59 protein-coding genes (2 of these 59 running past the window's edge) are annotated in these 56,934 nt (G+C 49.2%); 29 read left to right on the top strand and 30 right to left on the bottom strand.

Annotated features, from left to right (window positions below; translation table 11 throughout):
- From trpB to smpB, 6 genes are all read right to left on the bottom strand, one after another.
- A protein-coding gene (trpB, locus tag ACN0UY_RS03535; protein ID WP_417665396.1) for a tryptophan synthase subunit beta crosses the window boundary here: on the bottom strand, positions 1-625 show its 5' portion. The gene continues 581 nt to the left of window position 1, outside the view; the window shows 625 of its 1,206 coding nt (coding positions 1-625); its start codon is at positions 623-625; its stop codon lies off the left edge, out of view.
- Positions 622-2,043, bottom strand: coding sequence for a bifunctional indole-3-glycerol-phosphate synthase TrpC/phosphoribosylanthranilate isomerase TrpF (gene trpCF / locus ACN0UY_RS03530; protein WP_417665395.1), 1,422 nt, complete (start codon positions 2,041-2,043; stop codon positions 622-624). The genes trpB and trpCF overlap by 4 nt, the downstream gene beginning before the upstream one ends.
- A complete protein-coding gene (trpD, locus tag ACN0UY_RS03525; protein ID WP_417665909.1) occupies positions 2,036-3,040 on the bottom strand; it encodes an anthranilate phosphoribosyltransferase in 1,005 nt (334 codons plus the stop codon). Before trpD ends, trpCF begins: the two co-directional genes overlap by 8 nt.
- Before the next feature lie 2 nt (positions 3,041-3,042).
- The gene (locus ACN0UY_RS03520) at positions 3,043-3,672 is read right to left on the bottom strand and encodes an aminodeoxychorismate/anthranilate synthase component II (protein ID WP_417665394.1); all 630 of its coding nucleotides are present in this window, start codon (positions 3,670-3,672) and stop codon (positions 3,043-3,045) included.
- A 1-nt stretch (position 3,673) separates the two neighbouring features.
- Complete coding sequence (locus ACN0UY_RS03515; protein ID WP_417665393.1) at positions 3,674-5,266, bottom strand: anthranilate synthase component 1; 1,593 nt, start codon at positions 5,264-5,266, stop codon at positions 3,674-3,676.
- Between the two features lie 293 nt (positions 5,267-5,559).
- Positions 5,560-6,039, bottom strand: coding sequence for an SsrA-binding protein SmpB (smpB, locus tag ACN0UY_RS03510; protein WP_128351723.1), 480 nt, complete (start codon positions 6,037-6,039; stop codon positions 5,560-5,562).
- Between the two features lie 163 nt (positions 6,040-6,202).
- Here smpB and ACN0UY_RS03505 point away from each other — a divergent pair, with 163 nt between their 5' ends.
- Genes ACN0UY_RS03505 through sixA form a run of 3 tightly spaced genes read left to right on the top strand, consistent with a single transcriptional unit; the run spans position 6,203 to position 7,516 of the window.
- Positions 6,203-6,640 (top strand): type II toxin-antitoxin system RatA family toxin, encoded by a 438-nt coding sequence (locus tag ACN0UY_RS03505; protein WP_417665392.1) that lies wholly within the window; start codon positions 6,203-6,205, stop codon positions 6,638-6,640.
- 3 nt (positions 6,641-6,643) lie between these two features.
- On the top strand, positions 6,644-7,015 hold the full coding sequence (locus tag ACN0UY_RS03500; RefSeq protein ID WP_417665391.1) for an RnfH family protein: 372 nt from the start codon (positions 6,644-6,646) through the stop codon (positions 7,013-7,015).
- A 3-nt stretch (positions 7,016-7,018) separates the two neighbouring features.
- Positions 7,019-7,516 carry a phosphohistidine phosphatase SixA gene (gene sixA / locus ACN0UY_RS03495; protein ID WP_417665390.1) on the top strand — a complete coding sequence of 166 codons (498 nt, stop codon included), beginning with the start codon at positions 7,019-7,021 and terminating at the stop codon, positions 7,514-7,516.
- Positions 7,517-7,539: 23 nt separating this feature from the next.
- Here the strand turns inward: sixA and smrB are convergent, their stop codons facing one another.
- Positions 7,540-8,049 carry an endonuclease SmrB gene (gene smrB / locus ACN0UY_RS03490; protein ID WP_417665389.1) on the bottom strand — a complete coding sequence of 170 codons (510 nt, stop codon included), beginning with the start codon at positions 8,047-8,049 and terminating at the stop codon, positions 7,540-7,542.
- Positions 8,050-8,115: 66 nt separating this feature from the next.
- On the opposite strand from smrB, the gene prmB reads away from it, so the two are divergent.
- From prmB to ACN0UY_RS03465, 5 genes are read left to right on the top strand one after another with little or no spacing between them, the layout of a single operon-like run.
- The gene (gene prmB / locus ACN0UY_RS03485) at positions 8,116-9,045 is read left to right on the top strand and encodes a 50S ribosomal protein L3 N(5)-glutamine methyltransferase (RefSeq protein ID WP_417665388.1); all 930 of its coding nucleotides are present in this window, start codon (positions 8,116-8,118) and stop codon (positions 9,043-9,045) included.
- Positions 9,046-9,056: 11 nt separating this feature from the next.
- Positions 9,057-10,154, top strand: a complete 1,098-nt coding sequence (aroC, locus tag ACN0UY_RS03480; RefSeq protein ID WP_417665387.1) for a chorismate synthase — start codon at positions 9,057-9,059, stop codon at positions 10,152-10,154.
- Entirely contained in the window at positions 10,151-10,699 is a 549-nt protein-coding gene (locus ACN0UY_RS03475; RefSeq protein WP_417665386.1) for an elongation factor P hydroxylase, read from the top strand. The genes aroC and ACN0UY_RS03475 overlap by 4 nt, the downstream gene beginning before the upstream one ends.
- Positions 10,696-10,830 (top strand): entericidin A/B family lipoprotein, encoded by a 135-nt coding sequence (locus ACN0UY_RS03470; RefSeq protein WP_246013891.1) that lies wholly within the window; start codon positions 10,696-10,698, stop codon positions 10,828-10,830. Before ACN0UY_RS03475 ends, ACN0UY_RS03470 begins: the two co-directional genes overlap by 4 nt.
- The gene (locus ACN0UY_RS03465; protein WP_417665385.1) at positions 10,823-11,965 is read left to right on the top strand and encodes an ATP-NAD kinase family protein; all 1,143 of its coding nucleotides are present in this window, start codon (positions 10,823-10,825) and stop codon (positions 11,963-11,965) included. Before ACN0UY_RS03470 ends, ACN0UY_RS03465 begins: the two co-directional genes overlap by 8 nt.
- Here ACN0UY_RS03465 and ACN0UY_RS03460 read toward each other — a convergent pair.
- Positions 11,962-12,282 (bottom strand): 2Fe-2S iron-sulfur cluster-binding protein, encoded by a 321-nt coding sequence (locus tag ACN0UY_RS03460; protein ID WP_417665384.1) that lies wholly within the window; start codon positions 12,280-12,282, stop codon positions 11,962-11,964. The two genes, ACN0UY_RS03465 and ACN0UY_RS03460, sit on opposite strands and share 4 nt — an antisense overlap.
- Before the next feature lie 136 nt (positions 12,283-12,418).
- Here ACN0UY_RS03460 and ACN0UY_RS03455 point away from each other — a divergent pair, with 136 nt between their 5' ends.
- Both ACN0UY_RS03455 and gpt read left to right on the top strand, forming a co-directional pair.
- On the top strand, positions 12,419-13,720 hold the full coding sequence (locus tag ACN0UY_RS03455; protein WP_417665383.1) for an NCS2 family permease: 1,302 nt from the start codon (positions 12,419-12,421) through the stop codon (positions 13,718-13,720).
- Positions 13,721-13,726: 6 nt separating this feature from the next.
- The gene (gene gpt, locus ACN0UY_RS03450) at positions 13,727-14,212 is read left to right on the top strand and encodes a xanthine phosphoribosyltransferase (protein WP_417665382.1); all 486 of its coding nucleotides are present in this window, start codon (positions 13,727-13,729) and stop codon (positions 14,210-14,212) included.
- Positions 14,213-14,288: 76 nt separating this feature from the next.
- Here the strand turns inward: gpt and ACN0UY_RS03445 are convergent, their stop codons facing one another.
- Entirely contained in the window at positions 14,289-15,995 is a 1,707-nt protein-coding gene (locus ACN0UY_RS03445) for a proline--tRNA ligase (RefSeq protein ID WP_417665381.1), read from the bottom strand.
- 69 nt (positions 15,996-16,064) lie between these two features.
- Positions 16,065-16,778, bottom strand: coding sequence for a tRNA (N6-threonylcarbamoyladenosine(37)-N6)-methyltransferase TrmO (tsaA, locus tag ACN0UY_RS03440; RefSeq protein ID WP_417665380.1), 714 nt, complete (start codon positions 16,776-16,778; stop codon positions 16,065-16,067).
- Between the two features lie 223 nt (positions 16,779-17,001).
- On the opposite strand from tsaA, the gene ACN0UY_RS03435 reads away from it, so the two are divergent.
- Positions 17,002-17,652, top strand: coding sequence for a hypothetical protein (locus ACN0UY_RS03435; protein ID WP_417665379.1), 651 nt, complete (start codon positions 17,002-17,004; stop codon positions 17,650-17,652).
- A gap of 64 nt (positions 17,653-17,716) precedes the next feature.
- On the opposite strand, the gene ACN0UY_RS03430 is transcribed toward ACN0UY_RS03435, so the two are convergent.
- From ACN0UY_RS03430 to ACN0UY_RS03390, 9 genes are read right to left on the bottom strand one after another with little or no spacing between them, the layout of a single operon-like run.
- A complete protein-coding gene (locus tag ACN0UY_RS03430; protein WP_417665378.1) occupies positions 17,717-19,360 on the bottom strand; it encodes an electron transfer flavoprotein-ubiquinone oxidoreductase in 1,644 nt (547 codons plus the stop codon).
- A 3-nt stretch (positions 19,361-19,363) separates the two neighbouring features.
- Positions 19,364-21,577, bottom strand: a complete 2,214-nt coding sequence (locus tag ACN0UY_RS03425) for a putative bifunctional diguanylate cyclase/phosphodiesterase (protein WP_417665377.1) — start codon at positions 21,575-21,577, stop codon at positions 19,364-19,366.
- Between the two features lie 9 nt (positions 21,578-21,586).
- Complete coding sequence (locus ACN0UY_RS03420; RefSeq protein WP_417665376.1) at positions 21,587-23,533, bottom strand: acetoacetate--CoA ligase; 1,947 nt, start codon at positions 23,531-23,533, stop codon at positions 21,587-21,589.
- Entirely contained in the window at positions 23,530-24,441 is a 912-nt protein-coding gene (locus ACN0UY_RS03415) for a hydroxymethylglutaryl-CoA lyase (protein WP_339879357.1), read from the bottom strand. The genes ACN0UY_RS03420 and ACN0UY_RS03415 overlap by 4 nt, the downstream gene beginning before the upstream one ends.
- 9 nt (positions 24,442-24,450) lie before the next feature.
- Positions 24,451-26,409 (bottom strand): acetyl/propionyl/methylcrotonyl-CoA carboxylase subunit alpha, encoded by a 1,959-nt coding sequence (locus tag ACN0UY_RS03410; RefSeq protein ID WP_417665375.1) that lies wholly within the window; start codon positions 26,407-26,409, stop codon positions 24,451-24,453.
- A 9-nt stretch (positions 26,410-26,418) separates the two neighbouring features.
- On the bottom strand, positions 26,419-27,207 hold the full coding sequence (locus ACN0UY_RS03405) for an enoyl-CoA hydratase-related protein (RefSeq protein WP_417665374.1): 789 nt from the start codon (positions 27,205-27,207) through the stop codon (positions 26,419-26,421).
- Positions 27,208-27,216: 9 nt separating this feature from the next.
- Complete coding sequence (locus ACN0UY_RS03400) at positions 27,217-28,824, bottom strand: carboxyl transferase domain-containing protein (RefSeq protein ID WP_417665373.1); 1,608 nt, start codon at positions 28,822-28,824, stop codon at positions 27,217-27,219.
- A gap of 21 nt (positions 28,825-28,845) precedes the next feature.
- A complete protein-coding gene (locus ACN0UY_RS03395; protein ID WP_417665372.1) occupies positions 28,846-30,015 on the bottom strand; it encodes an isovaleryl-CoA dehydrogenase in 1,170 nt (389 codons plus the stop codon).
- Positions 30,016-30,017: 2 nt separating this feature from the next.
- Positions 30,018-30,443, bottom strand: coding sequence for a MerR family transcriptional regulator (locus ACN0UY_RS03390; RefSeq protein WP_417665371.1), 426 nt, complete (start codon positions 30,441-30,443; stop codon positions 30,018-30,020).
- Between the two features lie 102 nt (positions 30,444-30,545).
- On the opposite strand from ACN0UY_RS03390, the gene ACN0UY_RS03385 reads away from it, so the two are divergent.
- Complete coding sequence (locus ACN0UY_RS03385; protein WP_417665908.1) at positions 30,546-31,727, top strand: acetyl-CoA C-acyltransferase; 1,182 nt, start codon at positions 30,546-30,548, stop codon at positions 31,725-31,727.
- Here the strand turns inward: ACN0UY_RS03385 and ACN0UY_RS03380 are convergent.
- On the bottom strand, positions 31,724-32,572 hold the full coding sequence (locus ACN0UY_RS03380) for an EamA family transporter (RefSeq protein WP_417665370.1): 849 nt from the start codon (positions 32,570-32,572) through the stop codon (positions 31,724-31,726). The genes ACN0UY_RS03385 and ACN0UY_RS03380 overlap by 4 nt on opposite strands.
- A gap of 8 nt (positions 32,573-32,580) precedes the next feature.
- On the bottom strand, positions 32,581-33,507 hold the full coding sequence (locus tag ACN0UY_RS03375; protein ID WP_417665369.1) for an AraC family transcriptional regulator: 927 nt from the start codon (positions 33,505-33,507) through the stop codon (positions 32,581-32,583).
- 128 nt (positions 33,508-33,635) lie between these two features.
- Between ACN0UY_RS03375 and ACN0UY_RS03370 the strand changes: the two genes are divergently transcribed.
- The 8 genes from ACN0UY_RS03370 (at position 33,636) to rlmM (ending at position 41,881) form a co-directional block, all read left to right on the top strand.
- On the top strand, positions 33,636-35,135 hold the full coding sequence (locus ACN0UY_RS03370) for a CoA-acylating methylmalonate-semialdehyde dehydrogenase (protein ID WP_417665368.1): 1,500 nt from the start codon (positions 33,636-33,638) through the stop codon (positions 35,133-35,135).
- A gap of 12 nt (positions 35,136-35,147) precedes the next feature.
- Positions 35,148-36,305, top strand: a complete 1,158-nt coding sequence (locus tag ACN0UY_RS03365; RefSeq protein WP_417665367.1) for an acyl-CoA dehydrogenase family protein — start codon at positions 35,148-35,150, stop codon at positions 36,303-36,305.
- 33 nt (positions 36,306-36,338) lie between these two features.
- The gene (locus ACN0UY_RS03360; protein WP_417665366.1) at positions 36,339-37,463 is read left to right on the top strand and encodes an enoyl-CoA hydratase/isomerase family protein; all 1,125 of its coding nucleotides are present in this window, start codon (positions 36,339-36,341) and stop codon (positions 37,461-37,463) included.
- A 121-nt stretch (positions 37,464-37,584) separates the two neighbouring features.
- Positions 37,585-38,478, top strand: coding sequence for a 3-hydroxyisobutyrate dehydrogenase (gene mmsB, locus ACN0UY_RS03355; protein WP_417665365.1), 894 nt, complete (start codon positions 37,585-37,587; stop codon positions 38,476-38,478).
- Between the two features lie 10 nt (positions 38,479-38,488).
- Positions 38,489-39,253 (top strand): SDR family oxidoreductase, encoded by a 765-nt coding sequence (locus ACN0UY_RS03350; protein WP_417665364.1) that lies wholly within the window; start codon positions 38,489-38,491, stop codon positions 39,251-39,253.
- Between the two features lie 6 nt (positions 39,254-39,259).
- Positions 39,260-40,162 carry a transcriptional regulator GcvA gene (locus ACN0UY_RS03345; RefSeq protein WP_417665907.1) on the top strand — a complete coding sequence of 301 codons (903 nt, stop codon included), beginning with the start codon at positions 39,260-39,262 and terminating at the stop codon, positions 40,160-40,162.
- Positions 40,155-40,793, top strand: a complete 639-nt coding sequence (locus ACN0UY_RS03340) for an alpha/beta family hydrolase (RefSeq protein ID WP_128351689.1) — start codon at positions 40,155-40,157, stop codon at positions 40,791-40,793. The genes ACN0UY_RS03345 and ACN0UY_RS03340 overlap by 8 nt, the downstream gene beginning before the upstream one ends.
- Positions 40,790-41,881, top strand: a complete 1,092-nt coding sequence (rlmM, locus tag ACN0UY_RS03335; RefSeq protein WP_128351688.1) for a 23S rRNA (cytidine(2498)-2'-O)-methyltransferase RlmM — start codon at positions 40,790-40,792, stop codon at positions 41,879-41,881. Before ACN0UY_RS03340 ends, rlmM begins: the two co-directional genes overlap by 4 nt.
- A gap of 40 nt (positions 41,882-41,921) precedes the next feature.
- Here rlmM and ACN0UY_RS03330 read toward each other — a convergent pair whose 3' ends face one another.
- The 4 genes from ACN0UY_RS03330 to queF all read right to left on the bottom strand — a co-directional run bounded on the left by ACN0UY_RS03330 (position 41,922) and on the right by queF (position 45,625).
- Entirely contained in the window at positions 41,922-42,926 is a 1,005-nt protein-coding gene (locus tag ACN0UY_RS03330; protein WP_417665363.1) for an isocitrate dehydrogenase, read from the bottom strand.
- Positions 42,927-43,023: 97 nt separating this feature from the next.
- Complete coding sequence (locus ACN0UY_RS03325) at positions 43,024-43,395, bottom strand: DUF3192 domain-containing protein (protein WP_417665362.1); 372 nt, start codon at positions 43,393-43,395, stop codon at positions 43,024-43,026.
- Positions 43,396-43,417: 22 nt separating this feature from the next.
- Entirely contained in the window at positions 43,418-44,773 is a 1,356-nt protein-coding gene (ppnN, locus tag ACN0UY_RS03320; protein ID WP_417665361.1) for a nucleotide 5'-monophosphate nucleosidase PpnN, read from the bottom strand.
- A gap of 21 nt (positions 44,774-44,794) precedes the next feature.
- Entirely contained in the window at positions 44,795-45,625 is an 831-nt protein-coding gene (gene queF / locus ACN0UY_RS03315; protein ID WP_417665360.1) for an NADPH-dependent 7-cyano-7-deazaguanine reductase QueF, read from the bottom strand.
- Positions 45,626-45,746: 121 nt separating this feature from the next.
- On the opposite strand from queF, the gene syd reads away from it, so the two are divergent.
- From syd to ACN0UY_RS03300, 3 genes are all read left to right on the top strand, one after another.
- Positions 45,747-46,295, top strand: coding sequence for a SecY-interacting protein (gene syd, locus ACN0UY_RS03310; RefSeq protein ID WP_417665359.1), 549 nt, complete (start codon positions 45,747-45,749; stop codon positions 46,293-46,295).
- Between the two features lie 71 nt (positions 46,296-46,366).
- The gene (locus tag ACN0UY_RS03305; protein ID WP_417665358.1) at positions 46,367-47,032 is read left to right on the top strand and encodes a GNAT family N-acetyltransferase; all 666 of its coding nucleotides are present in this window, start codon (positions 46,367-46,369) and stop codon (positions 47,030-47,032) included.
- The gene (locus tag ACN0UY_RS03300; RefSeq protein WP_417665357.1) at positions 47,022-47,363 is read left to right on the top strand and encodes an Mpo1-like protein; all 342 of its coding nucleotides are present in this window, start codon (positions 47,022-47,024) and stop codon (positions 47,361-47,363) included. Before ACN0UY_RS03305 ends, ACN0UY_RS03300 begins: the two co-directional genes overlap by 11 nt.
- Here the strand turns inward: ACN0UY_RS03300 and ACN0UY_RS03295 are convergent.
- Positions 47,329-47,640 carry a DUF3301 domain-containing protein gene (locus ACN0UY_RS03295; protein WP_417665356.1) on the bottom strand — a complete coding sequence of 104 codons (312 nt, stop codon included), beginning with the start codon at positions 47,638-47,640 and terminating at the stop codon, positions 47,329-47,331. The two genes, ACN0UY_RS03300 and ACN0UY_RS03295, sit on opposite strands and share 35 nt — an antisense overlap.
- A complete protein-coding gene (locus ACN0UY_RS03290; RefSeq protein WP_417665355.1) occupies positions 47,640-48,656 on the bottom strand; it encodes a DUF3549 family protein in 1,017 nt (338 codons plus the stop codon). Before ACN0UY_RS03290 ends, ACN0UY_RS03295 begins: the two co-directional genes overlap by 1 nt.
- A gap of 72 nt (positions 48,657-48,728) precedes the next feature.
- Between ACN0UY_RS03290 and ACN0UY_RS03285 the strand changes: the two genes are divergently transcribed.
- Complete coding sequence (locus tag ACN0UY_RS03285; RefSeq protein WP_417665354.1) at positions 48,729-49,073, top strand: YqcC family protein; 345 nt, start codon at positions 48,729-48,731, stop codon at positions 49,071-49,073.
- Entirely contained in the window at positions 49,063-49,788 is a 726-nt protein-coding gene (truC, locus tag ACN0UY_RS03280; protein ID WP_417665353.1) for a tRNA pseudouridine(65) synthase TruC, read from the top strand. Before ACN0UY_RS03285 ends, truC begins: the two co-directional genes overlap by 11 nt.
- Here truC and dapD read toward each other — a convergent pair.
- From dapD to map, 3 genes are read right to left on the bottom strand one after another with little or no spacing between them, the layout of a single operon-like run.
- A complete protein-coding gene (gene dapD / locus ACN0UY_RS03275) occupies positions 49,785-50,609 on the bottom strand; it encodes a 2,3,4,5-tetrahydropyridine-2,6-dicarboxylate N-succinyltransferase (protein ID WP_128351676.1) in 825 nt (274 codons plus the stop codon). The two genes, truC and dapD, sit on opposite strands and share 4 nt — an antisense overlap.
- A 44-nt stretch (positions 50,610-50,653) precedes the next feature.
- Positions 50,654-53,260, bottom strand: coding sequence for a [protein-PII] uridylyltransferase (gene glnD / locus ACN0UY_RS03270; protein WP_417665352.1), 2,607 nt, complete (start codon positions 53,258-53,260; stop codon positions 50,654-50,656).
- Positions 53,261-53,266: 6 nt separating this feature from the next.
- A complete protein-coding gene (gene map / locus ACN0UY_RS03265) occupies positions 53,267-54,058 on the bottom strand; it encodes a type I methionyl aminopeptidase (protein WP_417665351.1) in 792 nt (263 codons plus the stop codon).
- 292 nt (positions 54,059-54,350) lie between these two features.
- On the opposite strand from map, the gene rpsB reads away from it, so the two are divergent.
- The 4 genes from rpsB to frr all read left to right on the top strand — a co-directional run.
- Positions 54,351-55,082 (top strand): 30S ribosomal protein S2, encoded by a 732-nt coding sequence (gene rpsB / locus ACN0UY_RS03260; protein ID WP_128351673.1) that lies wholly within the window; start codon positions 54,351-54,353, stop codon positions 55,080-55,082.
- Between the two features lie 25 nt (positions 55,083-55,107).
- The gene (gene tsf, locus ACN0UY_RS03255) at positions 55,108-55,986 is read left to right on the top strand and encodes a translation elongation factor Ts (protein ID WP_417665350.1); all 879 of its coding nucleotides are present in this window, start codon (positions 55,108-55,110) and stop codon (positions 55,984-55,986) included.
- Between the two features lie 114 nt (positions 55,987-56,100).
- The gene (gene pyrH, locus ACN0UY_RS03250; RefSeq protein ID WP_181950945.1) at positions 56,101-56,847 is read left to right on the top strand and encodes a UMP kinase; all 747 of its coding nucleotides are present in this window, start codon (positions 56,101-56,103) and stop codon (positions 56,845-56,847) included.
- Positions 56,848-56,889: 42 nt separating this feature from the next.
- Positions 56,890-56,934 carry the start of a ribosome recycling factor gene (gene frr, locus ACN0UY_RS03245; protein WP_417665349.1) on the top strand. The gene runs 513 nt beyond the window's last position, so the window shows 45 of its 558 coding nt (coding positions 1-45); it begins with the start codon at positions 56,890-56,892; the stop codon falls past the right edge of the window.

Below are 56,934 nucleotides of genomic sequence, written 5' to 3'. Positions count from 1 at the left end.
ATTCTCGAACAATGGTAGGGAATGGATGCGGGCCAGCCGCGGTGCCTAACAAGTAATGGGTGGTACTGTAGCTGGCTGTCCAGTCACGCATCGCCTCGTTAACGGCGTCTTTCAAGGTGCCGCTACCTGAATCAACGGGAACCACTTTGGCGCCCATTAATTCCATGCGAAATACATTCGGCTGTTGGCGGGCAACGTCTTTGGCACCCATGTAAATAATACACTCAAGGCCAAGTAATGCGCAGGCCAATGCAGTTGCGGTGCCATGCTGTCCCGCGCCTGTTTCGGCAATAATACGATTTTTGCCCATGCGCTTAGCGAGTAGTGCTTGGCCGAGTACTTGGTTGGTTTTGTGCGCACCGCCATGCAGAAGATCTTCGCGTTTAAGGTATATTTTCGTTCCATTCGGCGACGTTAGCGGCAGATTTCGGCAAAGCGATAAGGGCGTTGGACGACCTAAGTAGTTCTTTAATAAATCAGCAAACTCAGCCTGAAAGGCGGGGTCATTTTGTGCATCAATAAACGCTTGCTCAAGTTGATCAAGCGCAGGTAGCAAAATTTCTGGCACAAACTGTCCGCCAAAATCACCAAAGTAAGCTGAAAGTTTTTGTGGTTGGGTACTCATGATACTGCCTCCTGACCTTGGTGCGTGCGGTCATTGGTTTTTCCGTAAGTGCGAATGGATTCAAAAAGTGCAATGATTTTACCGGCGTCTTTACGGCCCTTGGCATACTCCACACCAGAGTTTACATCAAGGCGCGTTACCCCAGTTGCCAGCGCGGCTGGCAAATTGTCTAAGCTTAAGCCGCCGGCCAAAATGCACTGGCTGCGCTGCGCGGCACTCAGCCCTTCGAGCAAAGCCCAGTCAAATGGCTGCCCACTGCCACCGAATCGGTTATCCAGTAGGAAGGCGTCGACTTCCAATTGCGGCAGCACCAGCGGCTCATCAACGCCAACTGCCTTCCACACCTTGGTTTGTGCGGGCAGGGCTTTGCGTAACTCGCTGATGTAGTCGATGTCTTCTTGCCCGTGCAATTGCACCACGGCCAAGTTCAGTTGCTGTGCGGTTTGTGCCACTTGGGTTAGCGGCTGGTCCGCAAATACACCAACAAAGGCTAGATCAGGCTCAGCGGCGACGATTTGCTGGGCTTGTTCGTTGGTGACAAAGCGCGGTGAGTGACCAACAAATATTAGCCCACCGTACGCAGCCCCGGCTGCACGAACGGCCATGGCATCAGCCGGTTCAGTTAAACCACAAACCTTGTGTTCACCATAAATAAGTTCACGGCAGGCTTGATCCACGTTTGCTTGTTTCGATAACGCGCTGCCAATTAAAAAACCGTCAACAAAGGGAGCTGTGGCGGCTACTTGGCTATGTGTTTCATACCCGGACTCTGCCACCACCAACACATCGTTTGGAATGCGCTGACTCATTTCAATACTACGTTGTGGGTTGATAGTTAGATCGTGCAAGTTGCGGTTATTAATCCCAATTATTTTTGCTTTCAGGTGCAGCGCTCTATCCAGTTCTTGCTCAGTGGCAACTTCTGTGAGCACGTCTAGTTTTAACGTTTCGGCAAGGGTAGCAAGTTGCTGGTAGGTTTCGTCGGTTAAAATAGACAGCATTAGCAAAATAGCGTCGGCACCAAAATGACGGGCCAGTACCACTTGCTCGGGCATGACAATAAAGTCTTTGCATAAAACCGGCTGGCTAACCGCAGCGCTTACTGCGGAAAGATAGCGAAAATCGCCCTGAAAGTAGTCCGGCTCGGTTAGCACTGAAATCGCATCGGCATAGCGGCTATAGGTTTGCGCCAGGGTTACTGGATTAAAGTCTGGACGAATCAACCCTTTCGAAGGCGATGCTTTTTTACATTCTAAAATAAAGCTAGCACGTGGCTGTGCTAAAGCTTTGTGTAGGCTGCGCCGGCTGGGTGCAAGGTTGGCTTGAATTTGCGGAAGATCTAATTCAGCCAATTGCTCAGCGATACGTTTACGGCGCGCGGCAACAATAGTTTCAAGTACGGATGCGGAATCAGCCACGGTTAAACTCCTGCAATTTATGTAAATGCTCAAGCGCAGTGCCAGCCGCTAAGTGCTCGAGCACAGCGCTGGTTGCTTGGCGTAGGTCACTGAATTGATCGGTAACATACAACATGGCCGCTACTGTGACGGCTATGGCATTGTGCTGCGCAGCGGTGGCTTTTCCTGCCAGCACCTGTTGCAACAATTGTGCGTTAAAGTCAGCGTCACCACCGGCAAGTTCGGCCACACTGGCTTCAGTGACACCAAAATCTGCTGGAGTTAGGGTGTACTCGTGCAGCTCACCATCGCGCAATTCAACCACATGGGTTGGGCCATGCAAGGCAATTTCGTCAAGCCCGGAACCGTGCACCACCATTGCCCGTTGGCACCCTAATAGGCGTAGGGTTTCGGCCATGGGGCGGCACCATGTTGGGTCATATACGCCTAAAACTTGCGCATCGGGGCGGGCTGGGTTCACCAACGGGCCAAGTAAATTAAATAGAGTGCGCGTTTTTAGCGTTTGGCGGCTTGGCATCGCATACCGAATGCCGGGGTGGTAGTGCGGTGCGAATAAAAAGCAAAAGTTATAGTCGTCCAGTTGCTGTTCAGCAACTGCGGGGTCTTGTGTGACCGACAACCCGAGACTTTCGAGTACGTCAGCCGAACCTGAACGCGATGACACACTGCGGTTACCATGTTTGGCAACGGTGAGGCCCATGCTTGCCGCAACCAGTGCTGCGGTGGTGGATATGTTCATGGTGTTGCTACCATCGCCACCGGTACCACAGCTGTCAATTACGGGCCGTTGTGGGCGTTGAAACGGTTTTGCTGCGCGCCGCAAGGCTTGTGCTGCGCCTGCCATTTCATGGGGCTGTTCACCACGTAGCTTCATGGCAATCAGTGCCGCCGTTATCTGAATATCATTGAGTTCACCTTTGACTAAGTGATCAAAAAGTTTCTCGGCTTGCTCCAGGGTGAGTGCTTCGCCATTCAGTAAGGCATTAAGTGTTTGCATCATTAACTCCCGTACTGCTTAAACAGGTAGGCCACGGTTTGCGCTAGCAGCTGGCTGCCATGGCTGGTTAAAATGGATTCAGGATGAAACTGAAAACCTATCGCTTGGTACGCACTGAACTCTGCAGCCATGGGTATAGCACCTGTTGAAGCGAGCACTTTGATGCTATCGGGCAAGCGGTAGCCGCACAGCGAGTGATAGCGCGCGACCGTCAGTGGGTTGCTGAGCTTTTCAAACATTGGGTGCGGGCGCGTTTCAATTAGCGCTTTTTTGCCATGTACAGTTTCGTGACACCGGTCAATATCGCCACCGGCTGCATGAATCAGCGCTTGGAAGCCAAGACAAATACCTAGCATAGGATACTCGCCTTGCACTAATTGGATCAGTTCTAATAGGTTACCGGACTGTGCGGGGTGGCCAGGGCCCGGGGATAAACAAAGCAACTGGCGGCCTGGGTACTGGCGCATGTTGTCGATTAACGTTTGCGCAGCAATGTCATTGCGATAAATAACCAGCGGGTAACCCAGTTGACGTAGTTCATCCACCAAGTTGTAGCTGAACGAGTCGAAATTATCGAGCAGTACGATTCGATCAGGAGTGCTTTTTGCAACGTTAAGTGAGGCAGATGTCATATTAGTTTACCTCGGCAGGTTGATTGGCTGCGCGTATTGCTTCAATGACTGCCCGCGCTTTGTTTTCTGTTTCGGCCACTTCTGCGGCAGGGTCTGAGTCATGCACTACACCGGCACCGGCTTGAATGGTGGCAATACCGTCACGTACGAAGGCAGAGCGAATGACAATGCAGGTGTCCATATCGCCGGCACTATTCAAGTAACCAACGGCACCGCCATAACTACCCCGGCGTTGCTTTTCGACGTTACGAATAAGCGTTGCGGCACTAATTTTCGGGGCGCCAACTAAGGTGCCCATGTTCATGCAGGCGCGATAGGCATGCAATGCATCAAGGTCATCTGCCAATTGGGCAACCACACGTGAAACCAAGTGCATCACGTGCGAATAGCGGTCAACTTGCAACAAGTCAGCGACGTAGCGGGTGCCCGGTTCGGCAATACGGGCTAAATCATTACGGGCTAAATCAACCAGCATCATGTGTTCGGCCAGCTCTTTTTGATCAAGCCGCAATTCCAATTCAAGTCGGCTATCCAGGTCGGGGTGAATGCGCCCTTGGCTGTCTTTGCCACGCGGCCGGGTACCGGCAATCGGGTACAGCTCAACTTGGTTGGTTGCCGCGGTGTACTTTAAGGCGGACTCCGGTGAGGCACCGAACAATTCAAATTTATCGGTACGCAGGAAAAACATGTAGGGTGACGGATTGGCCTTTTTGAGTTCGGCGTAGGCCTGCAAGCTATCGCGGCAGCTCAACTGAAAGCGGCGTGATGGAACCACTTGGAATATATCGCCCGCACTAATGTGCTCTTTCAAATCCAATACCTGACGGGCAAAATCAGCGGCGCTCGGGCTTACTTTAAGTTCGTTGGAACAGGTCTGGCTGGCTACTGTTTTTTGCACCGGTGGCAACTGACACAGCGCCGCAATATGCCCAACTTGCAGCGCTATTTGCGCATAATAGTCTTCGCTTTGTGGGCCGCTAATCAAGCTCGCGAGCAATTCTGTGGTGCGCTGTTGATGGTCGATAACCAGTAAGGTTTCAGCTAAGTAAAACTGATAGTCAGGGCAGTTATTCTCGCCTTCTGCAACGTCGGGCAGCTGTTCAAAGCTGGCCACATAATCATAGGCAAACACACCACCGAGGAAAATCGCCATGGGGTGTGGCTGGCCATGTTGCGTTTTTTGCTGCAGTTGCGTTTGCACTATACGCAACGGCTCGATGTTACTGGCTGCGCGCAGGCGCGTATCTTCATCGCATCCAGAAGGTGGCGGTGCAAAGTCACAAATTAATTGCTCAGCTTGCTGGGTAAGTTCGCAAAGCGGACTCAATTGCTCTGCCAACCATGGCAATAGTGCCTCACCATTTGGTGTGAGTGCTTGAATGGTCACGGTTTGCTGCTGACAGGTGAATTGTACGGCGGCATTCACCATGACCAAGCTTTTTAAGTTTTGGCGCGACTGAATTTCAGCCGAATCGAGCAATAAACTATGCTGATTGGGGCCACAGAGGCGTTGATATAACGCCAAAGTGTCTGCCTGATAGGGCAGTTTCATGCGTAAGCTGGTTAGATAACCGGGTTTCTCAATAATATCCACGCGTTGCTACTCTCACTGTTGAGTGTTATTTCGATATCATTTGTCTATTAAGTTGTATAACTTTTAAAGACCGCTTGGTACCGATAAGCACGCATAAAAAAACCCGCTTATCGAAGCGGGTTTTATCACACGTGTCACACACGCACAGATGCATCGCCCGCTAGCTTGGGAAATGCCACCACCAGTTTTTTACTAGTTGAGTCTGTTGCGTAACTGTTTGCACGTGTGTTTCCTTTAAAGGATGTAAACTTGTATAAACGATGCGAAGAACTTATCGCGATTTAAGCAGAATGTCAACGCACATTGTGCTTCATAATGCGGGCTTTTTGGCGCTGCCAGTCACGGTCTTTAATGGTGTCGCGTTTGTCATGCGCTTTTTTACCTTTTGCCAGGTAAATTTCAAGCTTAACCAAATGCTTTTTCCAATACATGGCCGTGGCGACAATGGAGTAGCCTTCGCGCTCACTGGCACCGATAAGCTTGTCGAGCTCACGCTTTTTCAACAACAGTTTGCGGGTACGTTCAGGGTCGCACACAACATGACTTGAGGCGGACAGCAGCGGTTGAATTTGAGCACCCAATAAATAGGCCTCGCCGTCCTTAATGATCACGTAGGTGTCGCTAATATTAACCTTGCCGGCCCGAATGCTTTTTACTTCCCAGCCTTGCAGGGCTACACCCGCCTCAAATTTGTCTTCGAGGAAATATTCGTGGCGCGCTTTTTTGTTTAGCGCGATGGTATTTGAATTCTGATTTTTTTTAGTTTTGCTCATGCGGCGTATTATACCGATGACGCGGCAAAATAAAATTTGTTTATGCGCAATTTATTGCGCTAATCAAACAGGGCATATGGCGTGTTTGAGAGGGTGAATCGGGTTAGGAAATGCGCTATGATGCCGATCATTTTTACGAAACCCGTACGAAACGAGGAAGTCGATGCCAACGATAGAACGCAGTGCTTTGGTGCCATATAGTGACGCGCAGATGTATGCATTGGTGAACGATATCGATTCTTATCCTGAGTTTGTACCTGGCTGCCGCACTGCGAGCGTGCTGGAAAGCGACGAAACCAGCAAAGTGGCGCGCTTGGATATCAGTAAAGCAGGCATCAGTAAGTCGTTCACCACGCGCAATACCCTTGAACCCTATCAACGCATTGGCATGGAACTGGTTGACGGGCCGTTTCAATATTTACGGGGCGGTTGGAGCTTTCATGCGCTGGATGAAAATGCCTGCAAAATTGTGCTGAAGCTCGAGTTCGAATTCGCGAACCGTTTATTAGGTATGGCGTTTGGCAAAATATTTAATGAATTACAAAGCCGTATGGTTGACGCTTTTGTGCAACGCGCACAACAGGTTTATGGGGCGAAGTAAGTTATGGCACCGCAACAAATTCAAATCGAAGTCGCTTACGCAACGCCTGATAAACAACAAATTATTCCACTGCGAGTGCCAGCCGGTACTTTAGTTGAAGAGGCCATCGAGCGCTCGCAAATTAAGCATTACTTTCCCGAAATTAATCTAGCTGAACAAAAAGTTGGTATTTGGAGTAAAGCTGTTAAATTGGACCATGAATTGCGTGAAGGCGATCGGATAGAAATTTACCGGCCGCTCATTGCTGACCCTAAAGCCGTGCGTCGTCGTCGCGCCGACCAAGCTAAGGATGAAGGCCGTGCAGACCCTGTAACGGGTGGTCGTCGTCGAACTCGCGGTAATGATTCGGCTGAAAAAGCCGAGGAGAACAACTAAGTCGTGGCTGTTACGCTCTATATTATGCGCCATGGTGATGCTGAACCGGCGCAAGCACTCAAAGCTGATGCAATTCGACCCTTAAGTTCAATGGGCGAGAGCGAGGTGCTGGCCAGTGCTGAATGGCTCAATGGCTATTTACGCAAGCAGGGCGCAACGGGGTTGGATTGGTTGACCGTCAGCCCATTTATTCGTGCCCAGCAAACCGCGACTATTGTTGAGTCTGCCGTACAGGTTGGCGCACGCGACATTACCGAGGATGCAATTCCTGAAAGTGACCCACAACAGTTTTGTGACTGGATGTTCGCGATGTTGCAAACGCACTACAACAATGCGCAAAACATTATGTTGGTGTCACACATGCCGTTTGTCAGTTATCTGGTAGCAACCTTGGATCAAGATACGCCACCTTTGTTATTCCCTACGGCGGGTATGGCGGAGATGCGTTTAGATGTGGAAATGCGTCGTGCGCATTTTGTTCGCATGATTACGCTTGAGTAACCATCACCAACAATTAACGAGTTTTACTTCAGTAAAACTAATAATGTAGCGTTACCACCGTATGCCGCTGGCGCCTGATGAAAGGCTCTAACTGCTGGATGCTGAACCAGCCAATGCGGCAAATTTTCTTTTAATATTCCCTTACCATGCCCACTCATGACAGCACAGCATTCAACCTGCTGCCTCACACATGCGCGCAGTAATGCGCCCAACTCACGTTTGGCGACAGCTTGCGTCATGCCATGCAAATCAAGTAGCAGTTCGGGTGGGAAATCGCCACGACGAAGCTGCTTTAGGATGTGCGACGATTCACCATCAGCACAAAACCGCACTGGACCTTCGGGAAAATGCGCCCGAAAGTTGTCAGAAAAAAAGAATTCGGCCTGTTGCTGCCGCGTTCTTTGTTCGGTATTTTGCTGCGATCGTATTCGACGTTGTTGCCGCGGCGCTTGGTAGGTTTCGCTACGAATTCGGCGATCGACCTTCACTTGCTCGCGAAATAGCGCGAAATCATCGTCTAAATCATTGCTCATGAGGTGTATTTTTGTGCCTATGGTTGTGCATCAATTGATGCGAAAACACTGCTATTAGGGTATCTTATGGGGCAGTACAGAACAACTTCGGAGAATACCTTGACGCAATTTTTAGCCACGACAGTTCATGACGCATTGCGATGGGCAGTGAGCGCCATGCAACGCGCTGATATCTATTTTGGTCATGGTACCGATAACGCGTATAGCGAAGCGCAGTTATTATTGGGGCATGTAACCGAGCTGGATTTTGGTCAGTTGGAGCAGTTTCAACAAGCACATTTGCAAGCCCAGGAATGGGACGATTTTGTTGTGTTAGTTACGGCGCGCATTGATGAGCGCAAGCCTGCAGCTTATCTCACCGGTCAGGCCTGGTTTGCTGGTTTACCGTTTATGGTGGATGAGCGCGTGTTGGTTCCGCGGTCACCCATAGCTGAGCTGATTGATAATGGTTTTGCACCCTGGGTTACTGAAGAGCCCGCACGGATTCTTGATTTATGTACCGGCAGTGCTTGTATCGCGATTGCTTGTGCTTATGCGTTTCCAGACGCTGAGGTGGACGCACTCGACTTGTCAGTGGATGCGTTAGCAGTGGCAGAAGAAAACATAGCCATGCACGGGCTTGAAGAGCGGGTGGTGCCGATTCAGTCGAATTTGTACGACAGTGTGCCGAAGCAACGTTACGACCTGATTGTCACAAACCCGCCGTATGTGGATGCCGAAGATATGGCCGACTTACCCGATGAGTTTCGTCATGAGCCGGAACTTGGCTTAGCAGCGGGCGATGATGGCTTGGATTTGGTACGCACCATTTTACGCGAAGCACCTGATCATTTGACCGAAACCGGCGTATTAGTGTGTGAAGTTGGTAACTCGTGGGTGGCACTGGCTGAACAATACCCAGACGTACCTTTTGAGTGGGTCGAATTTGAACATGGTGGTGACGGCGTATTTGTGTTGTCATACGCTGACTTAGTTAACTATCACGAACAATTCTGAGAACATAATCTATGGCGGCGAATACTTGGGGTGAACTATTCCGTGTGACAACCTTTGGCGAAAGTCATGGCGCTGCGCTGGGCGCGGTGATTGATGGTTGCCCGCCAGGGATTGAGCTATCAGAAGCTGATATTCAGCCGTTTTTAGACCGCCGTAAACCGGGGCAGAACCGTTTTACCACCGCGCGTCGCGAAGCCGATTCCGTGCGCATTCTCTCCGGCGTGTTTGAAGGTAAAACCACCGGTGCACCCATTGGCTTGTTGATCGAAAATACCGACCAACGCAGCAAAGATTACAGCGAAATTAAAGACAAGTTCCGACCGGGCCATGCGGATTATACCTATGCGCATAAATACGGGCATCGTGACTACCGTGGCGGCGGGCGTTCATCAGCTCGCGAAACAGCAATGCGTGTAGCGGCGGGTGCCATTGCGCAAAAATATTTGGCCGAACAATTTAACATGGTGTTTCATGCTGGCGTTGTACAAATTGGGCCTCATGTAACCAGCCCTGAACACCACAATTTTGATTGGCAGCGGGTGGCAGATGATCCGTTATTCTGTCCTGATGAACAGATGTCATTGGCTGCACAAGATTACTTGAAACAATTGCTTAAAGACGGCGACTCAGTTGGCGCCAGAGTGCGCTTGGAGGTTACCGGCGTGCCGGTTGGCTTGGGCGAACCCGTGTTTGATCGGCTAGACGCTGATTTGGCCAAAGCTTTGATGAGCATTAATGCCGTGAAAGCGGTGAGCATTGGTGATGGTTTTGCTGTTGCGGCGCAGCGTGGTAGTGAGCATCGCGATGCCCTGACCCCAGATGGTTTTACCAGCAATCATGCGGGCGGTGTCTTGGGCGGTATCAGTAGCGGTCAACCTTTGATTGCTGAAGTTGCATTTAAGCCGACTTCAAGTATTACCATTGCTGGCGACACCATTGATAAGTTCGGGCAGCCCTGTTCGATTGTAACTCGTGGGCGGCATGATCCCTGCGTTGGCATTCGTGGCGTGCCGGTGGTTGAGGCAATGGCCGCGTTGGTGGTGATGGATCATCTATTACGCCATCGCGCGCAAAATGGTCAGGTGAAGCATAACTTTCCAGTTCTATGACGCACCAATACCAACAGCTTATTGAGCTATTTCATCAGTGTTTTTATCACGACTATAAAACCCGTTTAGTAGCGGGTACGGATGAGCCTTATTATCAGCCGGCAAACACGCAGCCCGCACACACACCTGCGGATGATCATCAAATTGTGTTTGCGCACGGTTTTTTTGCCTCGGCCCTGCATGAAATAGCACACTGGTGCATTGCTGGCGAACAACGGCGGCAACAATTTGACTATGGTTACTGGTATGAACCGGATGGGCGTAGTGCTGAACAACAAGCCGAGTTTGAGCATGTCGAGCGCAAGCCGCAGGCACTTGAGTGGCTGTTCTCACTGTGCGCAGGGGTGCCATTTCAGGTCAGCGTGGATAATCTGGGCGGTATTGAAGTTAGTAGAAATGAATTTACAAAAGCTGTTCAAAAGCAATTGCATCACTATATAATTAATGGCCTGCCAACCCGAGCCGAGGTTTTTGCCCGGGCGCTTGCTGACTATTATCAGCAGCCATGGCCTGCATCAACAATAACTACATGGGACAACATATGAAAAGTCGCTATTACATCATGCTGTTAGTTGCATTAGGTTTAAGTAGCTGTGCCACCATTGACGGTATTGGCAAAGACCTGGAATCCGCAGGCGAAGCCATCCAAAAAGGTGCGCAAGACAACAGTGAGTAGTACGCAGCAGTTTCGTTTAGGTCTGGTTATCAATGCATTCGCCGGTTTAGGCGGTTCCGTTGCGCTCAAAGGCAGTGACGGGGCCGAAACGGCACAGCGTGCATTAGCGCTGGGGGCTGTTCCAAAAGCCCCACAGCGTGTTGAACATGCGCTCGCAGTGATCCAAGAGTTTGCCGGTCAGGTGCATTTTGTCACCGGCGCCGGAGCATTGGGCGAAGATGTCTTGGCCAAGCTCGGCTTTTCTTATGAGGTGATTTACACACCTCAGCAAACACCCACCACGGCCGAAGACACCCGTCAGTTAGTAAAGCAAATTGCCGCAGCTGGAGATATTGATCTGTTGCTGTTCGCCGGTGGCGACGGTACTGCCCGGGATGTTTGTGCCGTATACCCTGAACAACATCCGGTGCTAGGTATACCCGCTGGTGTGAAAATTCATTCTGGGGTTTATGCCATTTCGCCAACTGCTGCCGGAAAAGTGGTGCGTCAGCTCATAGAAGGGCAACTGGCAAGCGTAACTCAAGCTGATGTTATGGATATTGATGAAGACGCTTTTCGTCAAGGCACGGTGCGGGCAAGACGCTATGGCGAAATGCTGGTACCGGCCGAACTGCGCTATGTTCAAGCTGTTAAGATGGGCGGCAAGGAAAGCGACGACATGGTACTTGCTGATATTGCTGCAGATGTAGTTGAAGCTATGGACGACGATACCCTTTACATCATGGGGTCTGGCTCAACCGTCGCTGCGGTAATGGATGAACTAGGGCTTACAAATACTTTATTGGGTGTTGATTTGGTTAGGGCTGGTGAATTGATCGCCAGCGACGTTACCGCGCGGGAACTTGAGCAACAGGTAACTGCGCATCAGGGCCCCGTAAAAATGGTTATTACGGTGATTGGCGGACAAGGCCATATTTTTGGACGCGGGAATCAGCAGTTGAGTCCAGCCGTGATTCGGGCGGTGGGCAAAGACAATATTCAGATTGTTGCAACGAAGGCGAAGTTACAAGCTCTGGGGCAGCGCCCGTTGCTGGTTGATACCGGCGAACCTGAGTTGGATGCCGAATTGTCAGGCTTAATGCGCGTGACAACCGGCTATCATGACGAAGTATTTATTCGGGTTGAAAGCGCTTAAAACTGAGATTTCGGCAGTCGTACCACAATGCCGTCCAGTTCTTCGGTCATATCAATCTGACAACTTAGGCGGCTGTTGCTTTCTGGGTCAATAACCATATCCAGCATATCTTCTTCCATTTCACTGGCTGGCGGAATCTTGTTAACCCATGCTGGATCAACGTAGCAATGGCAGGTTGCACAGGACATAACGCCGCCGCACTCGCCCAAAATACCGTCGATCATATGATCCACAGCACCTTCCATTAGATTTTGACCGACTGCAACATCGGCTTCAAACTCGCCACCCTGGGCATCAATATAAATTACGCGAGGCATGCACTTGGGCTCCTTCAGTTGTACTTAGTTACTAGCATGTCAGGCTGCAAGGTTACCATAGATTAGTGCGACAAAGCGGCTCAATTTATTGTAGAATACGGCAATTTTTTTTACATAGAAGCAAGAGTGGGGGCTTATGCGGGCGTTACTGGAACGGTTGTTTCAAATCAATGCGCAGGGAAGTACAGTGAAGCGTGAAATCATTGCTGGTTTCACGACGTTTCTTACTATGGCGTACATAATTTTTGTTAACCCGTCGATGCTTAGCGAAGCAGGCATGGACTACGGTGCGGTATTTGTCGCCACCTGTTTAGCTGCCGCAATTGGCTGTTTGATTATGGGATTGTGGGCGAATTACCCCGTGGCTCTAGCGCCTGGAATGGGTCTAAACGCCTTTTTCACCTACAGCGTTGTTTTGGGCATGGGGTATACCTGGCAAACTGCGCTCGGAGCTGTGTTCTTTTCCGGTATTCTATTTTTCCTGCTATCAGCATTTCGGATTCGTTCGTGGATCATTAACTCGATTCCCGTCACTTTACGTTTAGCAATAGCAGCCGGTATTGGCGCGTTTTTGGCCCTGATTGGCCTGAAGAATGCGAATATCATTGTCGGCAATAATGCCACTCTAGTTTCGCTTGGTGATATGTCGGAATTGTCAGTTTTGTTAGCTGGCGCGGGCTTCTTCTTGATTATTGGCTTGGTTGCGCGAGGTATTCAAGGCGCGGCGTTAATCAGTATTCTTTTAGTGACCGTGGCCGGATTTTTGCTTGGCGATGTGCAGTATACTGGCATTGTTGCGATGCCACCGAGTTTGGCGCCAACTTTTATGCAGATGGATATTGCGGCGGCTTTTGATATTGGCATGTTGAGCGTAATTTTTGCGTTCTTGTTCGTTGATTTATTCGATACATCAGGCACCTTAATGGCGGTTGCGCAACGCGCTGGGCTAGCCAAGCCTGACGGCTCATTACCGCGCTTAGAGCGTGCCTTGATGGCTGACAGTACGGCCACTGTTGCCGGTGCTGCATTAGGTACGTCAACCACAACCAGCTATGTTGAATCGGCTTCAGGCGTGGCCTCGGGTGGTAAAACAGGTTTAACCGCAGTGGTTGTTGGGTTGCTGTTTGTTGCCGCTATATTTTTTGCACCGCTGGCTGGCATGGTGCCTGCCTATGCGACGGCTGGCGCGATAATTTACGTGTCGGTATTGATGTTGTTTACGTTACGCTCAGTTAACTGGGATGACATTACTGAAGCGGCTCCGGTGGCTGTTGTGCTGCTGATGACGCCACTGACATTTTCAATTGCTGACGGCATAGCACTTGGCTTTATCAGCTATGTGATTGTGAAGGCTATCGGCGGCCGTATGCACGAATTGAATTGGAGTGTTGCTTTGTTAGCGGCGCTATTTATCGCTAAATTTATTTGGTTGGGGTAAGACATTATGGGTTGGCATGAAAATCGCGAATTTTTCGTATCTTGGGAAGAACTGCACAGAGCAACCAAGGAACTGGCTCGCCGCCAATTACCGGCGGAACAATGGCGCGGAATTATCGCAGTGAGCCGTGGCGGTTTGGTTCCTGCGGCAATTGTGGCACGGGAACTGAATGTGCGCGTGGTTGATTCGGTGTGCCTAAGTTCTTACGACCATGACAGTCAACGTGATAGCGTGACCATGCTTAAAGACGTTAATGCTACCGACGACGGTGAAGGCTTTTTGGTTATTGACGATTTGGTTGATACGGGCAACACCCTTAAATTTTTGCGTGAGCGTTTTCCAAAAGCCAAGTTCATTACGGTTTACGCAAAGCCGGCTGGTATGAATTTGGTAGATGACTATGTTGCAGACTTAGAGCAAGAAACTTGGATTCACTTCCCGTGGGACATGCATTTGCACTATGTTGAGCCGTTAGCTGGTTCAGAAAGCTAATTGCAGTTCAAGGTAATAAAAAGCCCCGGCATGTTCAGCATGCCGGGGCTTTTGTTTTTAACACGGTGGTACGGGATTAAACCTTAGAACGGATGGTTTCAACCACGTCAGCGATAGCTAACTTCTGCTTTTCACCGCTACGACGGCATTTGTATTCAACCGCTTGCTCGTCTAAATTACGCTCGCCAATCACGATTTGATGGGGAACCCCAATCAGCTCCATGTCTGCAAACATAACGCCAGGGCGTTCTTTGCGATCATCAAACAGCACATCAAAACCAGCGGCCTGTAACTCTGCATACAGCTGTTCAGCAACTTCTTGCACGCGCGCCGATTTGTGCATATTCATCGGTACTAGAGCAATTTGGAACGGCGCTAATGCGGCGGGCCAAATAATTCCGTATTGATCGTGGTTTTGTTCAATGGCTGACGCAACAATGCGCGACACGCCAATACCATAGCAACCCATGGTTAAGCTTTCGTGTTTACCGCTGTCGTTTAACACGCCAACTTTCATTGCTTCAGAGTATTTTTTACCAAGCTGGAAAATATGACCCACTTCAATGCCACGCTTTATTTGCAAGGTACCTTGGCCACATGGGCTCGGGTCACCAGCAACCACATTGCGTAAGTCAGCAACATCAGGCATTGCCGCGTCGCGTTCCCAGTTGATATTGAAATAATGAAAACCGTCTTCATTGGCACCGGCAGCAAAATCAGCCATTACCGCAACACTGCGATCAATGATGATTGGCATCGGCAAGTTAACTGGCCCCAAAGAGCCTGGACCTGCACCAACCGCCGCACGGATTTCTTCATCTGTTGCAAAGGTCAGTGGGCTGGCCACTTGCGCATGTTTGGCGGCTTTAATTTCGTTAAGGGCATGGTCGCCACGAATGATCAAAGCAACCAATTGGCCTTCTTCCGCCCCATGCACAATCAGTGTTTTAACGGTTTGCTCAATTGGTAGATTAAATTGCTCAACAAGCGCAGCAATCGTTTTAGCCGCTGGCGTTGCAACTTTTTCCATTGCCGCTGTTGCTGCAGGGCGCTCAATGCTTGGTGCGACTGCTTCGGCGAGTTCTACGTTCGCGGCATAGTCCGAGCTATCTGAAAATGCGATGTCGTCTTCGCCAGAACTGGCTAACACATGGAATTCATGCGACGAGCTACCGCCAATTGAGCCGGTATCGGCGATAACAGGGCGGTAATCAAGCCCTAAGCGCTCGAAGATACGGCAATACGCGCCGTGCATCACATCATAGGTGTGTTGCAGGCTTTCCTGATCTAAATGAAAGGAATAGGCGTCTTTCATGATGAATTCACGTGAACGCATGACCCCAAAGCGCGGGCGAATTTCGTCGCGAAACTTGGTTTGAATTTGGAATAAGTTCAGCGGTAATTGCTTATAGCTGCTGATCTCTTTGCGCGCCAGTTCACAGATAACTTCTTCATGGGTTGGGCCCAAGACAAATTCGCGTTGGTTGCGGTCGTGCAGGCGCAATAACTCGGGACCGTAGTCTTCCCAGCGGCCAGACTCCTGCCATAAATCAGCGGGTTGAACCATGGGCATTAATACTTCTAAAGCACCCGCGCGTTCCATTTCTTCGCGCACAACCTGTTCAACCTTACGCAATACACGCAAGCCAGTTGGTGCCCAGGTGTAAAGCCCAGCAGCAACCTTGCGGATCATGCCGGCGCGTAACATAAGCTGATGACTTATTACTTCTGCGTCAGCAGGTGTTTCTTTCAACGTTCCTAACAAATATTGGCTGGTACGCATGTGTTCCCCATATTCCAGCAAAAGTTCAACGGTGCAGTAAGGCGAAATTCTACCAGTCGCGGGCTTGTGTCAAAAGCCTTTACTGATACTTATTACATGATTTTCTTGTTCACGTACTTGCCAGCGAATGTTTACGTCGTACAGCGTCATACCATATTCGCGGTTGTTGCTGCCTTCGCGTTGATAGGCTGGGCGTGGGTCTTGCGCCAAAACTTGTTCAATAAGTAGCGCGAGATTTGGGTAGTCTGGGTTAAGTTCGGTCAGCTGTTGTTGGGCTGAGGCCGAGAATACCGTCCGCAATTGCGCTTCCGGTGAGGTTGGCGCAAAGCCTCCGCGCGCTGCTGGAATGGCATCCACATAAGGCAGGTAAGGCTTTATGTCGATAACGGGCGTTTGATTTACCCAATCACCGCCATTTACTTCAATGATGGTTTTGCCGGGCTGATGTTGAATACTCACCAGTTCAACCACGGACATACCAATCGCGTTGGGGCGAAATGTTGAGCGCGTGGCAAATACGCCGCGCTTTTCGTTGCCGCCGAGGCGAGGCGGGCGCACGAGCGGCTTCCAGCCCTGCGCCTGTGTTTCATGAAACAGAAACAGCACCCAAATATGCGAAAATTCCTCAAGGCCTCGTACGCAATCAGCGTCTGCAAACGCATGCTGCAGGATGATTTTTGCACGTGCGGCTGGCACCAAACCGGGTTGCCGCGGCACCGCAAACTTCTGGGCATAGGGCGACTCGATAATACCAATGGGTTGTAAGTTACTATCTGAATGCATGGGCGTGAACTTTTGAGTGAGCAGGGCTAAAGATGCAGTCATTTGAGCATAAATTTGTAATTTTGACCAATTATGGTGAATTTATTTCATTATCAAAACTATCTAACATATTGATAAGTATACATAAGTTAATTTGGCATGATAATTGCTTCATAAACTTTGACGAATTTTAAAACGTCTGAATAAGACGGTAACTAATAACACTGTTATGGAGATGACAACAATGAACCGCCAACGCACAACTTGGAGCATCGCGTTTTGTATGATTGCTGGAGTAACTCTAGCGAGTATCCCATTCACCGCGACTGCGCATGCGCAAGAAGAAAAAAATATTGAAGCGGAATATACGGTCACAGCTGCTACTGAAATAGAGTTCGACTCAGGTGTAGGAACAATCACCTTTGAACGTACCGAAGGCGACGTAATGCACGTTGCAATTCGTGCTTATAAAGACGACGACACCTTTTTCAATAAAGACGGACATGTTGAAGATGCGGAGCTTGAGGCTAAGCAATCTGGCAACCGCATTACGCTCAGCATACCGAAGCAAGATGGTATTCAAGTTGACTGGGTAATCAAATTGCCTAAAGTTGCACGCGTTGATACCGATTTGGGCGTGGGTGTTATTGAAGGTGAGCTATGGACAACCAACCTCCAATTTGATCTTGGTGTTGGTGAAGTTAATCTCGATTTATATGGTGATTATGCGAGTGTAAAAACCGATGTCGGTGTTGGTGATAGCACCATCAAAGGGAAAGGAAATATCGAGAACAACCGCTTTTTAATGACGGCAAACAGCCGCGCGTATTCGAATGGTGAAAGCCGCATCAACATTGATAACGGCGTTGGCGATGTAACCGTTCATATGCATTAAGCGCCCGCCTATAAGCAATAAAAAACCCGCTCAAGAGGCGGGTTTTTTGTTGGGCTTTATCCAATCACATGTTTGGATATGTTGGACCACCAGTGCCCTCTGGGGTAACCCAGGTAATATTCTGCGATGGGTCTTTAATGTCACAGGTTTTACAGTGAATGCAGTTTTGCGCATTTATTTTAAATACGGCTTCTCCATTTTCCTCAACCACTTCATAAACACCAGCAGGGCAGTAGCGTTGAGCTGGTTCTGCATACTCCGGTAAATTCACGTTAAGTGGAATAGACGCATCTTTTAATTTCAAATGACACGGTTGATCTTCTTCGTGGTTGGTATTGGATAAAAATACCGACGAGAGGCGATCAAAAGTGAGTTTATTGTCAGGCTTTGGATAGTCTAACGGTTTGCACTCGCTGGCTTTACGCATTTGGCTATGATCTGTGGTTTCATCTTTGATGGTAAACGGTAGTTTGCCACCAAACCAGTTCTGATCGAGCGTGTTGTATGCACCGCCTAAAATAGTGCCGAACTTGTGAACTGCTGGGCCAAAGTTACGTGAGCGATACAGTTCGTCGTACAACCAAGATTGCTCAAAGCGTTCTGCATAGTCGGGCAATTCAGCTGGAACTTGTTCATTTTGCAAAGCTTCGAAAATGCTTTCCGCAGCCAACATGCCCGATTTCATGGCTGTGTGGTTGCCTTTTATTTTTGCGAAGTTCAATGTGCCTGCGTTACAGCCAACCAGCACACCACCGGCAAAGGTCATTTTGGGTAGGGCATAAAAACCGCCTTTCGTAATGGCCCGTGCGCCATAACTAACGCGCTTACCACCCTGTAGCGTTTTGGCTATTTCGGGATGGGTTTTGAATTTCTGGAATTCACCAAACGGATTCAAATACGGGTTGCTGTAGTTTAAGTCAACGATAAGACCAACATACACCTGACCGTCTTCGGCGTGATACAGGTAACCACCACCGCTGGCTTCATCAGTAAGTGGCCAGCCGGTGGTATGAACGACTAAACCGGGTTGATGCTGCTCGGCAGGGACGTCCCAAATTTCTTTGAAACCAATGGCGTAATGTTGAGGCGATTTGCCTTCGGCTAGGTTGAACTGTTGCTGTAACCGCTTACCTAAGTGGCCGCGACAGCCTTCTGCGAATACAGTGTATTTGGCGCGCAATTCCATGCCGGGTTCGAAGCCAGGCTTTTGTTCGCCGTTGCTATCAAGACCCATATCACCGGTAATAATGCCAGCAACGCGGCCTTCTTCCACGATAATGTCCGCAGCTGGGAAGCCTGGGAATATTTCGATACCAAGTTGTTCAGCTTGTTCAGCCAACCAACGGCAAAGGTTCCCCATGCTGGCTACATAGTTGCCATGGTTATGGAAGGTTTTTGGCACCATAAAACCAGGTAAACGCGTTGCCTTCTCAGCATTTTTGAAGAGCATGATTTGGTCATCGGTAACTGCTGTTTTTAGGGGCGCGCCGCGCTCCTTCCAGTCGGGGATGAGTTCATTTAGCGCGCGCGGCTCAAATACGGCGCCGGACAAAATGTGGGCACCCACCTCAGAGCCTTTTTCTACCACACATATCATGAGCTCTTGCTCGCGTTCTTGAGCTTGCTGCGCTAACCGAATCGCACAGCTTAAGCCAGCAGGGCCGGCACCGACGATAACGACATCAAATTCCATACTTTCGCGTTGCATAGTTTACTCCTGATAGGGCACGTAATTGTTAGGGATTGTCGGGTTTGCCAACATCGCTGGCACTTGGTCTGCGGGCACTGGCCGAGCAAGGTAATAACCCTGTGCAGACAAACAATCACGTTGTAATAAAAAATCGACTTGTTGTTGGGTTTCAACGCCCACAGCACTGATTTGAATGCCGCGCTCGTGACCGAATTTAATCATGGTTTCCGCAATCAGTGCTTGTATTTTGTTATGCGGAATATCGCTCATTAAGGGTTGACTGATTTTTAATAAATAGGGCGGACAATGCTGCATCGCTTTAATAGTCTTATAATTTAAGCCCATACCGTCAACCGTTAGCTTCACACCCAGCTCTTTCAATTTAGCCAAAATACCATCCGGTTGGCAGGCATGGCTGCAATACAGTTCTTCACGTATTTCAATCTGAAGGTTTTCTGGCGGCACCTGGTTTCTGCGCAGATTATTTGCCAATAATTCTGGCAGTTCTGGCAGTGCGAGTTGCTTTCCGGAAAGATTGATACCGATGGTGAGTTCAGTATTACCATCCTTGAGCCAAGCGCGGTAATCAGTCAGTACGCGTTTTAATAAGTTATCCGTTAATGGAACAATCAGCCCCGTGTCTTCAATCAGCGGTAAAAACTGATCGGGCAGGGCGAGTTCGCCATCATCTTGCCGCCAGCGCATGAGTGCTTCAAAACCAGTAATGGTTTGGGTTCGTAAATCAAACACCGGCTGATAATGCACTTCGACACGATTGGTTTCGACAGCTTTGTGCAACTGTTCTAAAACGAATTGACGTTTTGAGAGCTCGGATTGTTGCGTACGGGTGTAAATATTGATGCCATGGTAGTCGAACTTCTTGGCTTGATTCAGCGCGGCATCGGTATGGCGCAGCAAGTTATCCGCATCAAAGTCAGCGTCATTGGCGAACGCAATACCCATTGAAGCTGAGGCGTAGACTTCGTGGCTATTGATATAAAATTCTGGTTTAACTATACGAACCAACTGCTCTGCGATTTCCATCGCTTGTTCGTCAGTCGTTACCCCTTGTTTAATAACTAAAAATTCATCGCCACCAATACGCGCGATAAAGTCAAAATTGACCACACAGCGCTGCAAGCGGTGGGCAAGGCGTCGCAATAGTTCGTCACCGATTTTGTGGCCTAGCGCATTATTAATATCTTTAAAGTGATCAACATTCAGTTGAATGGCAACCAGCTGACCTTTTTCGGTGGCAAGCTTGGGCAAGGTTTCGTGCAAGTAGCGCAGCAGCGCGTTGCGGTTGGGCACTTCGGTAAGAGCGTCGTGTTCAGAAAGAAATGCCAGTTGTTTCTCCACTTCGTCACGTTTCTTTAGCTGAGCGCCAAATTCATTTTTATCATGTTGTATCGACTTGATGGTCTGCTCATACGTGTTCATGCGAAAAACTAGTAGCATGAGAAAACCAGTCATAAACATGCCAATTAAAGGCACGACATAAGAATTGACGAGATGCAACTGAGAAAACTTTTCAGCGGTTGGCCATAAATAAAATTGCCAATTGTTGTCGGCCGCGCGAATGGTAAATTCAGCTGACCACTCATGCTTAAGATCAGATTCACCCGAAAAAACATAAATAAGCGTATTATTTTGGCGCACTTCAACTTGATAGCCTTCAATAATATGGTGATGAATGCTTTGCTTGAGCAATTCTTTAACGTCAATAACCAGCGCGATAAAGTAACGCTGCTCGGCCGATGTAACCGGAATAAATAGCGCAAGGTCATGGCTATGCAGTGATAAATTCATCGCATTGACAAGCGCAGTACCTCTGGTCAATTCATTAAGCTTGGCCAGTTGGGGTGAGGTGCCTTGATAACGTGCAACATTCAGTAACTCGTTGCCTGTTAATAGTTCTTGGTCAAGCAGGTTGAAATTTTCATCCAGCACGACAATTTGTCGCACCGACTGATAAAACGTCGACATCGCCTGTTTCAGCATGGGCAGCTGTGCCGCCGGCTCGCGCTCACTGACTTGTAGGAGATCGCTCGCAAGCTCGCCGGCATAGAGCAACCGAATAAGGCTACCGCGAACATTTGACTGAAGGCTTTGGGCATCCGATTGCATGCGTTCATCCACGCGCCGGTGGTCGTACTGCTCCAGCAACACCGCGGCTAGGGCGGTTAAGCCTAAACCAAATATGGCGGTAAATATGAGTGAACGCATGTTGTGCATGGGGAGTTCTTACCCTTGTTGTAGCTCAGCGCGATTCTTAAATTGCGCTAAGGCTTCAGGATTGGCTAATGCATCGGTATTTTTAACCGATTCACCGTGCACCACTTGCCGCACCGCTAACTCGACAATTTTGCCACTGATAGTGCGCGGTATGTCGGTTACTTGTGCAATAACGGCAGGTACATGGCGCGGCGTGGCGTTGGCGCGAATCACTTTACGAATTTCCTGCTGGAGCGCTTCAGTAAGCTCAACGCCGTCACGTAAACGCACAAACAGTACCACACGCTCGTCGTCTTGCCAGCGTTGGCCAATGGCGATACTTTCCAATACCGTTTCAATTTTTTCAACTTGACGATAAATCTCAGCGGTACCAATGCGCACGCCACCTGGGTTGAGTACCGCGTCTGAACGTCCATAAATGATAACGCCTTGATGTTCGGTAATTTCAGCATAATCGCCGTGCGCCCAAATATTATCAAACCGTGCAAAGTAAGCATTGAAATAGCGCTGGCCGTCGTCGTCATTCCAAAAGCCAATTGGCATGCAAGGAAAGCTATTACAGCAAACTAACTCACCTTTTTCTTGGGTCACAGCGACACCTTGATCATTAAATACTTGCACATCAAGGCCGAGCCCTTTGCATTGCAGCTCACCGCGGTATACGGGCAATATCGGATTGCCCAATGCAAAACAAGAAACAATGTCAGTGCCGCCGGAAATAGAGGACAGGCAGATGTTTTGTTTAATGTCGCGGTACACGTAATCGAAACTTTCTGGCGCCAAAACTGAACCCGTTGTGAGAATTGCGCGCAGGGCAGTTAATTGATGTTGCTGGGCTGGCTTGTATTCGGCTTTTTCGAGCGCCGAAAGGTATTTGGCACTGGTACCGAACACACTGATCTTCTCTTGTTCGGCAATATCCCACATGGCTTCAGGCCCAGGATAAAAAGGTGAGCCGTCGAACAGCATTAGGGTAGCGCCTTGAGCGAGGCCAGATACCAACCAGTTCCACATCATCCAGCCGCAGGTGGTGAAGTAGAAGACCACATCGTCACGGTCAATATCGGTATGCAAACCGTGTTCTTTGACGTGTTGCAGCAACGTGCCGCCAATGCCATGTACAATGCATTTTGGAACGCCCGTGGTGCCTGAACTAAACATAATGTATAGCGGCGCATTGAACGGCATGCGAACAAATTCGAGTGTGGTGGCACTGCGATCAAGGTAGTCGCTCCATGCACTTATACCGGCGCTAAATTTTTGTTTAAAACCAGCAAAGTTGACGACAATGGTTTGTTCAACGGAAGTCAGTTGTTCACGAATTGCAGCAACTTTCTCACTGATATCGAGTTGTTTTCCGTTGTAAAAATAACCATCAACAGTGATAAATACTTTTGGTTCTATTTGACCAAAACGGTCAACCACGCCCTGCACGCCAAAGTCTGGCGAGCAGCTTGACCATATGGCGCCTAAGCTGGTGGTGGCCAGCATACCAATGATGGTTTCTATGCAGTTGGGCATCATTGCCGCAACGCGGTCACCGGCGCTAACGCCTTGTTTTTTCAAAGCAGAAGCGAGCGCTGCGACTTCGTGGCGTAACTCTGCGTAGGTGAGTTGCTGACGTGCGCCGTTCTCGCCGCGAAACACGATTGCAATGTGATCGTCATTAAAACGGAGTAAGTTTTCGGCGAAATTTAGCTGCGCATCTGGAAACCATTGCGCGCCGGGCAGTTTGTGCCCATCTACTAATGTACGCTCGCCACGTTCGCCGATAATGTCAAAATAGTCCCAAACCAAGCTCCAAAAGGCTTCATTTTGGTTAACTGACCAAGCGTGCAAGTCAGCATAATTCGCGAATGATTGATTGTGTTTCTGGTTTACGGTTCGCATAAAATCGGTCATGCGCGCCGCAGCAATTTGGCTTGAGTCAGGTTGCCACATTATAGGTGTTGTCATGGTGTGCGATCCTGTTTTGCAAGTTCTGCGATTGCAACGTTCGAGCGCGGGCCGTGATTGAGATGTTGGCATACATCAGCACCGGCTTGAACGAGTTGATTTAAGTTGATACCGGTATCTATGCCCATACCGTGCAGCATAAAGACCACGTCTTCCGTGGCCACGTTGCCGCTGGCACCTTTGGCATAAGGGCAGCCACCGAGGCCTGCTACCGCGCTATCTATGGTGGCAACACCCATAGGTAAGCAACTGGCGATATTGGCCAGAGCTTGGCCATAGGTATTGTGAAAGTGCAGCGCTAAATGTTCCATGGGTACTTTAGCGGCTACAGCGCTGAGCATGCGTTGGGCATGAAGCGGCGTGCCGACCCCAATTGTATCGCCTAAGGATACTTCGTAGCAGCCCATCTGCCATAGTTTTTCAGCTACCCAGGCAACGTCGTCAAGGGCCACTTCGCCTTGATAGGGACAGCCCAATACACAACTGACATAGCCGCGTACTTTCATATTACGCGCCTGTGCTGCCGCAATCACGGGTGCGAAACGCTCGAGACTTTCAGCAATACTGCAATTGATATTTTTCTGGCTAAACGCCTCTGATGCTGCGCCAAAAATGGCGACTTCGTCGGCACCAGCAGCTACTGCTGCTTCAAAGCCTTTTAAATTAGGCGTTAAAGCGGCGTAGGTACGCCCAGCCAAGCGTTCGATACCGGCGAAAACGTCACTGCTATCAGCCATTTGCGGCACCCATTTAGGGCTCACAAACGCGCCGGTTTCAATGTATGTTAGGCCGGCATGGCCCAATGCGTTGACCAATGCAATCTTGGCTTCAACCGGCACGGCAAGTTCGTTTTGCAGGCCATCACGCGGGCCGACTTCAACAATTTTCACCTGGTTAGGCAATGCCATGGGGTGTCCTTATTCGTCTTTTAAACTAATGAGCTCGGCACCATCGCTAACTAAATCACCGGCCTGGTAGAATACTTGATCAATTTCGCCATCGCGTGGTGCGCGAATGGTGTACTCCATTTTCATGGCCTCCATGATCACCAAGGCTTGGTCGGCAGTCACGTTATCGCCTGCGCCAACCATAACTTGAACGACCGTGCCGTTCATCGGTGCAGTGAGTGTGCCGGCCGCGGTTTCTTGCTCAAGTGTATCGGTTACGTTGTGGCGATTAAAGCGTAAACTCGCATGTTCTGTCATGACGACGATTTCATGCGCTGCACGCATCACGTGCGCTTTAAAGCGACGGCCGTTACGGGTAAAGAATAATTGTTCACCGATACGATCAACCTGCCATGCGGCGTCATGCTCGGCTTGGTACCACGCGTTGTCGCGTTCAGCCAAATTGATATCTAGCAAGTCATCGCCATGTTGCAAACTCAAGCCAAATTGGCGTGGCTGATTCATGCGGAAGCTATGCTGAGTCAACCATGGGTTTTCTGACTTGCTGGCTTTCTCATCCAAGCGTTCAGCCAGTGTCGCCATAACGGCGTAGTCATTCACGAAGTGGCTGGTGTCAGTAAATAAGTCTGCGTCATACTTTTCAATAAAGCGGGTGGTTAATTCGGCTTGGCCAAATTTCTTGTGCCCTGCAATACGCCGCAAGAAATCAATATTGGTGCGTACACCCGCAACGCGATAGTCGTTTAATGCTTGAATGAGACGACGTAACGCAATGGTGCGGCTCTCGCCCCATACCACCAGTTTAGCAATCATCGGGTCGTAATAAGAGCTGACTACGTCACCTTCGATAACACCGCTGTCGATGCGCACATGGGCGTTGGCCTGTGGTGGGCGCAGCACATGCAAGGTGCCGGTACTTGGTAAGAACTCGTGTTCTGGGTCTTCCGCGTAAATTCGCGCTTCAAACGAATGTCCATTCACCTCAATTTGGTCTTGCGCAAGTGGCAACGGCTCACCGCTAGCGACCAGTAGCTGCCACGCGACCAAGTCCTGCCCGGTAACCATTTCAGTTACTGGATGCTCAACTTGTAAGCGGGTGTTCATTTCCATGAAGTAGAATTTATTGTCGGTATCGAGCAAAAATTCAACCGTGCCTGCACCGACGTAGTCTATCGCTTGGGCAGCGCGCACTGCGGCTTCACCCATTTCGGTACGGGTTTTGGTACTGATGGACGGCGCCGGCGCTTCTTCAATTACTTTTTGATGGCGGCGTTGCACTGAACAGTCGCGCTCAGCCAAGTAAACGGCGTTGCCGTGCTCATCACAAAAAACTTGAATCTCAACGTGGCGCGGATTACCGATGAATTTTTCCACCAGCATTTTATCGTTACCAAACGAGGCTTGTGCTTCGCGCTTGGCAGAACTTAATGCCTCATCAAACTGTTTCGCGGTTTCAACCACTCGCATGCCTTTACCGCCGCCACCGTAGGCAGCCTTAAGCAGCACGGGGTAGCCGATTTTCTCAGCTTCATTGCGCAATGTTTCAACATCTTGGTCGCTGCCGTGATAACCCGGTACCAGCGGCACGCCAGCTTCGCTCATGATCGATTTAGCCGCGCTTTTTGATCCCATCGCCGCAATGGCACTGGTCGGTGGGCCGACAAAGATGATGTTATTACTGGCACAGGCGTCGGCAAATTCTTCGTTTTCTGATAAAAAGCCATAACCTGGGTGAATGGCATCGGCACCGGTTTCTTTTGCGGCAGCAATGATTTTGTCGATAACCAAGTAACTTTCCGCACTTGGCGCCGGGCCAATGTGAATACTTTCGTCAGCCAGCTGCACATGTTGTGCATTGCGATCGGCATCAGAGTACACCGCGACAGTACGAATACCAAGGTCGCGAGCGGTTCGAATAACACGGCATGCAATTTCGCCGCGGTTAGCAATCAGCAATTTTTGCAACATTGCTTATCCTTATTTGTGTGAAGTTTTCCAGTTCGGCGCACGCTTTTCTAAAAACGCTGTAAGACCTTCTTGGCCTTCGGCCGAAACCCGAATTTCTGCAATGCGTTCAATGGCGATACGCCGCGTACTTGCATTGAGCGGTTGTTGATCAATGGCCAACGCCAGCTGTTTCGCCGCGGTTACTGCCGCGGGGCTATTTGCGACCAAGGCTTCAATAAGCGGTGTTGCTGCCTCTTGCAGATTATCCACCACGTTGTGTACCAGCCCAATACGCGCCGCTTCTTCAGCATCGAAGCGTTCCGCGGTGAGCATGTAACGACGCGCATGGCGGGTGCCTATGGCGCGCATCACATATGGGCTGATGACTGCTGGAATTAAGCCAATTTTAACTTCGCTCAGACAAAAACTGCTGGCTGGGGTGGCTAAAGCGATATCACAGCACGCAGCTAATCCAACCGCACCACCGAAGGCCGCACCTTGCACGAGTGCAATGGTTGGTTTGGGCAGTTCGTCGAGTTCTTGCATTAAGCGCGATAGTTCGCCGGCATCGGCAATGTTTTCGTCGTAGTTTTTGGCAGCCATCGAGCGCATCCAACCTAAGTCAGCGCCGGCGGAAAAATTCTTACCATTTGACTGCAGGACCAACACGCGCGCAGCGTCGTTGTCGCGCACGTGGGCCAAAGCATCAAGAAGCTCAGCAATCATGCTGTCGTCAAAGGCATTATGTACCTTTGGGCGGTTCAGCGTTAGCCAAGCGACATGATTGGTTATCTGTAATTCAATTGCGGTATAAGTCATGCGTGCTCCTTACATGCGGAATACGCCGAACTTGGTGTCGGCAATTGGTGCATTGTTAGCGGCTGCAAGACTTAAACCTAACACCGACCGCGTTTGCGCGGGGTCAATGATGCCGTCGTCCCATAAGCGGGCAGAGGCATAGTAAGGGTGCCCTTGCTTCTCATAGGTGTCGACAATAGGTTGTTTAAGCTTCTGCTCGTCATCGGCGCTCATGGTTTCACCTTTGCGCGCCAAGTTGTCTTTGGTCACTTGCGCCATTACGCCAGCAGCTTGCTCGCCGCCCATGACCGAAATGCGGGCATTTGGCCACATAAACATCAGGGTTGGGTCATAAGCTCGCCCACACATGCCATAGTTCCCGGCGCCGTAGCTGCCACCAATTAATACCGTAAATTTCGGAACCTGTGCACAGCTTACTGCGGTAACCATTTTGGCACCGTGTTTAGCGATACCTTCCGCTTCGTATTTTTTACCAACCATAAAGCCGGTGATGTTCTGTAAAAACACCAATGGAATTTTGCGTTGGGCGCACAACTCAATAAAGTGTGCACCTTTTTGGGCTGATTCAGAAAATAAGATGCCGTTGTTCGCCACAATACCAACCGGGTAACCGTGAATGCGGGCAAAGCCGGTGACTAAGGTGTTGCCGTAATTCTGTTTGAATTCATCAAAATCAGAATCATCAACCACGCGCGCAATCACTTCGCGAACATCATAAGGTTTACGCAGGTCAGTACCGACAATGCCGTACAGTTCTTTGGCATCGAAGCGCGGTTCTTTAACTGCTTCCGGTTTCACAGCTTCAGCACCTTGGTAGTTTAATCGCACCACAGAACGGCGCGCTAATGCCAGGGCATGCTCATCATTCATGGCAAAGTGATCGGCAACACCAGAAATACGGGTGTGAACATCAGCGCCGCCAAGTTCTTCTGCGCTCACTTCTTCGCCGGTAGCTGCTTTTACAAGTGGCGGGCCTGCTAAGAAGATTGTGCCTTGCTCTTTAACGATTATGCTTTCGTCGGCCATGGCTGGCACATAAGCACCGCCAGCGGTACACAAGCCCATGACCACAGCGATTTGCGGAATGCCTTTGGCGGACATGTTGGCTTGATTAAAGAAGATACGGCCGAAGTGGTCGCGATCTGGAAATACTTCGTCCTGACGCGGCAGGTTAGCGCCACCAGAGTCGACAAGATAAATACAGGGCAGGTGACAACGCTCGGCTATTTCCTGTGCGCGTAAATGCTTTTTCACGGTCAGCGGGTAATAGGTGCCGCCTTTTACCGTGGCGTCATTGGCGACGATCATGCATTGCACGCCTTCAACCATACCAATGCCAGCTACCACACCGGCAGCGGGAACGTAGTCTTCGTAACATTCCCACGCCGCGAACTGGCCAACTTCTAAAAATGGCGAGCCACTGTCGAGTAACTTTTCAATGCGCTGACGGGCGAGTAATTTGCCACGTGCAAGGTGACGTTCTTGATACTTCGGGCCGCCACCTTGTTTAATTTGTTCAGCTTTGGCGTACAAATCATCAACAACGCTCTGCATGGCTTGTTGATTGGCCAAAAATGTTTCGTCTTTGGGGTTCACTGTGCTGGTTAATACCGTCACGATTGCGACTCCTGATTCTACTTATGCGGATTCGCTGAACAGCTCGCGGCCGATCAGCATGCGACGAATTTCTGAGGTGCCTGCGCCAATTTCATACAATTTGGCGTCACGCAGCAAACGACCTGTTGCGTACTCGTTAATATACCCGTTACCGCCTAGCAATTGAATGGCGTCGAGTGCGAGTTGCGTGGCTAGTTCGGCGGCATACAAAATTGCGCCGGCGGCGTCTTTACGGGTGGTTTCACCACGGTCACAGGACTGTGCAACGGCATAAACGTATGCACGCGCTGCATTGGTACGGGTATACATGTCAGCGACTTTGCCTTGTACTAATTGGAATTCGCCAATCGCTTTACCGAATTGCTTGCGGTCATGTAAATAGGGAACCACGATGTCTAAACACGCCTGCATAATGCCACATGGGCCAGATGCTAAAACGGCACGCTCGTAATCCAAGCCGCTCATTAATACTTCGACACCACGGTCTAGTTCGCCCAAAATGTTCTCAGCCGGCACTTTGCAGTCTTCAAAAACCAATTCACAGGTGTTTGAGCCGCGCATGCCGAGCTTATCGAGTTTTTGTGCAGTGCTAAAGCCCGGGTAATCTTTTTCAATAATGAATGCTGTGATGCCGCGTGAGTTCTTTTCAGGTGAAGTTTTTGCATAAACCACCAACACATCAGCATCAGGACCATTAGTAATCCACATTTTGTTGCCGTTCAGCACGTAGTGGTCACCTTGCAGGTCAGCGCGCAGTTTCATACTCACCACATCAGAACCGGCATTTGGCTCACTCATGGCCAATGCACCAACGTGCTCGCCGCTGCATAATTTGGGCAAGTATTTCTCTTTTTGCGCTTGATTGCCGTTACGGGCAATTTGGTTCACACACAGGTTTGAATGCGCACCGTAGCTTAGGCCAACGGATGCTGAGGCGCGGCTGATTTCTTCCATAGCAACCACGTGCTCAAGGTAACCCAAGCCTGAACCACCAAATTCTTCAGGCACGGTCATGCCTAATAGACCTAAGTCACCCATTTTGCGCCAAAGGTCAGCAGGGAATTCATTTTTTTCATCAATTTCAGCGGCACGCGGCGCAATTTCGTCACGCGCAAAGGCATTCACAGATTCGCGTATCATTTCTGCGGTTTCGCCAAGGCCGAAATTAAAGGTGGTGTATTGACTGATCATAATTACTCCTGATTTGGTGCTACAGAACCCGTTACCTCTTGATTCGCTTCTATTTCTGACAGCTCATCGCGACAACGATCTTCTAAGTTAGTGAGTTCTACCAATAGTACTTTGATGTCTTCAAGTTGCTGTTTGAGCGACACTCTTTTGTCGTCAATCAGCGCTAATACCGTGTGCAGTTGGCGTGCGCTACTGTTTTCCATGTCGTACAGGTCAAACAGATTTTTCGTTTCTGCCAACGAAAACCCTAAACGTTTGCCACGCAAAATTAGTTTCAAACGCACGCGATCTTTATTTGTGTATAAGCGTGTTTGCCCCTGCCGTTTAGGAGAGAGCAGGCCTTGGTCTTCATAGAAGCGAATACTGCGGGTGGTAATGTCGAATTCCCGCGCAATTTCACCGATACTGTAGATAGTTGATGCGTTCATTTTTGCTTGCTTGTGGTTGTTTAGACAGTTAAGCTTAATGCAAGTTGACGTTAACGTAAAGGTAAGAAGTGCGATTAACGCATTTGTATTCCAACGGGAGATATTATGTCTGATGCAGTAGTCATTGTTGCCGCGAAACGTACCCCTATGGGTGGCTTTCAAGGAAGTCTCGGCGAAGTAAGTGCTCCGAACTTAGGTGCAATCGCAATTAAAGCAGCCCTTGCTGAAAGTGGTTTGCAAGGTAACGATGTGCACGAAGTGATTATGGGGAATGTGTTACCGGCCGGTTTAGGCCAGGCTCCAGCGCGTCAGGCGACGCTCTACGCTGGATTGCCGCGTAGCGCGGGTGCAACCACGATTAATAAGGTGTGTGGCTCGGGTTTGAAAGCGGTGATGTTTGCGCATGATCTTATCCACGTGGGCTCAGCGGATGTGGTGGTTGCTGGTGGTATGGAAAGCATGTCGAATGCACCGTATTTGCTGAAAAAAGCGCGTGGTGGTTTCCGCATGGGACACGACGCCATTTATGACCACATGATGCTTGATGGCTTAGAAGATGCCTACGAAGGCAAAGCTATGGGCTGTTATGCGCAGAGTACTGCGGATGAGTACGGCATAGGTCGTGAAGCGATGGACAATTTCGCGCTGGCATCGTTAAGCCGCGCGCAACACGCCATTAAAGAGGGCTTGTTTGTGAATGAAATTACGCCGGTGACGTACTCGACCCGCAAGGGTGATGTGACGGTTGAGATTGATGAGCAGCCGGGCAAAGCCATGCCGGACAAGATTCCAGGCTTACGCCCCGCATTTGCGAAAGACGGCACGATCACTGCTGCCAACTCAAGTTCAATTTCTGATGGTGCTGCAGCACTTGTATTGATGCGTGAAAGTGATGCTAAAGCGCGCGGTTTAAAACCTTTGGCGCGCGTTGTTGGCCATGCCACACATTCACAAGCGCCAGCTGAGTTCACGGTGGCACCAATTGGTGCGATGAACAAGTTGCTGGACAAAGTACAGTGGAGCAAAGACGACGTTGACCTTTGGGAAATCAACGAAGCCTTTGCCATGGTCACCATGTTAGCGATGCAACAGATGGATTTGGATCATGACAAAGTGAACGTGAATGGCGGCGCATGTGCCTTGGGGCATCCAATTGGCGCGAGCGGTGCACGACTATTAGTTACTTTGCTTCACGCCTTGCAAAACCGCGGTAAAAAACGCGGCGTAACGTCATTATGTATTGGTGGCGGTGAAGCTGTGGCTGTCGCGGTAGAAATGCTTTAAGTTCGGCGTTTTGAGGCCAGCCAAACTGCGACCAGCAGAATGGCACCACCTAGGGCAAGTCGAAGCCAGTCGACGGCTTGCCCCCAAAATACATAATTAATGATAAGCCCGGCAGGTATTAGCATATTATTCATGGTTGCCAGTTGCGCCACATTGACGCGTTTAGCGCCAAGGTTCCAAGCTAGGTAACCAAAACCTGATGCACCAAGCCCGAGCCATAGCAGAATACCCCACTGCAAATTGGTGGTGGGGGTTTTTGTAAAGTCGGCAAACAACATCATGGCAATGCCTGAGGTGATGGTGGCACCGACAAAAAATAGCGCAAAAGCATGCAGTTGGTTGCGTGCATCACCAAGCTCTAAGCGCTTATAAAACACTTGCCCAGCGGCGAAGCAAATGTTCGCAGCCTGGATCAATAAAAAACCGGTAAGAAAGGCATCACTTAACGCATCGAACCGGATGACCGCAGCACCGACAACAGCGACTGCAGCGGCAAGCCACCAGTGTGACGGTAAATGACGCCGTTCAAAGAACAGGTCGTCGATTAAGGTCACATACAGTGGCGTGAAAATAGTGAACAAGAGCACTTCTGGCACCGTAAGGTAAAGAAATGCGTGATACAGAAATAGATACATAACACCAATTTGCAGGGCACCGATGAACGCGAGTTGCCATTGCTGCCGAAAGGCTAACCGGGCAGGACGCCACAGCGGAAGAAATAGCGCTAGCGCTAGCACCATGCGGATGAAGACTGCGATATAGCCGTCAACTTGGCCAGCGAGAAACTCACCGATTAGAGAAAAGCTTGCTGCCCACAATGCGGTAACGGCCCACAAAATCCACATAGATGCTCCTAAGTATTGGTGTTTGTTGATGATGAAAGTGCGTCGGTTTGCGAGAGTACCTTAGCGACTGAACTTTCTCGATAAAATTGTGGGGATATTCCCATAGTTTTCTTAAATAAACGCGAAAAGTAGTAGGGGTCGTCAAACCCTAACTGCTGACTAATTTGACGAATTGAATCGGTACTGCTGTCGAGCAGCTGGCACGCCAATTTTACCCGGATTTGGTTAAAATAACGCATGGGACTGGTACCGGTAAACTGTTTAAATTTCTTGCTGAAATGGAAGCGTGATAGCCCAGCAAAGTCAGCGAATTCGTCTAGGCTTAAGTCGCGATGAGAATTGTCGTACATAAAGCGCTCGAGCGCAGGCAAGTCGAACCCAGCTGGCGCTTGCATGGTCGAAGTTAAGCGCGGTAGCTCAACAATAATGCGCTGCAGCAGGCTAGCAGCCACGACAGCAGCCGCAAACTGGTGCCGCTGCGTTTGTAAATTCAGTAAGTCGGTGACAACGGGAATTAATTGCCGCCAGCGACTTAATGTGAGCACGGGCTGTTGTGCAGTTAGATCAAGAAAGTCCATGCATGCGGCGGCAGCTGAGCCTTGAAAATGCGCCCAATAAATACTCCAGGGTTGTTCATTGGAAGCCGCATAAGCATGTGACTCGCCAGCAGGGAGTAGCAATAATTGACCCGCTTCGAGTGAACCGGCGGCATGTTGGGTGCGAAACCACCCGTGGCCGCGGTGGCAAAATATTAATAGAAAATCGGTGTGTTGCAGACGCTCAACGTGGTGGCCAAGGGCATCAACATAATGCCCATAAGCTAGTGGATACAAGTGCTTGGTTAATGGATGCCGCGATAGTTGGCGCGTTAATTGTAACGGCAATACCACCCGTGAGCTGCCGGTAGGTAGCGGCCACGATGAGGGTTGGCTCATGGTTTACTCCGATGATCGCAATTTTGTCCATTATAGGGGCAATATCGTCGATGTTAAAGCGCCATGAAAAGACCGACAATACAGAAATACGAAATGCGATAAACGAATTAAACAACGAGGTAGTGATTATGAGTAAGAAAGTTCCTTTATTTATCGACGGTGAATTTGTCCAGTCGAACACCAGTAACTGGATTGATGTAACCAATCCGGCGACACAAGAAGTAATCGCTCAGGCGCCATGCGCCACACAGGACGAAATGAAGCAGGCCGTTGAAAGTGCGAAAAAAGCATTTTTGACCTGGAAAGAAGTGCCAGTTAGCGAGCGTGCTCGCGTTATGATGCGCTACCAAGCGCTGCTGAAAGAGCACCACGACGAAATCGCTGAGATTCTAGCCAGCGAAACCGGTAAAACCTTTGATGACGCGAAAGGCGATGTATGGCGCGGGATTGAAGTGGTTGAACACGCAGCAAACATACCTTCGTTGCTGATGGGCGAAACGGTTGAAAACGTGGCACGCGGTATTGATAGTTACAGCTATACGCAGCCTTTGGGTGTGTGTGCGGGTATTACGCCGTTTAACTTCCCGGCCATGATTCCGTTATGGATGTTCCCGCTTTCAATCGCCTGTGGTAACACCTTTATTCTTAAGCCTTCTGAGCAAGACCCGCTTACACCAACGCGTTTGGTTGAGTTGTTTGAACAAGCCGGTGCGCCAAAAGGCGTATTGCAAGTAATTCACGGCGGCAAAGAACAAGTCGATTTCTTGTTGGATGAGCCTGCTGTACGCGCGATTTCATTCGTCGGTTCAGTTGCGGTTGGTCAGTACATTTACCGTCGCGGTACGGAAAACATGAAACGCGTGCAAGCCTTTGCCGGCGCGAAAAACCATTGTGTGATCATGCCAGATGCGAACAAATCACAAGTTATCAGCAACTTAGTTGGTGCCTCTGTGGGTGCCGCTGGCCAGCGTTGTATGGCCATTTCGGTTGCGGTATTTGTTGGTGCTGCGCGCGAGTGGATTCCAGAAGTTGCAGCTGAGCTTGCGAAAGTGAAGCCGGGCGCATGGAATGACAAAAATGCTGCTTATGGTCCGGTAATTAGCCCACAAGCAAAACAGCGCGTCGAGAACTTCATCACCCAGGGTAAAAAAGAAGGCGCTGAGTTGTTGGTTGATGGCCGCAACTGTGAAGTTGAAGGCTTCCCGAACGGCAACTGGGTTGGGCCAACCATGTTTGGTAAAGTAACCACCGACATGGAAATTTATAAGAACGAGATTTTCGGCCCGGTATTGTGTGCAACTGAAGTTGACACCTTGGACGACGCATTAGCAATGGTTAATGCCAACCCATACGGTAACGGTACGTCTATCTTTACCGCTAGCGGCGCCGCTGCACGTAAATACCAGCACAATGTTGAAGTGGGTCAGGTAGGTATCAATATCCCAATTCCGGTGCCACTGCCATTCTTCTCATTCACCGGTTGGAAAGGTTCATTCTTTGGTGATTTGCATGCTTATGGTAAGCAGGCTGTGCGTTTCTATAGCGAAACCAAAACCATTACTGCGCGTTGGTTCGAAAGCGATATTGAAGACGCTAACGGCCCAAATATGACTATTCATTTGAAGTAATAGGACGTTGTCATGAATTTTAATTTAACTGACGACCAACAAGCTTTTGTCGATACGGCAAAAGCTTTTGCTGACAAAGAACTGGCGCCGTTCGCGGCGCAATGGGACGAAGACTCTCATTTCCCAATTGAAGTGTTCCGTAAAGCCGGTGAAATGGGCTTTATGGGCATGTACACGCCAGAAGATGCGGGTGGTTTTGGCATGAGCCGACTCGACGCCGCGCTGATTTTTGAACAACTGGCGATGGGCTGTACCGCAACCACAGCGATGATGACCATTCATAATATGGTGACCTGGATGATCGGTTCATTCGCGCAGCCGGATGTGATTGAACAGTGGGTGCCTGAGCTTGTGATTGGCGAAAAGCTCGGTTCGTATTGCTTGACCGAGCCGGGTGCCGGTTCAGACGCAGCAAGTTTGCGTACGTCAGCTAAGAAAGAAGGCGACGAGTACGTACTGAATGGTTCAAAAATGTTTATTTCTGGTGCCGGTAGCACCGATGTACTGGTGGTAATGGCGCGCACAGGCGAGCCAGGGCCGAAAGGTATTTCGGCATTCGTAGTTCCGGCTGACGCCGCGGGCATCAGCTACGGTAAGAAAGAAGCGAAAATGGGCTGGAATGCGCAGCCAACTCGCTTAGTTACCTTTGAAGATGTACGTATTCCGGCACAGAATCTGCTTGGCCAAGAAGGCGAAGGCTTTAAATTTGCCATGATGGGCTTAGACGGTGGGCGCATCAATATTGCTGTGTGTTCAGTGGGCACTGCGCAGGCAGCGCTGGAAACTGCAACTAATTACATGCATGAGCGCACCCAGTTCGGTAAAGAATTAGGGCACTTCCAAGCGTTGCAATTTAAGCTCGCGGATATGGCCACGGAACTTGTTGCCGCGCGTCAAATGGTGCGTTTGGCGGCATTTAAAGTGGACAGCAATGATGCGGATAAAACCACCTATTGCGCCATGGCTAAACGTTTTGCGACCGATGTGGGTTTTCAAGTGTGTAACGAAGCGCTGCAAATTCACGGTGGTTATGGATACATTAAGGAATACCCACTGGAGCGGCATGTGCGCGATGTTCGTGTGCATCAAATTCTTGAGGGCACCAACGAGATTATGCGCGTGATTATCGCGCGCCGCTTGTTGGCAGATATGGACCGAGCCATCCTTTAAGGGTGGCTTTCTTGTCTATAACGGAGGTCAAACATGGACCAAGTAGTACTATTTGATGAACTCGAAGCTGCAAATGGCAAGCGTATTGGTGTTGCAACACTGAACTCTGAAAAGTCGCTTAATGCCTTAAGCTTGCCAATGATTCAGTTAATGCAGCCAAAATTGAAGCAATGGGCTGACGATGACGCCATTGCTTGCGTATTTTTTCAAGGCGCCGGCGAAAAGGCATTCTGTGCAGGTGGCGACATTGTTGCCATGTACAAAGCGATGCAGGCTAAGCCAGGCGTATTGGTTGATGAAGTCGCTGACTTTTTTAGCCAGGAATATCGATTAGATTACGCCATTCATACTTTCCCGAAGCCAATTGTGCTGTGGGGGCATGGTATTGTCATGGGCGGTGGTATGGGCCTTATGAACGGTGCAAGCCACCGTATTGTTACTGAACGCTCGCTGTTGGCGATGCCTGAAGTAACCATTGGTTTATACCCCGACGTGGGCGCGACGCATTTCTTAAATCAAATGCCAGACGGCTGCGGTTTATTTTTAGGCATCACCGGCGCACATATGAATGCGGCCGATGCGCTCTACCTGAAACTTGCCGATCATTTTATTGCAAGCACCAGCAAAGACGACGTTCTGGCAGGTTTGCGTGAGGTTAAATGGGGCGACACTGCCGGGTTAAACCAGCAAAAAGTGACGGACGTGCTGAATGGTTTGAGTTTACGCGACAGCAGTCACCGTCCAGCGGGTCAAGTTGAGGGGCATCAGCGCCTTATCAAAAAACTAACTGCCGGTGCCGATATCGAGTCTGTGGTGGCAGCGATTTTGAATGATACGACTGATGACAAGTGGTTAGCCAAAGCACGTCAAACGTTAGCGGCCGGTTGTCCAATGACGGCGCACATTGTTTGGAATCAACTGCAGCATGGTACTGATTTGAGCTTGGCGGACTGTTTCCGGCTTGAGTTAACGCTATCGGTGCAGTGCGCAATGCGCGGTGATTTTGCTGAAGGCATCCGCGCGCTGTTGATTGATAAAGACAAGCAGCCGAAATGGCAGCATGCGTCAGTGGCTGACGTGTCAGCACAAGAGGTTGATGGCTTTTTCACCTCGCCGTGGAGTGCAGAGAAGCACCCGCTAGCGCAGTTAGGTAAATAACAACAACGTTATTCGTTTTTCGTCCGCTGCGCTATTCGTGCGCTGCGCTATTCGAATAGTGCGTAGCACGGACGAACGGCGAACAGCGAAGTGTACGAACAACGAATTTGAGGTTTCAATCATGGCTAAAGTCGGATTTATTGGATTAGGAAACATGGGTGGCCCAATGGCGGCTAACCTCGTGAAAGGTGGGCATCAGGTACAAGTTTTTGACCTTGCCGAAACGGCGTTATTAGCAGCAGAAGAAGCAGGTTGTACACGTGCGGCATCCGCGACCGAAGCAGCGCAGGGCGCTGACTTTGTGATCAGTATGCTGCCTGCCGATAAGCACGTTGAAAGTGTTTATTTGGGCGACAATGGCTTAATCAATGTGCTGGGCGAAAATGCGTTGGCTATTGATTGCAGTACCATCAGTGCCGCCACAGCGCGTAACGTTGGCCTTGCTCTGCAAGCCAAAAAAATTCCCTTTATCGATGCCCCAGTATCAGGCGGCGTGGGTGGTGCGAAAGCCGGCACGCTTACCTTTATCTGTGGCGGTGAAGAAGCTTCGGTAGAGCGCGCACGCGACGTGTTGCAACACATGGGTAAGAATATCTTCCGCGCGGGTGATGTTGGAGCCGGACAAGTTGCGAAAATTTGTAATAACATGCTGTTGTCCGTGTTAATGGTTGGCACGTCAGAAGCACTTCAGCTTGGCATTGCGCACGGTTTGGATGCAAAGGTTTTGTCTGAAATTATGTCGAAGAGCTCTGGAAGCAACTGGACTTTAGATGTATATAATCCATGCCCTAATGTGATGGATAATGTTCCTTCGAGTAACGGCTATCAAGGCGGCTTCTTGGTTGACCTTATGAGTAAAGATCTCGGTTTAGCCCAGCAAGCAGCATTAGCTAGCGGTGCGGCGACGCCAATGGGCGCATTAACACATAATCTGTATCGTAGCTGGTCGCAACTGGGGCATGGTCGCGAAGACTTTTCCAGTATTTTTAACTACGTAAAAGCAAACACGAAGTAACGGAAACATTATGAAAATTGCTGAAAGTACAATTGTTATCACGGGCGGCGCACAAGGTTTGGGCCGTGCTATGGCTGAGCATTTTGCCGCCGATGGCGCGCAGCTGGCGTTAATTGATATGAATGCTGATACCTTGGCCGAAGCTGAGAAAATTTGTACCGACAATGGTGCAAAAAAAGTAAAAGGCTACGTTGTGAATGTCACTGATGAAGCGGCCGTTGAACAAGTGTTTAATGACATTGCTGCTGACTTCGGTGCCGTGAATGTATTGGTAAACAATGCTGGCATTTTACGTGACGGCTTGCTGATTAAATGCAAAGACGGTGAGATTACCCACAAAATGCCATTGCAACAATTTCAGTCGGTATTGGATGTGAACCTAACCGGAAGTTTCTTATGTGGCCGTGAAGCCGCTGCCCATATGGCAAAAGCGGGCAATGGTGGGGTAATTATCAACATTTCCAGTGTGGCGCGCGCCGGTAACATGGGGCAAACCAACTACGCTGCCACCAAGGCCGGCGTGGTTGCAATGACCGTGACTTGGGCCCGTGAACTTGGGCGCTTTGGCATTCGTTGTGGTGCAATTGCACCAGGCTTTATCGAAACGCCAATGACCGCACAAATGAAGCCTGAAGCAATTGAGCGTGCGCTAAGCATGGTTCCGTTGCGCCGTTGGGGGCAGCCGGAAGAAATTGCACACAGCGCCCGATACATCATTGAGAATGACTTCTTCAGCGGTCGTGTGGTAGAAATAGACGGTGGAGTTCGACTATAACGAGTACTGATGCGTAAATTACCCCCATTAAATGCTTTAAAGGCTTTCGAAGCGGCTGCGCGCCATTTGAGTTTTACGCGTGCGGCCGATGAGCTTTATGTCACCCAAGCGGCGGTGAGCCATCAAGTGAAAGGGTTGGAAGAGTTTTTGGGGGTACAGTTGTTTTTGCGACGTAATAGGTCGCTACTACTTACCCCTGAAGGACAAACCTACTTTCTTGAATTAAAAGAAATATTCGACCACATTGTGCAAGCGACTGAGCGGGTAAAATTTGCCAGCCAACGCGGCTCATTGACAATATCCTTGCCCCCTAGCTTTGCTATTTTATGGTTTGTGCCACGCCTTAGCCGCTTCCGTGAAGCTTGCCCTGACATTGACGTACGAATTCGTGCTGTGGACGAAGTTGATGGGTCGTTAACCGACGATGTTGACGTCGCCATTTACTATGGTTCAGGTAAATGGCCTGGCCTGAAAGCGTATAAACTGCACAACGAATTCTTGCTACCGGTTTGCTCCCCGCTGTTGCTAACAGGCACTAAACCGTTGCGCGAACCACGCGATCTTCTAAACCACACGTTATTACATGATGAAACGCGCAATGCGTGGAAAGACTGGTTTAAGTTGGTGGGCATTGATAAAGACAAAGGTGACAACGGGCCTATTTTTAGCCACTCAAACCTTGCGCTTAAAGCTGCAGTGCACGGCCAAGGGATTGCTTTGGCGAATAATGTTTTGGTTAAGCCGGAAATAGACGCTGGCCATTTAATACAGATATTTCCTGAAGCACTGCCGCGGCAAAAATCTTTTTATCTGGTTTGTCGTGACTCTCAGTCAGAAGTAGGTAAAATCGCGACCTTCCGAAATTGGTTGCTGCAAGTGGTTGAGGAAGAAGAGGACAGCTATGAGTGAGAGCCAGCGTGTTGCAATACAACGTGATAACGCGCAAGGCAGCGTACGTGTGGTGTTTGCGCATGGAGCTGGGGCAGGCTTGCAAAGCGATTTTATGCAATATTTTGCACTTGGGCTCGCACTCAATGATATTGAAGTTGTACGCTTCAATTTTCCTTACTGGCAAAAGTTTATGGACACCGGTGTGCGGCGTCCGCCAAACCGGATGCCCGAGTTAGAGCATTGCATGCGCACCGTGGTTGGCCAATTTAATGATGATAAACCATTAATTTTAATGGGTAAGTCGATGGGATCGCGGGTAGCATTTCGGCTTGCTGATGAATTGAATGCAAGGTGTGCCATTGCACTTGGCTTTCCGTTTCATCCGGTTGGCAAACCTGACACCTTGCGTTTAGCTGACCTAGCCAACAACTGCACGCGAAACTTAATTATTCAAGGCACGCGCGATAACTTGGGTAAACCTGATGAAGTCGCGAGTTACAAGCTACCTAATAATGTTGCAGTAAAATGGATTGATGGCGGTGATCACAGTCTAGAGCCGACCAAGCGTAGTGGTTATACGCGTGAGCAGCTGTGGCAAGCTGCGGTTAATGAAATAACGAATAGTGTTTTACCAAGGGGTTATGAATGACCGGAATTGTGGCCTATTGTCGGCCTGGATTTGAAAGTGATTGTGCCGCCGAGCTGCAGGATAAAACTGCTGCGTTGGGTATTTTTGGTTATTGCCAAACCAAGGCACATCAAGGTTACGTGGTTTATCGCTGTCAAAGCGAAGAGGCTGAGCACTTGGCCAAAAAGTTGCTGCTTGCCGAATTAATGTTCACCCGCCAATTTATTGTGATTCTGGCACATGTGACTGACTTGCCTCAGGAAGACCGAGTTAGTGCGGTGCAGGTTGCGTTGTTGGACGAAGATGTTATGGAAGCTTTTCCGGGCATTAAGCCGTGCGGTGATTTGCGCCTAGAAACACCGGATACCAATTTAGGTAAAGAGCTGACTAAGTTTTGTCGTAAATTCACGGTGCCATTGCGCCAAGGGTTGCGGAAAATTGATTGGTTGACGGCAAAAGAGAGCGATCGGCGCCCAACATTGCACGCATTCTTTTTAAGTAATAAAGAAATTTATATTGGTTTTTCCTATTCATTCAATCAGTCTCCTTGGTTGATGGGGATTCCCCGTTTGCGTTCACCGAGTGATGCGCCGAGTCGGTCAACGTTGAAACTTGACGAAGCCTTTCAAGTTTTTGTTCCTGAGCACGAGCGTGAAGAGCGCATTAGCTCAGGCATGAATGCTGTGGATTTAGGTGCAGCTCCAGGCGGTTGGACGTATCAACTTGTGCGTCGCGGCATGATGGTTCAGGCGGTTGATAATGGACCAATGGCTGAGAGCTTGATGCAGACAGGGCAGGTTAAACATATTCGTGAAGATGGTTTTAAATACCGACCGAAGAAAAAGAACGTCACTTGGTTGGTGTGCGATATGGTTGAGAAACCCGCACGTGTCGGCGAACTAATGACCAGTTGGTTGATTGATGGCGATTGCAAAGAAGCAATTTTCAACCTTAAGTTACCGATGAAGCGTCGCTATGCTGCAATGGCTGAATATTTAGAACATATTAAGCGCGACTTGATGGAGCAGGGACGTGGTAAGTTTGAGTTGCAAGCGAAGCAACTTTACCATGACCGTGAAGAAGTCACCGTGCATATTCGCTGGATATAAAAAAACCGACCTGAGGGTCGGTTTTTTTATTCATATGGCTTTATAACCGGTCAATCACAGCCTGGGTAAAGTCTGTGGTGCCGCCGGTACCACCGAGGTCACGCGTGGTGCGGTCACCTGAGGCAATAACGTCGGTTACTGCGGCAAGAATGCGCTTGGCTTGATCATGCATACCAAGGTATTCGAGCATTTGAATTGCTGCCAAAATTACCGAGGTTGGGTTGGCAAGGTTTTGCCCGGCGATGTCGGGTGCAGACCCATGCACTGCTTCAAAAATAGCTGACTTCTCACCAATGTTGGCGCCAGGCGCCATACCTAAGCCGCCAACTAAACCGGCGCAAAGGTCAGATAAAATATCACCGAACAGGTTGGTGGTTACAATCACGTCGAATTGCTCTGGGTTCATTACCAGTTTCATGCATACCGCATCAACAATCATTTCATCGGACTGAATATCTGGATACTCAGCAGCGATTTCACGGGCAACTTTCAAAAATAGCCCTGAAGTTGATTTAAGAATATTTGCTTTGTGTACTGCGGTAACCTTCTTACGGCCTTCGCGGCGGGCTAGTTCGTATGCAAAACGAACGATACGTTCACAGCCTGCGCGAGTAATTTTGCTCATTGCTTGTGCTTCAGAGCCGTCTTCCGAGACTACTTGGCCAAGCCCCGAGTACATGCCTTCGGTGTTCTCGCGCACGGTAATAATATCGATATTTTCGTAGCGTGCTTTTGTGCCTTTGAATGATTTTACCGGGCGTACGTTGGCGTAAAGGTTAAACTGTTTGCGTAAGCTGACGTTGATTGATGTAAAACCTTCACCGACAGGTGTAGTTAAAGGACCCTTTAATGTTGCTTTATTGCGTGCAATTGCGTCTAGCGTTGCCTGCGGCAATAACTCACCGGTTTTCTCGAGTGCGGCTAAGCCTGCATCGGCAAATTCATAGTTAAAATCACAGCCAGCTTGGTCAAGAATTTTCAGTGTGGCAGCAATAATGTCTGGGCCAATTCCGTCGCCAGGGATTACAGTAATTGTGGTGCTCATCGCGGATACCTTCTAACTTCTAGGTCAAATTAAGTGTCTAACATCAATTGGCGCGAACTATAGCAGATTTTGCTGGCTGCTGAGGTGTTGCGTGTCATTAAAACGATTGATATTCGCTATAAGCGTCAGCGCCCCAGGCTATTAATGAACCGTCTTTAAATAGCAATGGGGTGCATTCATCGCGCGTGGTAATGCCATCGGATTTCACGTGATGGGTGCGATAAAATAAAATCAGTACTTCGCCGTCATCGGTGACTTTCGCTTCACTAATATCGGGGGAGCCCAACAAGCGAATCACGTCATCTTTTTGGGTGCCGAGGTCAAGGCGGCCAATTTGTTTGAGATTGAAGGTTTCGCGTTCCTGCCAACTCATATTTTCCGGGTCAGCTTGATAAAGGTGCAGAACCAGCGCAGTTGCTGCCGCGTAAATGGCAAAGCCAATTAACACAACTTTAAGCATTTTCGACATCAGCTACGCCTCCTTGAGGTAATTAATCTGTAATGACACGATAGCACGGATGATACACCGAACCGGGCAGCTTCATGCGGCTTTGTTCGACGAATGCCCGCAACAACACGTCCAGTTTCTTCATCATGTCACGTTCACCGTGAATTTCGAATACCCCGTGCTTACGAATGGCTCGAATACCATCATCTTTCACGTTGCCGGCAACGATGGCCGAGAAAGCGCGACGTAAATCGGCAGCGAGAGCTTGTGGCGCTTGGTCACGATGCAGATTTAAGTTACGCACGTTGTCATGATTCGGCACGAACGGACGCTGAAACGCTTCTTCGATGTGCAAGGTCCAATTGAAACAATAAGAGTCACCGGTATCGCGACGATATTCTTTTACCGCCTGTGCACCTTGTGTCATTGCCTTTGCGACTTCTGCAGGCGCACCAACAATAATTTGATACAGCTTACGCGCGTCATCGCCCAGTGTTGCTGTAACGAAATCATCAATAGCATCAAAATATTCGCGGCTGCTTTCAGGCCCAGTTAAAATGATAGGCAGAACTTGGCGCTCGTTCTCTGGATGCATCAAAATACCCAGAATATAGAGTAGCTCTTCTGCGGTACCTGCGCCGCCTGGGAAAATAACAATGCCGTGTGCGCAACGCACGAATGCTTCGAGGCGTTTTTCGATATCAGGCAAAATCACCAGTTCGTTTACGATTGGGTTCGGTGGCTCGGCGGCGATGATTCCCGGTTCGGTAAAACCAAGGTAGCGGCCGTCGACAATGCGTTGTTTAGCATGACCAATGGTCGCGCCTTTCATTGGGCCTTTCATGGCGCCTGGGCCGCAGCCCGTGCAGATATTTAAGCTACGCAAGCCAAGTTGATAACCAACTTCTTTGGTGTACTTGTACTCAACTTCATTGATTGAGTGGCCACCCCAGCACACAATTACGTTCGGCTCGAGGTTCGGTTGCACAACTTGGGCGTTACGCAAAATATCGAACACGACGTGGGTTAAGGTATGGGTATCGGCTGAGTCTAACGTTTGTGCATTGTAACGTTCACCGGTAAATAAAATGTCACGCAGCACGGCTTCTACCAACTCTTGCATACCCGCAATCAGTTCGCCGTCTACAAAGGCTTCGGCGGGTGGGTTAACCAACTCAAGTTGTACGCCGCGTTCACATTTGATGACGTTCACATCGAAATCTTTGTATTTCTCAAAAATCTCTTCGCTGCTATCCGTGGTACTGCCAGCGTTCAACACAGCCAGACAGCAGTTACGAAATAGCTTATAGAGTTGTTCGTCGCTGCTTTGTTGCAGTCGGTTTATTTCAAGTTGCGAGAGCAAGCTCATGCTGCCCCGCGGGGAAATTTTAAATCGCATTTCGATTCCTTTTTTGATTTGTTATTGGCGACTCAAACGAACAGACTGCGGCGTTTGCTCAAAGTCTGAGCGAAACGGGTTGATGTCTAAACCACCGCGCCGCGTATAACGTGCGTAAACAGTCAGTTGTTCGGGTTTTAGTCGCGTTTTAATGTCCATATAAAGCCGTTCTACACATTGTTCGTGAAATTCGTTGTGGTGGCGAAACGAGATGATGTAGCGAAGCAGAGCAGCATGATCAATTGCAGGGCCACGGTAACGAATGAGTACCGAGCCCCAATCCGGTTGATTGGTGATCAAGCAATTGGATTTCAGTAGGTGGCTATGCACTGTTTCGTCAACCACTTGATTGTCACGCAACTGCAGCAGCTCCGGATTGTATTCGTAACTGTCGATGCGAATGTCTTGATCATCAATGCACTGACCCGGCAAGTCGCTGAACGGCGCCTGCTGTGCTTGTTGCACAGTATAGAGGTGCACTGACACGTGTCCGCCTGCACAGGCGGACAAGTCTTCGGTAAGCTGCTGTTGGACAGCCTGCCAGGTGTCCCAACGGCTATCATTGAAGCTATTGAGATATAATTTAAACGATTTTGATTCCACCAGATTGGTGCTGGTGGCCGGTACACGAAACTCGGCTACCGCAACCTGAGGCACACCTAAGGTATTCAACCACGATAATTCATAACCGTGCCAAATGTCGTCGCCCTGAAACGGCAACGATGCCGCCTCGTTCAGGCCAATTGGCGTGCGATTGAGCTGACGCGGTACTGCTTGCAATAAGCTGGCATCGTACTGGGTCGGATACTGCGTTGGTTGGCCCAAATTCAAATGGGCGAGAGGTTGCTTCATCGATTTCAATTACCTGTTACACTACTGTTTTTTATGCAGTCGGCCATTGTAGCGCCGCTGCTGATGAGTTACCAGAAAAACTGATTTCTGCAAACTAAGCTATCACGTTAGGACTAAATACATGCACATTGATGCCGCATTAGATGAGCTGATTGCTCGTTACCAAAGCGCTTACGCGCAAGCCGAAGTGCCATTGCTCACAGAATCTCATGAAGATTGGCAAGCACCGATTTATGGTGAACCCGCTGAGCAAGACCTTGTGACTTGGCAACCTGTGCGTCAAGCGAAACCGATGCAATTTGATGATTTAGCCAACGCGCTGGAGCAACCGTTTCATCCAGATATTGCCCATTTTTACGGTCGCTGGTTCGCTGCGGATCTCAATGTCAGTTTTGAGCATCATCCACTAATATTGTTACAGAATCATTGTTTAGAGGATGGTGAACGTTTGCAGGCGAATTTAGCGGGCCACGTACTGATGAAGCGTAGGTTGCGTCAGCCAATTACTTTATTTATTGGTTTAGCCGAAGAATCCGATGATTTGTTGGTGAGTATCGACAATGCCAGCGGGCAAGTAGGGCTGGAATTTGTTGGTCAGCCACAGCACGAAATTGTGGCTAATAGCTTGGCCGAGTTTGTACAAAAATTGACGCCTCGCGTAGTGGATTAATTGATCTGAATCAAGTAACTTGAATTGCATCCAACTATAAAAAGTAATTGAGCATTTATCAGGGGTAAAAAATGACAACAACAATAAACCCAGCTCAACTGCGTGATGGCCAGTTGACTTACTTGGTTGCTGAAGACTTGAAAATGGCAGCTTCGCTGCTCTACCAAGCGTATTACGATGATGCATTGTTAATGGCAATTTTTCAGGCCGATAAACCGGACTACGAAAAACGATTACGTGCAGCCATTCGTGAAGAATTGATGGCGTTTTGGGAAGCGAAACAGCCAATGCTGGGCGTGTTTGATGGCGACTCATTAATTGGCGTGGTGTGTTTAACGCAGCCGGGCAAAAGTTTTGGCCCAGGCAAGTATTGGCATTGGCGTTTAAAAATGCTGCTGACAGCTGGCTATGTGAGCACCATGCAGTTGCTTGAAAAAGAGCGGTTGATTCAAGAAGCTGTGCAAGGTGATGATTACCACATGTTAGCTTTTATTGCGGTTAGCCCGCGCTATCAGCAACAAGGCTGGGGGGATTTATTGGTTCGAGCGGCGCAATCAGCCATCGAAGATGAATCGCAGTCACGCGGTATTGCTGTGTATGTAACTCAGCCGCAACATTTTAGCCTATTCGAACAACACGGTTATGAATTGGTTCAAGAATTAAGCGTTGGTGACATCAGCGGTAAGCTGATGTTTCAATCACGTTCACAACTTAATGAGGTGAGCCGTGCAATTTAAAAGTTTTGCGGAATTTTATCCGTACTATTTAAAAGAACACTCTGACCGTCGTTGCCGTGCTATGCATTATATTGGTAGCACGTTGGTGATTGCGGTGCTGGTTTATGCAATTGTGACGCAACAGTGGCTTTGGTTGCTGGCCATTCCTGTGATTGGCTATGGCTTCGCATGGTTGGGGCATTTTGGTTTTGAACACAATAAACCGGCTACGTTTAAGTATCCGGCTTATTCATTGCTTGGTGACTGGGTCATGTATGGCCAGTTTTTGCTGCGCCTAATTGGTATAAAGTCAGGGCCTAAGGGCTCGGGACCCGGTGCGGCGGGGTCGTAATTTCAACCAATCGCATATTAAGTAGTGTAGCTTGGCCGTTATATCGGCTTTCACCATCGCTACTGAAGCCAAATTCATAGCGACTTAACCAGCCAAAATGGCGTTGCAACTTGGCTGGGCGACCGCCTTGCCATGCAATATCAAGAAACTGCAATTGTTGTTGCTTGCAGTACTGCTCAACATAGCGCCGAGCCTGCTCAGCTTGGCGGCGACCTTGCCAGAAGATCAAAACGACAAAACCAACCAATAACAATGCAATAGCATCAGCTAGAACCATTATTGCGCTCCAATAAATTGCTGCCAAGCTTTGTACAGCGGTGTTGGTAAGTCGTTACGCTGCACTAAACCCAGCGCAAATATGCGGGTGTCAGGAAGGCGTAGGATATCACGAACAATACCTGCAAACAGGGCGGAATTGTTGAGCTCTGCACATCGTAGTAGATAAGCTTCCATTAAGTCGCCACACAGTGCTGGCCAAAGCCTGGCGACGATAATCACTAACTCGTCGGCGGTGGCAACGGGCATGCGCTGCGCGAGGTGCTGTTGCAACGTGGCATCCGATGCAAACCCAGCAAGGGCGCGCAAGCTATTAATTCGCACCTGACTGCTATCGTCAGTTACACAGGCCAGCAATGGCTCTTTCATGGTGTCTGGTGCTGCGGTGTGTTCGAGTGCCTCGGCTAGCGCATTCTGTAACGGTTCTGGGTACTTCGCGAAGTTTGCAGCAATGGCCGTAGCCGTTGCTGCATTGTTATGCAGCCGCGCGGCAACATCATGAATGCCTTGAATGCCAAGTTGTTGCCAACCTTCCGCAGTTGGCTGAAGCAGTTCGCTTTGGGCCGCTTCATAATAGCGTGATGGCGAGCGCTGCCAACGCACGGTCAATTGTGCATGCACCGCCGCGCGTTTTGCTTCAGAGGGAGTGAACAAATAGGCTGACTGTTGCAACTGTTGTTCTTGCTCATCGCTCAGTGCCCCCGTAATTTGCTGCCCTAACATCGCGATCACTTGCGTCATGAACTCCTGTTGCGCAGCATGATTGAGCAAACCACGCTCGTCCAATGGCATTTTCAGGAACCATAAAAAGGGTTCAGGTTGCTCGGCTGTAAGCTGCGGCCAGAACACCACGGCGAACCAAGCATGATCTTGCAGCGGGTAAGGGTAGGGGCGTTGTTGCGCACATATGGCACTAAATGTATCCGCATCGATGGCTTGTACGCGGCGGCCTAAATCGTATACGACGAAGTCGCTTTGGCTCTCGCTGAGTAATTCAGCTAGGTTTGTAATGGTCATGAAACTTGCATCATTTTCAATTTTGCTTAAAGATGACGGCCATTATAACTAAAATAAGTCGTGGAGGTAGTCATGGACCAACGACAACGAGCTGCTCGTTTGCTCGAGCGTATTGAAGCTGAGTTGAATTGTTTGGGGTTATGGCAGACGCATTACCCGTCCTCGCAAGCTTTGGCGAGTACGGAGCCCTTTGCTATGGACACCCTAGATTTTCATCAGTGGCTGCAATTTATTATGTTACCGCGCATGTGGGCCATGCTGGATGGTGAGCACCCGTTGCCGCAAAATATTGCGGTGAGCCCTATGGCCACTCATGTTTATCGGGAAGAAATGGAACATCATGAAGGCTTGATCGCGAGCTTACGCGAATTTGATATTTTATTGAGCGGTGCTGACCCGTTAGCTGATGACGTCTAATTTCAATCAAGAATTGACCGTCTTATTTGAAGATGATTATTTTGTGGCGGTCGACAAACCCAGCGGCTTATTGGTGCATCGCAGTTGGATTGCGCGCGAGGCAACGGAATTTGCGCTGCAGAAAGTCCGCGACCAAATTGGTCAGCGCGTCTATCCGGTGCACCGTTTAGATCGGCCAACCTCAGGAATCTTGTTGTTTGCAAAAGATGCCGATACGGCACGCGCAATGACAGATATTTTTACCAGCCGACAAATTGAAAAGGTGTATCACGCCGTTGTGCGCGGATACATCGATGACGGTGTGTTAGATTATCCACTGAAAGAAGAACTGGATAAAATAGCGGACGCCCAGGCCAATCAAGACAAAGAGCCGCAAGAGGCAGTGACCGAATATAGCTGCATACAGCGGATTGAATTGCCGTTTGCGGTGGGTAAACGACACCCTACATCGCGTTACTCATTGGTTGAGCTGCGCCCTAAAACGGGCCGAAAGCATCAATTGCGGCGGCATATGTCGCACTTACGCCATCCAATCATCGGAGACAGCAACCACGGTGATGGGCGTCATAATCGCTTTTTCCGTGAACACTTTGGTTTAAACCGACTGATGTTGGTGGCAACATCGCTGCGCTTTGATCACCCGCATACAAAAACGGCAGTTCATATTGAACTGCCGTTACCGGATGATTTACTCAAGCCGTTTCAAACGGATTAATCGCCAGCGCGAAGTAATTCGTTGATACTTACTTTCGCACGCGTTTTAGCGTCAACCTTTTTCACAATAATGGCCGCGTAAAGGCTATGCGTACCATCTTTTGCTGGCAGGTTCCCAGGCACTACGACTGCACCTGCTGGCACGCGGCCGTAATGAATTTCGCCGGTTTCACGGTCGTAAATACGGGTGCTTTGACCAATGTAAACGCCCATTGAAATCACCGCGCCTTCTTCTACGATTACCCCTTCAACAATTTCTGAACGGGCGCCAATGAAACAGTTGTCTTCAATGATGGTAGGCGCTGCTTGCAGCGGCTCAAGTACTCCACCAATACCAACACCGCCTGACAAATGCACGTTTTTACCAATCTGTGCGCATGAGCCAACGGTCGCCCAAGTGTCGACCATGGTGCCTTCATCAACAAACGCACCGATATTTACGTACGAGGGCATAAGTACGACATTGCGACCGATAAATGCTCCTTTTCGCACCATGGCTGGTGGCACAACGCGCATGCCTTCGGCACGGAAGCGGGCATCGTCATAACCAATAAACTTGCTATCCACTTTATCGAAAAAGCGGGTTTCACCGCCGTTCATCAAGTGATTATCTTGCGTGCGGAACGACAGCAGTACTGCTTTTTTCAGCCATTCGTTTACCACCCATTGCCCGTTTATCTTCTCAGCAACACGCAGTTCACCTTGATCAATTTTTTGAATAACTTCGGTTAAATCGCGCTGCAACTCAGCAGGAACGCGACTTGGAGAAATCTCTGTGCGCTGCTCGAAGGCAGCTTCAATACGTGTTTGTAAGGTGGTCATTTTATATCCTGTTACTTCATTCAGTGGCGTGTAAATACGCCTGATTAATTATCCAAGGCAGCGATAATCTGCTCACGCAAGTGTCGCTTCTGTTCATCATTAAGCGCTTCATTGCGCCGCGTGGTAACTGTGAATAAGTCTTCAGCTTGTTCGCCGACGGTGGTGATTTTAGCGGTTAGTATGTTTAAATCCAATGCTTGAAGCACTTTAGCAACGTGTGCCACAAGGCCAGGACGATCAAGTGCAGTTAATTCAAAGGCCGTACGGCGCGGGTTACGTTCGCTAACAAACTCAACTTTGGTTGGCACATTGAAGCTACGTAACTGGCGCGGAAGCCGCCGTTGTGCGCCCGGTGCAGGCTGGCGTTGACGCAGTACGTCATGCAGTTGTTGCTTAAGGGATTCGATACGGCGTACGTCAGTAAGCGGCTCACCATCATCTTGCAGCACCACAAAAGTATCCATGACATAACCGTCGCGGGTCGCCAAAATTTGCGCGTCATGAATGCTCAGCGCTTGGCTGTCGAGAACCGCTGCGACCGCTGCAAATAGGTTTTCGTGTTCAAGGTGGTAGACAAATAATTCGGTGGTGCCTTGGTTATTCTCGTCGCCAACTAAAATTATTGGCAGTTGGTCATCGGATTCGGCAGCCAAAATGTATTGTGAATGCCATGCAATTTGTTCTGGTTGGTGCCGCAAGAAATAATCGGCGGTAAACCGGCTCCATAACTCATTTACGGGTTGCGCATCGAAACCAAGACTCAGCAGCAGACCCATGGCGTGCGCCTGATGTTGATGAATACGCTGGCGCATTTCCGTTGCTGCGGAAGGTTTGCTCTGTGCCAAAAACTGTTTAGTGGCCTGATAGAGGTTTTCCAACAAAGTGGCTTTCCAGTTATTCCATAAACTGCTGTTGGTGGCACGAATATCAGCAACGGTCAGGCAATACAAATAATTCAGGTGACGTTGTGAGCCAACTTTTTCGGCAAACAGGCGGACAACTTCAGGATCGTGAATGTCACGTTTTTGTGCAGTTACCGACATGAAAAGATGATTGCGCACTAACCACGCAATTAATTCGCCGTCGTGGTCATCGAGATTGTGTTGCTGAGAGAAGTTAAGCGCATCCACTTCGCCTAATTCGGAATGATCACCGCCACGGCCCTTGGCAATGTCGTGAAATATACCGGCAAGGTAGAGCAGCTCAGGTTTGTCCATGGTGGCGACAATTTCGGCACACAGTGGAAATTCCTGTTGGTAGTCAGGGTCACTGTAGCGGTAGAGGTTGCGAACCAAGCGAAAGGTGTGTTCATCAACCGTATAGGCATGAAACAAGTCGAATTGCATCTGACCGACGATTTGTTGCCACTGTGGCAGATAGTGTGCCAGCAACTGGTGCTTGTGCATTAAGCGAAACGCGTCACCGCAGCCGCGTGGGTGGCTTATGAGTTGCATAAATAGTTTGCGGCACGCGGGCAGGCTGTTGAGCGGTTGGCGTAAAACCCGACGCGCATTTCGTAACAGGCGAATGGTGTGGGCCTGTAGATGCTTAATTTGGCTATTTTGTGCAACCAGCAGCACGCATCGCAATAGATTTTCGGGGGTTTCAAAAACGCTGTCGTGACGAGCCGCAATAAGTGAGCCAATGGCTTCAAAGTTATCATCAAGCTGCTTTCGAGTCGCTTCGTTGGCATCACCAAGAATGGTTTGTTCAAAAAATTGCAGCAACATTTCGTTCAATTCGGTAACACCTACCACCGCATTGAAATAGTCTTTCATCATGGCTTCTACGGCACGTTTACCAGGTTCGCCATAACCCAGTCGCGCGGCAATACCGGGTTGATAGTCAAAAAGGAGTCGATCTTCCTTTTTGTCTGCCTCTAAATGCAGCGCAAATCGAATACGGCCTAATAATTGTTGATATTCACGTAGCTCAAGTAACTCTTCGGCGCTGATATAGCCGTGCTGCACCAGCGTTTCGTCGTTTTGTGTATGAAAGTGCCGCTTTGCTATCCAACCGATGGTTTGTATATCGCGCAAGCCGCCCGGATTACTTTTAACATTTGGTTCTAGGTTGTAAGCGGAGCCATGGTAGCGTTGATGCCGTTCTTGCTGCTCGTTAAATTTGGCTTGATAAAAGGCGCGACTCGACCAAGGGAAATCACGTTGTACGCGCCACAAGAATGTATCGGCAAGGGTTTGGTCACCACAAATAAGGCGTTGCTCGAGCAAGCTGGTGGCCACGGTAACGTCGGCAGCGGCTTGTTCAAAACATTGCGCTGGCGTACGTACGCTGTGGCCAACGTCTAGGCGCAGATCCCACAGCAGTTGAATGAAGTTACGAATGGCCTGCTGTTCGGTGTCATTTAGATCAGTTTCATGCAAAAACAATAGGTCAATGTCGGATTGTGGGTGCAGATGACCACGGCCGTAGCCGCCAACTGCAATTAAACTGATTTGGGTTTTATGCAACTCGAACTGCTGCCACAACTGTTGCAGCAAGGTATCAATAAATTCGCTGCGGTGAGCGAGGAGAAAGTCAATATCAGCGGTTACAAAAGCTTCTGCGGACCACGTATGGTAAGCTTCGAGGCAATCGCGCCCCGAGCTTAAAGTGACCGGTTTCGGCCAGCAAGGAGGGGCGCTATGCATGGTGCGTTAGCTCTCGTGACGAATAACGCGTGGCAAATCTTCGTCGCTACGCAGGGTTAAAACTTCCACGCCGTCTTCGGTGACTAACAGCGTGTGTTCCCATTGGGCGCTCAGGCTGCGGTCTTTCGTGAGTACGGTCCAACCATCGCGCATGAGTTTGGTGTGGCGCTTGCCCGCATTCACCATAGGTTCGATAGTGAAACACATGCCAGGCTCTAATAAATCGCCAGTGCCAGCCGTGCCGTAATGCAGAATTTGTGGCTCTTCGTGAAACACCGCGCCAATACCGTGGCCACAATATTCCCGCACAATGGCGTAACCATGCTGTTCAGCATGCTTTTGAATTACTGCGGCAAAGTCGCCAGTGCGCATGCCCGGTTTAACCATTTTAATTGCCATGTATAAACATTCTTGAGTGACACGAATTAATCGCTCAGCGAGAATGCTTGGCTTACCACCCACAACAAACATCTTTGAGGTGTCACCATGATAGCCATTGAGCTTTACAGTAACATCCAGGTTCATGATGTCGCCGTCTTTGAGCGGCTTTTCATTTGGGATACCATGACAAACCACATGATTTAATGACGTGCACACCGACTTGGGGAAACCGTGATAATTGAGTGGTGCAGGAATTGCACCATGTTCGACAATGTAATCGTGACAAATTTTATCAATTTCAGCAGTGGTTACGCCGGCCTTTATATAAGGGCCAATCATTTCTAATACGTCGGCAGCAAGTTTGCCGGCGGCACGCATTTTTTCAATTTCGTCAGGTGTTTTGATAGTAATGCTCATGGGGCTGATTCAGTCCGTACTCTATACAATTTAATTGTGCGTAGTTTATCAGCAAAGGGCGAGGCCGTGAAGCGCTGGAAATACGCTATAAAATTTGATTTATGGCCATAAATTATGGTATAAAGCGCCCGCAATTCGAATTGCAAAAACTAAAAGTACGTTAACGACTTCGTTAACACTTAACCACACACATACATCGACACATAGGTCGGGGTGCTCAAGACAACGGTTTACGTCGCGGGTCGAACTATGGGATGTATGGAGGCATAACCCCTTAAAAAGGAAAAAGATCATGGCAAACGTGTCAATGCGTGACATGCTGAAAGCTGGTGTACATTTCGGTCACCAAACCCGTTTCTGGAACCCAAAAATGAAGCCATTCATTTTTGGCGCGCGTAACAAGATTCATATCATCAACCTTGAAAAAACTGTTCCTATGTTCAACGACGCGTTGAACTTCTTGCAACACGTTGCTTCAAACAAAGGTAAAATTTTGTTTGTTGGCACCAAGCGTGCGGCATCAGATTCAGTTCAAGAAGCAGCTGTAAACTGTAAACAGTTCTACGTAAATCATCGCTGGTTAGGTGGTATGTTGACTAACTGGAAAACAGTTCGTCAATCAATCAAGCGCTTAAAAGAACTTGAAATCATGAGCCAAGACGGCACTTTCGAAAAGCTGACCAAGAAAGAAGCGTTGATGAACTCACGCGAAATGGAAAAGCTTGAGAAGAGCCTTGGTGGTATTAAAGATATGGCTGGCTTGCCAGACGTATTGTTTGTAGTTGATGCTGATCATGAGCACATTGCAATTAAAGAAGCGAATAACCTGGGCATTCCAGTTATTTCAATCGTTGATACCAACTCAAACCCTGATGGCGTTGATTATGTAATTCCTGGCAACGACGATGCGATTCGTGCAGTACAACTGTATTTGAACGCAGCTGCTACAGCTATCAACGAAGCGCGCGGCGTTGTTGTTGAAGGTAAAGCAGACGATTTCGTTGAAGCTGACGAGACTGAATAAAGTCATCTGATTAGAGGACAAATACATGGCTATTACAGCAGCTCTGGTTAAAGAACTGCGCGAGCGCACTGGCGCTGGCATGATGGATTGCAAAAAAGCATTGGAAGAGACGAGCGGCGATATCGACGCGGCGATCGAAAACATGCGTAAAAGTGGTCAAGCGAAAGCAGCTAAGAAAGCTGGTCGCGTGGCTGCTGAAGGTGTAATCCTGACTAAAACCGAAGGTAACGTAGGTACTTTGGTTGAATTGAACTGTGAAACTGACTTCGTTGCACGTGACGACAGCTTCTTGGCTTTCGGCCAGAAAGTTATCGATGCAGCCTTCGCAAATAAAGAAACTGACGTTGAGAAGCTTAAAGCAACCAACATCGGTGACGGTAGCGTTGAAGAAGTTCGTGAAGCGTTAGTTGCTAAAATTGGCGAGAACATGAATGTTCGCCGTGTTATCACTGTTGACGGTGGTGACTTGGTTGAGTCTTATGTTCACGGCGGTCGTATCGGCGTATTGGTTGCTATTACTGGCGGTGACGCTGATTTAGCACGTGATATCGCGATGCATGTTGCAGCAAGTGCACCTCAGTTTGTTAAGCCAGAAGACGTATCAGCGGAAGTGGTTGAGAAAGAACGTGCAATTCAACTTGATATCGCAATGCAAAGTGGCAAGCCACAAGAAATTGCTGAGAAAATGGTTGAAGGCCGTATGCGTAAATTCACTGGCGAGATCAGCTTAACTGGTCAAGCGTTTGTGAAAGACCCATCAATCACTGTTGCAGACTTACTGAAGCAGAAAGGTGCTGATGTGCTAACTTTCGTTCGTTTCGAAGTTGGTGAAGGTATTGAGAAGAAAGCTGAAGACTTCGCTGCTGAAGTACAAGCTCAAATGGCAGCAGCGAAAAAGGCTTAATGCCCATGACGCTGCCGACGACAAACAGTCGATAATAGAAACCGCATCCTGCTCGGCAGGATGCGGTTTTTTTTTAGGGTGAAAGCCCGAAAAACCTGAACATGGAGCGAACTGATGACCCCAACTAGCAAACCTGCATACCGTCGTGTACTACTTAAATTAAGTGGTGAAGCTTTAATGGGTGACGAGCCCTTTGGCATCGATGCGAAAGTTTTGGACCGCATGGCTCAGGAAATTAAAGAGTTGGTTGAACTGGGCGTTCAAGTAGGTCTGGTGATTGGTGGTGGCAACCTGTTCCGCGGTGAAGGTTTAGCAAAAGCGGGCATGAACAGGGTGGTCGGTGACCACATGGGCATGTTAGCTACTGTTATGAATGGTCTTGCTATGCGTGATGCGTTACATCGAGCGTTTGTTAATGCGCGATTGATGTCAGCCATTGAACTGGCCGGCGTTTGTGACAGTTACAATTGGGCTGATGCGATTAGCCTACTGAAATCAGGTCGGGTCGTGATTTTCTCAGCGGGTACTGGTAATCCATTTTTTACGACGGACTCAGCAGCGTGTTTACGTGGTATTGAAATTGAAGCTGAATTGGTTCTTAAAGGCACCAAAGTGGATGGTGTGTATTCCGCTGATCCGGTAACCAATCCTAATGCTAAACTGTTCCGCCGAATCAGTTATAATGAGGTGCTGGAGCAGCAACTAAAAGTTATGGATTTAGCTGCGTTTACGTTAGCGCGTGACCATAACTTACCAATTCGTGTATTTAATATGAATAAACCGGGTGTATTAAGAGCCGTGATTATGGGCGAAGAAGAAGGTACACTAATCGCTAATGAAAGCGTGGTTGAACAAGCATAAACATCGGTGTTTATGTGTTAAGAATTGAAAGGATGAATAAACGTGATTAACGAAATAAAACAAGATGCCAAGCAGCGTATGGAAAAG

It is taken from the genome of Pseudidiomarina sp. (assembly GCF_048268165.1).
In the GTDB taxonomy this organism is placed as follows: domain Bacteria; phylum Pseudomonadota; class Gammaproteobacteria; order Enterobacterales; family Alteromonadaceae; genus Pseudidiomarina.
The sequence above is the reverse complement of the archived record's forward strand: the minus strand, read 5'-3'. Positions and strand labels throughout refer to the sequence as shown.

Coding starts and splice junctions, on each gene's coding strand:
- trpD (WP_417665909.1), bottom strand. CDS start 3,040: ATGCAAACACTTAATGCCTTACTGAATGGCGAAGCACTCACCCTGGAG.
- ACN0UY_RS03520 (WP_417665394.1), bottom strand. CDS start 3,672: ATGACATCTGCCTCACTTAACGTTGCAAAAAGCACTCCTGATCGAATC.
- smpB (WP_128351723.1), bottom strand. CDS start 6,039: ATGAGCAAAACTAAAAAAAATCAGAATTCAAATACCATCGCGCTAAAC.
- ACN0UY_RS03505 (WP_417665392.1), top strand. CDS start 6,203: ATGCCAACGATAGAACGCAGTGCTTTGGTGCCATATAGTGACGCGCAG.
- ACN0UY_RS03500 (WP_417665391.1), top strand. CDS start 6,644: ATGGCACCGCAACAAATTCAAATCGAAGTCGCTTACGCAACGCCTGAT.
- smrB (WP_417665389.1), bottom strand. CDS start 8,049: ATGAGCAATGATTTAGACGATGATTTCGCGCTATTTCGCGAGCAAGTG.
- prmB (WP_417665388.1), top strand. CDS start 8,116: ATGGGGCAGTACAGAACAACTTCGGAGAATACCTTGACGCAATTTTTA.
- aroC (WP_417665387.1), top strand. CDS start 9,057: ATGGCGGCGAATACTTGGGGTGAACTATTCCGTGTGACAACCTTTGGC.
- ACN0UY_RS03475 (WP_417665386.1), top strand. CDS start 10,151: ATGACGCACCAATACCAACAGCTTATTGAGCTATTTCATCAGTGTTTT.
- ACN0UY_RS03470 (WP_246013891.1), top strand. CDS start 10,696: ATGAAAAGTCGCTATTACATCATGCTGTTAGTTGCATTAGGTTTAAGT.
- ACN0UY_RS03460 (WP_417665384.1), bottom strand. CDS start 12,282: ATGCCTCGCGTAATTTATATTGATGCCCAGGGTGGCGAGTTTGAAGCC.
- ACN0UY_RS03455 (WP_417665383.1), top strand. CDS start 12,419: ATGCGGGCGTTACTGGAACGGTTGTTTCAAATCAATGCGCAGGGAAGT.
- gpt (WP_417665382.1), top strand. CDS start 13,727: ATGGGTTGGCATGAAAATCGCGAATTTTTCGTATCTTGGGAAGAACTG.
- ACN0UY_RS03445 (WP_417665381.1), bottom strand. CDS start 15,995: ATGCGTACCAGCCAATATTTGTTAGGAACGTTGAAAGAAACACCTGCT.
- tsaA (WP_417665380.1), bottom strand. CDS start 16,778: ATGCATTCAGATAGTAACTTACAACCCATTGGTATTATCGAGTCGCCC.
- ACN0UY_RS03435 (WP_417665379.1), top strand. CDS start 17,002: ATGAACCGCCAACGCACAACTTGGAGCATCGCGTTTTGTATGATTGCT.
- ACN0UY_RS03430 (WP_417665378.1), bottom strand. CDS start 19,360: ATGCAACGCGAAAGTATGGAATTTGATGTCGTTATCGTCGGTGCCGGC.
- ACN0UY_RS03425 (WP_417665377.1), bottom strand. CDS start 21,577: ATGCACAACATGCGTTCACTCATATTTACCGCCATATTTGGTTTAGGC.
- ACN0UY_RS03420 (WP_417665376.1), bottom strand. CDS start 23,533: ATGACAACACCTATAATGTGGCAACCTGACTCAAGCCAAATTGCTGCG.
- ACN0UY_RS03415 (WP_339879357.1), bottom strand. CDS start 24,441: ATGGCATTGCCTAACCAGGTGAAAATTGTTGAAGTCGGCCCGCGTGAT.
- ACN0UY_RS03410 (WP_417665375.1), bottom strand. CDS start 26,409: ATGTTGCAAAAATTGCTGATTGCTAACCGCGGCGAAATTGCATGCCGT.
- ACN0UY_RS03405 (WP_417665374.1), bottom strand. CDS start 27,207: ATGACTTATACCGCAATTGAATTACAGATAACCAATCATGTCGCTTGG.
- ACN0UY_RS03395 (WP_417665372.1), bottom strand. CDS start 30,015: ATGATCAGTCAATACACCACCTTTAATTTCGGCCTTGGCGAAACCGCA.
- ACN0UY_RS03390 (WP_417665371.1), bottom strand. CDS start 30,443: ATGAACGCATCAACTATCTACAGTATCGGTGAAATTGCGCGGGAATTC.
- ACN0UY_RS03380 (WP_417665370.1), bottom strand. CDS start 32,572: ATGTGGATTTTGTGGGCCGTTACCGCATTGTGGGCAGCAAGCTTTTCT.
- ACN0UY_RS03375 (WP_417665369.1), bottom strand. CDS start 33,507: ATGAGCCAACCCTCATCGTGGCCGCTACCTACCGGCAGCTCACGGGTG.
- ACN0UY_RS03370 (WP_417665368.1), top strand. CDS start 33,636: ATGAGTAAGAAAGTTCCTTTATTTATCGACGGTGAATTTGTCCAGTCG.
- ACN0UY_RS03365 (WP_417665367.1), top strand. CDS start 35,148: ATGAATTTTAATTTAACTGACGACCAACAAGCTTTTGTCGATACGGCA.
- ACN0UY_RS03360 (WP_417665366.1), top strand. CDS start 36,339: ATGGACCAAGTAGTACTATTTGATGAACTCGAAGCTGCAAATGGCAAG.
- mmsB (WP_417665365.1), top strand. CDS start 37,585: ATGGCTAAAGTCGGATTTATTGGATTAGGAAACATGGGTGGCCCAATG.
- ACN0UY_RS03350 (WP_417665364.1), top strand. CDS start 38,489: ATGAAAATTGCTGAAAGTACAATTGTTATCACGGGCGGCGCACAAGGT.
- ACN0UY_RS03340 (WP_128351689.1), top strand. CDS start 40,155: ATGAGTGAGAGCCAGCGTGTTGCAATACAACGTGATAACGCGCAAGGC.
- rlmM (WP_128351688.1), top strand. CDS start 40,790: ATGACCGGAATTGTGGCCTATTGTCGGCCTGGATTTGAAAGTGATTGT.
- ACN0UY_RS03330 (WP_417665363.1), bottom strand. CDS start 42,926: ATGAGCACCACAATTACTGTAATCCCTGGCGACGGAATTGGCCCAGAC.
- ACN0UY_RS03325 (WP_417665362.1), bottom strand. CDS start 43,395: ATGTCGAAAATGCTTAAAGTTGTGTTAATTGGCTTTGCCATTTACGCG.
- ppnN (WP_417665361.1), bottom strand. CDS start 44,773: ATGCGATTTAAAATTTCCCCGCGGGGCAGCATGAGCTTGCTCTCGCAA.
- queF (WP_417665360.1), bottom strand. CDS start 45,625: ATGAAGCAACCTCTCGCCCATTTGAATTTGGGCCAACCAACGCAGTAT.
- syd (WP_417665359.1), top strand. CDS start 45,747: ATGCACATTGATGCCGCATTAGATGAGCTGATTGCTCGTTACCAAAGC.
- ACN0UY_RS03305 (WP_417665358.1), top strand. CDS start 46,367: ATGACAACAACAATAAACCCAGCTCAACTGCGTGATGGCCAGTTGACT.
- ACN0UY_RS03295 (WP_417665356.1), bottom strand. CDS start 47,640: ATGGTTCTAGCTGATGCTATTGCATTGTTATTGGTTGGTTTTGTCGTT.
- ACN0UY_RS03290 (WP_417665355.1), bottom strand. CDS start 48,656: ATGACCATTACAAACCTAGCTGAATTACTCAGCGAGAGCCAAAGCGAC.
- ACN0UY_RS03285 (WP_417665354.1), top strand. CDS start 48,729: ATGGACCAACGACAACGAGCTGCTCGTTTGCTCGAGCGTATTGAAGCT.
- truC (WP_417665353.1), top strand. CDS start 49,063: ATGACGTCTAATTTCAATCAAGAATTGACCGTCTTATTTGAAGATGAT.
- dapD (WP_128351676.1), bottom strand. CDS start 50,609: ATGACCACCTTACAAACACGTATTGAAGCTGCCTTCGAGCAGCGCACA.
- glnD (WP_417665352.1), bottom strand. CDS start 53,260: ATGCATAGCGCCCCTCCTTGCTGGCCGAAACCGGTCACTTTAAGCTCG.
- map (WP_417665351.1), bottom strand. CDS start 54,058: ATGAGCATTACTATCAAAACACCTGACGAAATTGAAAAAATGCGTGCC.
- rpsB (WP_128351673.1), top strand. CDS start 54,351: ATGGCAAACGTGTCAATGCGTGACATGCTGAAAGCTGGTGTACATTTC.
- tsf (WP_417665350.1), top strand. CDS start 55,108: ATGGCTATTACAGCAGCTCTGGTTAAAGAACTGCGCGAGCGCACTGGC.
- pyrH (WP_181950945.1), top strand. CDS start 56,101: ATGACCCCAACTAGCAAACCTGCATACCGTCGTGTACTACTTAAATTA.